59 protein-coding genes and 1 riboswitch (2 of these 60 cut by a window edge) are annotated in these 57,671 nt (G+C 42.5%); of the genes, 16 read left to right on the forward strand and 43 right to left on the reverse strand.

Going from position 1 to position 57,671, the window contains the following annotated elements; genetic code table 11:
• From NSQ76_RS18755 to NSQ76_RS18770, 4 genes are all read right to left on the reverse strand, one after another.
• Nucleotides 1-681, reverse strand: partial view of a glycoside hydrolase family 32 protein gene (locus NSQ76_RS18755; RefSeq protein ID WP_135031460.1) — the 5' end (the start) only. Its footprint begins 777 nt before the window's first position; 681 of the gene's 1,458 nt are visible here — the first part of the coding sequence; the start codon lies at nt 679-681; the stop codon falls past the left edge of the window.
• 19 nt (nt 682-700) lie between these two features.
• Nucleotides 701-2,089: a sucrose-specific PTS transporter subunit IIBC gene (locus NSQ76_RS18760; RefSeq protein ID WP_341055429.1), complete on the reverse strand. Its 1,389-nt coding sequence runs from the start codon at nt 2,087-2,089 to the stop codon at nt 701-703.
• Nucleotides 2,090-2,345: 256 nt separating this feature from the next.
• Entirely contained in the window at nt 2,346-3,179 is an 834-nt protein-coding gene (locus NSQ76_RS18765) for a PRD domain-containing protein (protein ID WP_024423828.1), read from the reverse strand.
• Between the two features lie 52 nt (nt 3,180-3,231).
• Nucleotides 3,232-3,510: a hypothetical protein gene (locus NSQ76_RS18770; RefSeq protein ID WP_341055433.1), complete on the reverse strand. Its 279-nt coding sequence runs from the start codon at nt 3,508-3,510 to the stop codon at nt 3,232-3,234.
• Between the two features lie 500 nt (nt 3,511-4,010).
• Here NSQ76_RS18770 and NSQ76_RS18775 point away from each other — a divergent pair, with 500 nt between their 5' ends.
• Nucleotides 4,011-6,437, forward strand: coding sequence for a S8 family peptidase (locus NSQ76_RS18775; RefSeq protein ID WP_341055436.1), 2,427 nt, complete (start codon nt 4,011-4,013; stop codon nt 6,435-6,437).
• Nucleotides 6,438-6,759: 322 nt separating this feature from the next.
• Here the strand turns inward: NSQ76_RS18775 and NSQ76_RS18780 are convergent, their stop codons facing one another.
• The 3 genes from NSQ76_RS18780 to NSQ76_RS18790 form a co-directional block, all read right to left on the reverse strand.
• Complete coding sequence (locus tag NSQ76_RS18780) at nt 6,760-7,761, reverse strand: LLM class flavin-dependent oxidoreductase (protein WP_268420494.1); 1,002 nt, start codon at nt 7,759-7,761, stop codon at nt 6,760-6,762.
• A gap of 56 nt (nt 7,762-7,817) precedes the next feature.
• The gene (nfsA, locus tag NSQ76_RS18785) at nt 7,818-8,567 is read right to left on the reverse strand and encodes an oxygen-insensitive NADPH nitroreductase (protein WP_341055442.1); all 750 of its coding nucleotides are present in this window, start codon (nt 8,565-8,567) and stop codon (nt 7,818-7,820) included.
• Nucleotides 8,568-8,677: 110 nt separating this feature from the next.
• Nucleotides 8,678-9,889: an FtsW/RodA/SpoVE family cell cycle protein gene (locus NSQ76_RS18790; protein ID WP_025093823.1), complete on the reverse strand. Its 1,212-nt coding sequence runs from the start codon at nt 9,887-9,889 to the stop codon at nt 8,678-8,680.
• A gap of 476 nt (nt 9,890-10,365) precedes the next feature.
• Here NSQ76_RS18790 and NSQ76_RS18795 point away from each other — a divergent pair, with 476 nt between their 5' ends.
• On the forward strand, nt 10,366-10,629 hold the full coding sequence (locus NSQ76_RS18795; RefSeq protein WP_008345491.1) for a spore morphogenesis/germination protein YwcE: 264 nt from the start codon (nt 10,366-10,368) through the stop codon (nt 10,627-10,629).
• Nucleotides 10,630-10,706: 77 nt separating this feature from the next.
• On the opposite strand, the gene qoxD is transcribed toward NSQ76_RS18795, so the two are convergent.
• The 8 genes from qoxD to NSQ76_RS18835 form a co-directional block, all read right to left on the reverse strand.
• A complete protein-coding gene (qoxD, locus tag NSQ76_RS18800) occupies nt 10,707-11,087 on the reverse strand; it encodes a cytochrome aa3 quinol oxidase subunit IV (protein WP_012011667.1) in 381 nt (126 codons plus the stop codon).
• A gap of 1 nt (nt 11,088) precedes the next feature.
• Complete coding sequence (gene qoxC, locus NSQ76_RS18805; protein WP_024423834.1) at nt 11,089-11,706, reverse strand: cytochrome aa3 quinol oxidase subunit III; 618 nt, start codon at nt 11,704-11,706, stop codon at nt 11,089-11,091.
• Nucleotides 11,706-13,664, reverse strand: coding sequence for a cytochrome aa3 quinol oxidase subunit I (gene qoxB / locus NSQ76_RS18810; protein ID WP_024423835.1), 1,959 nt, complete (start codon nt 13,662-13,664; stop codon nt 11,706-11,708). Before qoxB ends, qoxC begins: the two co-directional genes overlap by 1 nt.
• A 27-nt stretch (nt 13,665-13,691) precedes the next feature.
• Nucleotides 13,692-14,648 (reverse strand): cytochrome aa3 quinol oxidase subunit II, encoded by a 957-nt coding sequence (gene qoxA / locus NSQ76_RS18815; RefSeq protein ID WP_087977856.1) that lies wholly within the window; start codon nt 14,646-14,648, stop codon nt 13,692-13,694.
• 517 nt (nt 14,649-15,165) lie between these two features.
• Nucleotides 15,166-16,248 (reverse strand): M24 family metallopeptidase, encoded by a 1,083-nt coding sequence (locus tag NSQ76_RS18820; RefSeq protein ID WP_268420489.1) that lies wholly within the window; start codon nt 16,246-16,248, stop codon nt 15,166-15,168.
• Nucleotides 16,249-16,260: 12 nt separating this feature from the next.
• Nucleotides 16,261-17,772: a UDP-glucose--hexose-1-phosphate uridylyltransferase gene (galT, locus tag NSQ76_RS18825; protein ID WP_056765445.1), complete on the reverse strand. Its 1,512-nt coding sequence runs from the start codon at nt 17,770-17,772 to the stop codon at nt 16,261-16,263.
• Between the two features lie 35 nt (nt 17,773-17,807).
• The gene (gene galE / locus NSQ76_RS18830; RefSeq protein WP_034621905.1) at nt 17,808-18,800 is read right to left on the reverse strand and encodes a UDP-glucose 4-epimerase GalE; all 993 of its coding nucleotides are present in this window, start codon (nt 18,798-18,800) and stop codon (nt 17,808-17,810) included.
• Nucleotides 18,800-19,981, reverse strand: coding sequence for a galactokinase (locus NSQ76_RS18835; protein WP_445661671.1), 1,182 nt, complete (start codon nt 19,979-19,981; stop codon nt 18,800-18,802). The genes galE and NSQ76_RS18835 overlap by 1 nt, the downstream gene beginning before the upstream one ends.
• Before the next feature lie 181 nt (nt 19,982-20,162).
• Between NSQ76_RS18835 and NSQ76_RS18840 the strand changes: the two genes are divergently transcribed.
• The gene (locus NSQ76_RS18840) at nt 20,163-21,008 is read left to right on the forward strand and encodes an AraC family transcriptional regulator (RefSeq protein ID WP_341055452.1); all 846 of its coding nucleotides are present in this window, start codon (nt 20,163-20,165) and stop codon (nt 21,006-21,008) included.
• Between the two features lie 34 nt (nt 21,009-21,042).
• Here NSQ76_RS18840 and NSQ76_RS18845 read toward each other — a convergent pair whose 3' ends face one another.
• Together NSQ76_RS18845 and NSQ76_RS18850 are read right to left on the reverse strand one after the other, a co-directional pair.
• A complete protein-coding gene (locus NSQ76_RS18845; protein WP_024423842.1) occupies nt 21,043-21,300 on the reverse strand; it encodes a hypothetical protein in 258 nt (85 codons plus the stop codon).
• Between the two features lie 27 nt (nt 21,301-21,327).
• Nucleotides 21,328-21,711 carry a GtrA family protein gene (locus NSQ76_RS18850; RefSeq protein WP_012011676.1) on the reverse strand — a complete coding sequence of 128 codons (384 nt, stop codon included), beginning with the start codon at nt 21,709-21,711 and terminating at the stop codon, nt 21,328-21,330.
• Between the two features lie 456 nt (nt 21,712-22,167).
• On the opposite strand from NSQ76_RS18850, the gene NSQ76_RS18855 reads away from it, so the two are divergent.
• The 5 genes from NSQ76_RS18855 to NSQ76_RS18875 all read left to right on the forward strand — a co-directional run bounded on the left by NSQ76_RS18855 (nt 22,168) and on the right by NSQ76_RS18875 (nt 25,920).
• Nucleotides 22,168-22,308, forward strand: coding sequence for an anti-repressor SinI family protein (locus NSQ76_RS18855; RefSeq protein ID WP_008345506.1), 141 nt, complete (start codon nt 22,168-22,170; stop codon nt 22,306-22,308).
• Between the two features lie 301 nt (nt 22,309-22,609).
• The gene (locus tag NSQ76_RS18860; protein ID WP_024426430.1) at nt 22,610-23,299 is read left to right on the forward strand and encodes a class I SAM-dependent methyltransferase; all 690 of its coding nucleotides are present in this window, start codon (nt 22,610-22,612) and stop codon (nt 23,297-23,299) included.
• Nucleotides 23,292-23,960: a glycosyltransferase family protein gene (locus NSQ76_RS18865; protein WP_268479405.1), complete on the forward strand. Its 669-nt coding sequence runs from the start codon at nt 23,292-23,294 to the stop codon at nt 23,958-23,960. Before NSQ76_RS18860 ends, NSQ76_RS18865 begins: the two co-directional genes overlap by 8 nt.
• Before the next feature lie 107 nt (nt 23,961-24,067).
• On the forward strand, nt 24,068-24,382 hold the full coding sequence (locus NSQ76_RS18870) for a DUF485 domain-containing protein (RefSeq protein WP_024423845.1): 315 nt from the start codon (nt 24,068-24,070) through the stop codon (nt 24,380-24,382).
• A complete protein-coding gene (locus NSQ76_RS18875; RefSeq protein WP_024423846.1) occupies nt 24,379-25,920 on the forward strand; it encodes a solute symporter family protein in 1,542 nt (513 codons plus the stop codon). The genes NSQ76_RS18870 and NSQ76_RS18875 overlap by 4 nt, the downstream gene beginning before the upstream one ends.
• 27 nt (nt 25,921-25,947) lie before the next feature.
• Here the strand turns inward: NSQ76_RS18875 and NSQ76_RS18880 are convergent, their stop codons facing one another.
• The 4 genes from NSQ76_RS18880 to cidR form a co-directional block, all read right to left on the reverse strand.
• Nucleotides 25,948-26,322: a nuclear transport factor 2 family protein gene (locus NSQ76_RS18880; protein ID WP_024426433.1), complete on the reverse strand. Its 375-nt coding sequence runs from the start codon at nt 26,320-26,322 to the stop codon at nt 25,948-25,950.
• Between the two features lie 135 nt (nt 26,323-26,457).
• On the reverse strand, nt 26,458-27,126 hold the full coding sequence (gene thiE / locus NSQ76_RS18885) for a thiamine phosphate synthase (protein ID WP_341055461.1): 669 nt from the start codon (nt 27,124-27,126) through the stop codon (nt 26,458-26,460).
• On the reverse strand, nt 27,113-27,937 hold the full coding sequence (gene thiM / locus NSQ76_RS18890) for a hydroxyethylthiazole kinase (protein ID WP_341055463.1): 825 nt from the start codon (nt 27,935-27,937) through the stop codon (nt 27,113-27,115). The genes thiE and thiM overlap by 14 nt, the downstream gene beginning before the upstream one ends.
• A 17-nt stretch (nt 27,938-27,954) precedes the next feature.
• Nucleotides 27,955-28,842, reverse strand: a complete 888-nt coding sequence (gene cidR, locus NSQ76_RS18895; protein ID WP_024426436.1) for a cidABC operon transcriptional activator CidR — start codon at nt 28,840-28,842, stop codon at nt 27,955-27,957.
• Between the two features lie 165 nt (nt 28,843-29,007).
• Here cidR and NSQ76_RS18900 point away from each other — a divergent pair, with 165 nt between their 5' ends.
• On the forward strand, nt 29,008-29,391 hold the full coding sequence (locus NSQ76_RS18900; RefSeq protein WP_034621912.1) for a CidA/LrgA family holin-like protein: 384 nt from the start codon (nt 29,008-29,010) through the stop codon (nt 29,389-29,391).
• Nucleotides 29,385-30,065, forward strand: coding sequence for a CidB/LrgB family autolysis modulator (locus tag NSQ76_RS18905; protein WP_024423852.1), 681 nt, complete (start codon nt 29,385-29,387; stop codon nt 30,063-30,065). Before NSQ76_RS18900 ends, NSQ76_RS18905 begins: the two co-directional genes overlap by 7 nt.
• 34 nt (nt 30,066-30,099) lie before the next feature.
• Here NSQ76_RS18905 and NSQ76_RS18910 read toward each other — a convergent pair whose 3' ends face one another.
• Nucleotides 30,100-31,281, reverse strand: a complete 1,182-nt coding sequence (locus NSQ76_RS18910; RefSeq protein ID WP_341055466.1) for a class I SAM-dependent rRNA methyltransferase — start codon at nt 31,279-31,281, stop codon at nt 30,100-30,102.
• Nucleotides 31,282-31,399: 118 nt separating this feature from the next.
• Here NSQ76_RS18910 and NSQ76_RS18915 point away from each other — a divergent pair, with 118 nt between their 5' ends.
• The gene (locus tag NSQ76_RS18915; RefSeq protein ID WP_024423854.1) at nt 31,400-31,783 is read left to right on the forward strand and encodes a VOC family protein; all 384 of its coding nucleotides are present in this window, start codon (nt 31,400-31,402) and stop codon (nt 31,781-31,783) included.
• Between the two features lie 87 nt (nt 31,784-31,870).
• On the opposite strand, the gene NSQ76_RS18920 is transcribed toward NSQ76_RS18915, so the two are convergent.
• The 3 genes from NSQ76_RS18920 to NSQ76_RS18930 all read right to left on the reverse strand — a co-directional run bounded on the left by NSQ76_RS18920 (nt 31,871) and on the right by NSQ76_RS18930 (nt 34,075).
• Complete coding sequence (locus NSQ76_RS18920) at nt 31,871-32,599, reverse strand: amino acid ABC transporter ATP-binding protein (protein WP_024423855.1); 729 nt, start codon at nt 32,597-32,599, stop codon at nt 31,871-31,873.
• Nucleotides 32,596-33,240, reverse strand: a complete 645-nt coding sequence (locus NSQ76_RS18925; RefSeq protein ID WP_024423856.1) for an amino acid ABC transporter permease — start codon at nt 33,238-33,240, stop codon at nt 32,596-32,598. Before NSQ76_RS18925 ends, NSQ76_RS18920 begins: the two co-directional genes overlap by 4 nt.
• 70 nt (nt 33,241-33,310) lie before the next feature.
• A complete protein-coding gene (locus tag NSQ76_RS18930) occupies nt 33,311-34,075 on the reverse strand; it encodes a transporter substrate-binding domain-containing protein (protein WP_024423857.1) in 765 nt (254 codons plus the stop codon).
• Between the two features lie 519 nt (nt 34,076-34,594).
• Between NSQ76_RS18930 and NSQ76_RS18935 the strand changes: the two genes are divergently transcribed.
• A complete protein-coding gene (locus NSQ76_RS18935; protein ID WP_024426440.1) occupies nt 34,595-35,680 on the forward strand; it encodes a Rap family tetratricopeptide repeat protein in 1,086 nt (361 codons plus the stop codon).
• A gap of 19 nt (nt 35,681-35,699) precedes the next feature.
• On the forward strand, nt 35,700-35,840 hold the full coding sequence (locus NSQ76_RS18940) for a hypothetical protein (RefSeq protein ID WP_162860197.1): 141 nt from the start codon (nt 35,700-35,702) through the stop codon (nt 35,838-35,840).
• A gap of 45 nt (nt 35,841-35,885) precedes the next feature.
• Here NSQ76_RS18940 and NSQ76_RS18945 read toward each other — a convergent pair whose 3' ends face one another.
• The 5 genes from NSQ76_RS18945 to NSQ76_RS18965 all read right to left on the reverse strand — a co-directional run bounded on the left by NSQ76_RS18945 (nt 35,886) and on the right by NSQ76_RS18965 (nt 42,112).
• Nucleotides 35,886-36,518, reverse strand: a complete 633-nt coding sequence (locus NSQ76_RS18945) for a GTP pyrophosphokinase (RefSeq protein WP_025093809.1) — start codon at nt 36,516-36,518, stop codon at nt 35,886-35,888.
• A gap of 94 nt (nt 36,519-36,612) precedes the next feature.
• Entirely contained in the window at nt 36,613-37,626 is a 1,014-nt protein-coding gene (locus tag NSQ76_RS18950; protein ID WP_341055469.1) for an ABC transporter permease, read from the reverse strand.
• Entirely contained in the window at nt 37,623-39,119 is a 1,497-nt protein-coding gene (locus NSQ76_RS18955) for a sugar ABC transporter ATP-binding protein (protein ID WP_254965042.1), read from the reverse strand. Before NSQ76_RS18955 ends, NSQ76_RS18950 begins: the two co-directional genes overlap by 4 nt.
• Before the next feature lie 69 nt (nt 39,120-39,188).
• A complete protein-coding gene (locus NSQ76_RS18960; protein WP_024423861.1) occupies nt 39,189-40,307 on the reverse strand; it encodes a sugar ABC transporter substrate-binding protein in 1,119 nt (372 codons plus the stop codon).
• A 170-nt stretch (nt 40,308-40,477) separates the two neighbouring features.
• A riboswitch (SAM riboswitch) is annotated at nt 40,478-40,587 on the reverse strand.
• 97 nt (nt 40,588-40,684) lie between these two features.
• Nucleotides 40,685-42,112 carry a right-handed parallel beta-helix repeat-containing protein gene (locus NSQ76_RS18965; protein ID WP_341055476.1) on the reverse strand — a complete coding sequence of 476 codons (1,428 nt, stop codon included), beginning with the start codon at nt 42,110-42,112 and terminating at the stop codon, nt 40,685-40,687.
• Between the two features lie 367 nt (nt 42,113-42,479).
• Between NSQ76_RS18965 and NSQ76_RS18970 the strand changes: the two genes are divergently transcribed.
• Nucleotides 42,480-43,571 (forward strand): branched-chain amino acid aminotransferase, encoded by a 1,092-nt coding sequence (locus tag NSQ76_RS18970; RefSeq protein WP_024426445.1) that lies wholly within the window; start codon nt 42,480-42,482, stop codon nt 43,569-43,571.
• Nucleotides 43,572-43,690: 119 nt separating this feature from the next.
• Nucleotides 43,691-44,841 (forward strand): IS3 family transposase gene (locus NSQ76_RS18975; protein WP_208946197.1). Its coding sequence is split into 2 segments (ribosomal slippage): nt 43,691-43,964 and nt 43,964-44,841, totalling 1,152 coding nucleotides; the frame shifts between segments, so codons are not numbered across the junction.
• 336 nt (nt 44,842-45,177) lie between these two features.
• Here NSQ76_RS18975 and NSQ76_RS18980 read toward each other — a convergent pair.
• From NSQ76_RS18980 to sigY, 13 genes are all read right to left on the reverse strand, one after another.
• Nucleotides 45,178-45,576, reverse strand: a complete 399-nt coding sequence (locus NSQ76_RS18980; protein ID WP_341055479.1) for a hypothetical protein — start codon at nt 45,574-45,576, stop codon at nt 45,178-45,180.
• Nucleotides 45,577-45,694: 118 nt separating this feature from the next.
• Nucleotides 45,695-47,023 carry a 6-phospho-beta-glucosidase gene (locus tag NSQ76_RS18985; RefSeq protein WP_135031492.1) on the reverse strand — a complete coding sequence of 443 codons (1,329 nt, stop codon included), beginning with the start codon at nt 47,021-47,023 and terminating at the stop codon, nt 45,695-45,697.
• A complete protein-coding gene (locus NSQ76_RS18990) occupies nt 47,020-47,346 on the reverse strand; it encodes a PTS lactose/cellobiose transporter subunit IIA (RefSeq protein WP_098677105.1) in 327 nt (108 codons plus the stop codon). The genes NSQ76_RS18985 and NSQ76_RS18990 overlap by 4 nt, the downstream gene beginning before the upstream one ends.
• Nucleotides 47,347-47,372: 26 nt before the next feature.
• Nucleotides 47,373-48,722: a PTS cellobiose transporter subunit IIC gene (celB, locus tag NSQ76_RS18995; RefSeq protein WP_048237791.1), complete on the reverse strand. Its 1,350-nt coding sequence runs from the start codon at nt 48,720-48,722 to the stop codon at nt 47,373-47,375.
• A 14-nt stretch (nt 48,723-48,736) separates the two neighbouring features.
• Nucleotides 48,737-49,042, reverse strand: a complete 306-nt coding sequence (locus NSQ76_RS19000; RefSeq protein WP_024423869.1) for a PTS sugar transporter subunit IIB — start codon at nt 49,040-49,042, stop codon at nt 48,737-48,739.
• A 122-nt stretch (nt 49,043-49,164) separates the two neighbouring features.
• Entirely contained in the window at nt 49,165-51,108 is a 1,944-nt protein-coding gene (locus NSQ76_RS19005) for a BglG family transcription antiterminator (protein WP_034624157.1), read from the reverse strand.
• Nucleotides 51,109-51,345: 237 nt separating this feature from the next.
• Entirely contained in the window at nt 51,346-51,960 is a 615-nt protein-coding gene (locus NSQ76_RS19010) for a class F sortase (RefSeq protein WP_135031496.1), read from the reverse strand.
• Nucleotides 51,961-52,019: 59 nt separating this feature from the next.
• Entirely contained in the window at nt 52,020-53,411 is a 1,392-nt protein-coding gene (locus NSQ76_RS19015; protein ID WP_341055492.1) for a copper amine oxidase, read from the reverse strand.
• A 124-nt stretch (nt 53,412-53,535) separates the two neighbouring features.
• The gene (locus NSQ76_RS19020; protein ID WP_223251037.1) at nt 53,536-53,649 is read right to left on the reverse strand and encodes a hypothetical protein; all 114 of its coding nucleotides are present in this window, start codon (nt 53,647-53,649) and stop codon (nt 53,536-53,538) included.
• Nucleotides 53,650-53,731: 82 nt separating this feature from the next.
• Nucleotides 53,732-55,102, reverse strand: coding sequence for an NADP-specific glutamate dehydrogenase (gene gdhA, locus NSQ76_RS19025; protein WP_025093799.1), 1,371 nt, complete (start codon nt 55,100-55,102; stop codon nt 53,732-53,734).
• A 311-nt stretch (nt 55,103-55,413) separates the two neighbouring features.
• Nucleotides 55,414-55,626 (reverse strand): hypothetical protein, encoded by a 213-nt coding sequence (locus NSQ76_RS19030; RefSeq protein ID WP_024423874.1) that lies wholly within the window; start codon nt 55,624-55,626, stop codon nt 55,414-55,416.
• Nucleotides 55,623-55,934, reverse strand: a complete 312-nt coding sequence (locus NSQ76_RS19035) for a YxlC family protein (protein WP_341055497.1) — start codon at nt 55,932-55,934, stop codon at nt 55,623-55,625. Before NSQ76_RS19035 ends, NSQ76_RS19030 begins: the two co-directional genes overlap by 4 nt.
• A complete protein-coding gene (gene sigY / locus NSQ76_RS19040; protein WP_024427501.1) occupies nt 55,931-56,464 on the reverse strand; it encodes an RNA polymerase sigma factor SigY in 534 nt (177 codons plus the stop codon). The genes NSQ76_RS19035 and sigY overlap by 4 nt, the downstream gene beginning before the upstream one ends.
• 461 nt (nt 56,465-56,925) lie before the next feature.
• On the opposite strand from sigY, the gene NSQ76_RS19045 reads away from it, so the two are divergent.
• Nucleotides 56,926-57,671, forward strand: partial view of a pectate lyase family protein gene (locus NSQ76_RS19045; RefSeq protein WP_042995243.1) — the 5' portion only. The gene runs 292 nt beyond the window's last position; the window shows 746 of its 1,038 coding nt (coding positions 1-746); its start codon is at nt 56,926-56,928; its stop codon lies off the right edge, out of view.

Genomic DNA, 57,671 nt, shown 5'->3' on the forward strand with positions numbered 1-57,671 from the left:
TAATTCAAACAGATCTGGACATTCCCACATATAGCCGAAATTGTCTAAACCATTCTTTCCGCTGCCTGCAATCGTGCCTTGAAACGTCCAATTATCTAACGTATCAGAGGTAAATAAGACAAGGTGTCCTTTCAGGTCTAAGCTTTGTGCACCAAGGATCATGTACCACCGGCCATTTCGCTTCCATACCTTCGGATCTCGAAAATGGGCAGTGAACCCTTCAGGGAGCGTTGCCACGACACCTTTTTTCTCAAAGTGAATACCATCTTCCGAAACAGCTAAACATTGATACGTCTCACGGTTCCCTTGTTCATCCCGAACGTTTCCAGTGTACATCACGTGCATCTGCCCATCTTCTATAAATGCACTGCCAGAATAACAGCCGTTTTGATCAAACCAATCACTTGGGGCAAGAGCGGCTTCTTCGTGCTGCCAATTGACTAGATCTGTCGATGTATAATGCCCCCAGAATTTTGCACCATGCCCCGTTTTGAATGGCTGCCACTGATAAAAGACGTGGTAAATTCCTTTCCACTGAATCAGCCCATTCGGATCATTTAAAAGACCAACTGGCGGCATCAAATGAAAATGCTGCCGGTACACATCCTTTTTGACCAAATGCTCATAGTTTCGAATACGGTCTGCTATCTTTTGACGAAGTGCTGCGTCAGTTGTTGTCATGACTGTGACCACTCCTTGATTATTTTTCGACTTCTTTTACTTTAAAAATGATAGTGAGAATAAATGAAACAGCAACAGCGATTAACATACCAATCACATAATTGACCACATTCTGAATACCGAATGGTGCTGCAATCGCAATCATCGGAATGCCTGTTAAACCATAAGCATTGGCAGCTACCTTCGTGAAAACGACGAATGCCCCGCCCAATGCGCCTCCGATCATTCCCGCAATAAATGGTTGACGATAGCGGAGGTTTACACCAAATATGACAGGCTCAGTAATTCCTAAAAAAGCAGAGAAGGCAGCAGGAAGGGCAATTTCTTTTGTTTTTGCACGCTTGGCTAAGAAAAAGACAGCCAATCCTGCTCCGCCTTGCGCGACATTGGACATTGCCCAGATCGGCAGCAAATAGTTACGCCCAATATCATTCAGCAAGCCTGCCTCAATCGCATGGAAGCTATGATGAACCCCTGTGAGCACAATTAAAGAGTAAGCACCGCCGAAAATGAGTCCTGCTAAGAATCCCGCATGGTCATAAATAAATGTCAGTGCACTCGAAATTCCTGTACCAAGCATTCTTCCAAGCGGTCCAACTGCAATAAACGTCACAAATCCAGTGACAATCACGGTCACAAATGGGGTCACAAGTAAATCAATACTGTTCGGAACCACTTTTCTTAAGTTCTTCTCAACAAGGCACATGATATATACGGTCAATAGCACTGGAATGACCGTCCCTTGGTAACCAAGAAGAGCAATATCAACATTGAATAAATGCATATACTCTGGTTTTGCTTCCGTCAATCCCCACGGATTAAGCAGATTCGGGTGAATCATAATTCCCCCAATGACAGCCCCTAAATACGGATTTCCGCCAAACTCTTTCGCTGCACTGACCCCAATTAAAATCGGTAAAATGATAAAGGCTGCACTTGAGAACATATCAAGCATTTGGAAGATCGCTGAGCTTGGATCAGCCCATTTGAAGGCTTTCATCATGCCTAAGAGACCCATTAACAAACCGCTTGCCACAATTGCTGGAATGATCGGTACAAAAATATTTGATAACGTCTTTGCAAAACGCGCAAGTGGATTCATTTTTTGTTTCACTGCTTCATCATGGCTGACAGGCTTTTGATTCTCGTCGCCAGTCTCAAGACCAGTCTCACGAACAAATGGTTCATACACTTTGTTGACAGATCCCGTTCCAAAAATGACTTGAAATTGCCCTGAACTTGAGAAGGCCCCCTTCACTCCTTCAAGTTCTTCAATGGCCTCTTTGTCAATCAAATCCTCATTTTTCACCACCAATCTGAGTCTTGTTGCACAATGCGTTGCACTGATGACATTTTCCTTGCCGCCTAACAGTTTCATTAATTCTTTAGCTGTTTTTTGATAATCCATGATGTCTCCTCCTTTTTTAAAGCAAAAAAGACCTAAAATTCACCAACGAATAAAGGACATACACGTCCCCTCGTTACGCAAATTTTAGGTCTTGCCTGCCTGACAGTCACAATCCCGCGATATCAATTTTTGATGACGCTTTCATCATAGTATAAGACTGTGACATGCGTCAACCTCTTTTTTCAAATCCAATGACCCATATACACTAATAAGAGTAGTGTGCATAAAAAAAAGCCTGCATGCAGGCACGATCATTTTAAACCAATTCGGCTTCCTGCAGACGCTGGACATGCAGCGTGATGTAGCCGATCTCCGATTCAGGGAGATGAAGTCCATATTCATCTTTTAACAAATCAGCGAGTCCAAGTGCACACCGGTACGCCGTATCATACTTTGTTTGGATAAAAATCAGCATGTCTTCGTCCATGATTTGAAATGCCTCATTCGATTCCAACCTGCCTAATGCATACCTCAAATGTGTCACAAGCCGCTGATAGGAAATACTATCCTCATCAATTGAATGCTGAAAATAGCTTTCAATATGCTCGATCATTTCTTTAATCATCGTTGTATATTTCACGGTCTTTTTCATGGACTCCGTATTCATTTTGGCCGTATGAATATGAAGTGCCACATATCCTGCCTCATCGTCCGGCAGTTCAACCCCAAGCCGCTCCTTTACATAACGAATGGCATACTTTCCAATCTCATATTCCTGCTTATATAAGACTTTGATCTCACCAAGCAATTTATTATATAGCACAATGCCTTTTTGAAGGCGTTCAATGGCGAAGGACAAATGATCAGTCAGTGATATGTGAATGTGATCACTGAGCGGCATCATGAGTTTCCCCTCTGCATAACTGATGATATGCTCTGCCACCTCAATATGCGCTTCTGGCAATGTGGCAAGAATTTGTTTGAATTTCTCATTTTCTTCACGCACAACAAAGATTTTCTCTATTTTTTGAAGAGGAACGACGTCATTTTTCCCCTTCTGAAAAGCAATTCCGGGTCCCATCACAATTTTCTCCTGATCGCCCTCCTTCACAACCACTGCGTTGTTATTCAATATTTTATATATCTTCAAGGGGTATCCTCTCCCAGCAGATAACATTTCTTATGTGGGATTTTACCCTGTTTCACTTTTTCTGTAAAGGTAAGAGCGGACCAGCACGCGCCTCTCGCATCGTCTTCTCTTCAAGCATCATCAGACTTTGAGTAAACCGCTTCTCTGCCTTGCGTTTCTTCTTATGTTCCTCTGCCAGCTTCTCCAGCGCTCTCTCTTTCACTACTTGAAAGAATCCAGCATCCGCCGCGGCCGTCTGAAACCCTTGATTCTTCATCATCACACCAGGGTTCACAAGCACATTCATCATGAAACCAAACCATACGCTCAACCAGCTTTTTAATTTCTTCACTGAACATCCCTCCGCTTTTCTTAGAATCTAGCAGCTCTAGCAAAACAACTGCTCCTATCATATCCCGAGAAAAAAGAGAGGTTTGTCACAATCTGGGTGAAAAAACCAACTAGTTTTCAGAAGTTTTGTTGAAAAGTGCAGAAGATCATCATGTGCCTGGATGTTTCATTGAAAATTTTATACACACGCTATCCCAAAGATAAGCACACCTTATCAACAGGATTTATCCACATATCAACACCCTCTTACTAGATTTTGTGTATGTAAATTTTTTATTTTCCATATATGTATCTGAATAATCGAGTTATCAACAGACATTTGTGAATAAGTGCGACTTTATAAACAAAATAGTTCTTTATCACTATGTAAAATAAGACCATTTTAGTAAAGGAATTGTTTTCAACGTATTGAATACTTAATAACGGGCAGTGAATCTTTCCTATTTATCCACAAAAAGAAAGGCTATCTCCCTAAAAACACAGCTAGAAAGGGGAAAATTAATGAAAAAGGTCATATCTCGTTCTTCTGTTCTATTGTTCTCCACTATTTTTATTTTATCCACATTCTTTACCGGTCAACAGGCTGCTGCTGCTCCATCTAACAAAAAGATGGAACTAGAAAAAGCAAAAATCTTCGGTGAAATCAATGTCAACTCGAGAAAACAAACCACTGTCATTGTTGAATTAAAGGAAAAATCCTTAGTTGAAGCCAAGCAAGAAGGCAAATCACAAACAAAAGCCTCCCTCAAAAAATCTCGAACAAAAGTAAAGAACGCAGCACTCAAAGAGGTAGATAAAGCGAGTGTTCGTCAAGAATATGAAAAAGTCTTCTCTGGTTTCTCTATGAAACTTCCTGCAAACGAAATCCCGAAACTGCTCGCAGTTGATGGAGTAAAAGCCGTTTATCCGGATGTTACATATAAAACCGATGAAGTGAAAAAGGAAAGCATCCAGCTTCCAAACGAAGATGTCTCCCCGCTTATGGATAAGAGCGCTCCATTTATCGGTGCACCAAAAGCATGGGATGCCGGCTATTCTGGAAAAGGGGTCAAAGTCGCAGTCATTGATACTGGAGTAGACTATACCCACCCTGATTTAAAAGGAAACTTCGGTTTATACAAAGGCTATGATTTTGTTGATAATGATTATTCTCCGCAAGAGACACCTAAAGGAGATCCTAGAGGCGAATCCACAGATCACGGCACACACGTTGCAGGAACGATTGCGGCAAATGGACAAATTAAAGGGGTCGCAAAGGATGCCACGCTTCTTGCATACCGTGTACTTGGACCAGGTGGATCTGGAACAACCGAGAACGTTCTTGCAGGCATCGACCGGGCTGTTACTGACGGAGCAGATGTCATGAACCTCTCTCTTGGGAACAGTGTCAATAACCCTGATTATGCAACGAGCATTGCACTCGATTGGGCCATGTCTGAAGGCGTTGTAGCTGTTACTTCGAATGGAAACAGCGGTCCTAATAACTGGACTGTCGGTTCTCCCGGCACGTCAAGAGAGGCCATTTCTGTCGGGGCAACTCAGCTTCCGTACAGCCTTTACAATGTGAAATTCCCGAATTATTCTACTGCAAAAGTCATGGGATACTACCAAGAGAGTGATTTAAAAGCGCTTGACCAAAAACAAGTCACACTCGTCCAAGCAGGAATCGGTGACGAAAAGGCATTTGAAGACATCGATGTTAAAGGAAAAGTGGCCGTAATTGAACGTGGTGCCATTGCTTTTGTGGATAAAGTCGACAATGCAAAAGCCGCTGGTGCAATCGGCGTTGTGATGTATAACAATACCGATGGAGAGATTCCAGTCGACGTACCAGGTCTCGCACTTCCTACAATTAAGCTGTCAAAAGCTGAAGGAACAGTGCTTATCAAAGCCATTGAGGCTGGAAACGATACAACGGCTTTCTCCATTCAATTTGTCAAAGAACTTAGTGAGCAAGTCGCTGACTTCTCATCCCGCGGACCGGTTGTGGATACGTGGATGATTAAGCCTGATTTATCAGCACCCGGTGTCAGCATTGTGAGTACGATCCCAACGCATGATCCTTCTCAGCCTTACGGATATGGTTCTAAGCAAGGAACAAGTATGGCATCTCCGCATGTGGCAGGAGTTGCAGCGATCATCAAACAAGCAAAACCATCGTACTCAACTGAACAAATCAAAGCATTGCTGATGAATACAGCAGAAAAACTATTTGACGCAAATGGCAGCCCATTCCCTCATAACACACAAGGAACAGGCAGCGTTCGAATCATGGAATCACTTCAAGCGTCTTCTATCGTTTCTGATGCGAGCTATTCATACGGCACTTTCTTAAAGGAAAAAGGCGTTCAAATCAAAACGAAGAAATTTAAGGTAGAAAACCTTTCAAAAGCACCGAAAACGTATACCATTGATTACAAATTCAATGGCAGCGGCATTAGTACAAACGGAACGAAAAAAATCACCGTCAAAGGGAATTCCACTGGATCCTTTACTTCCGCAGTACAGGTGAATTACGGAAAAACCAAAAAAGGGACGTACCAAGGCAGCATCACCATTCGCGAAAATGGCAGAAAGATCACGGAAATCCCTACTTTATTGATTGTGAAAGAGCCTGATTATCCGCGCGTCACTTCTGTTTCCGTAGAGCCGGACAATCGTGCTGGAAGCTATGTCATTAGCAGCTACCTGCCTGGCGGTGCTGAGAACCTTGCATTCCTTGTCTACTCGACCGATGGAGAGTATTTAGGTGAAGCTGGTGTTTATCAACATGTTGATAAAGGAGAGCACCGCATAAAATGGAATGGCACAATCAATCAAGGCCAGAAGCTTGAAGCTGGTGAGTATACAATGCTTGCGTATGCAAGTTTGAAAGGAAAATCAGATACCGTACAAACGAAGGAACCTTTCGAAATTTACCCTGAATAAATGTGAATCACAAGAAAAGCCTTGTATGAGCGGATAAGCTCATCAAGGCTTTTCGATCATATATGGAGGAAAGAGAAACTCATGTTGATATTGCTATGGATCGTTTCTTTTTTTACTGCTTTTTTTCTGACGATCACATTGGTTTATTTTCTAACCTTTTTACATACGAAGCAGCCTCGTCCTTTTCATCAAGCATGCGAGCTGACTGTTTATGCTTCCTGTATCTATCCGCTCAGCCTGCTGGTGTCAGCCGCCTTCTTCCTCACCATGATGCTCCTTTTCCCCTTGTACTGGCTCCGCAGGCGATAAATATACATACGTTTTATGCATCAAAGGCTTCTTTTAATAAACGATACGATGTGAGCCTGTCTTGCATGTGATGTGTGATGGTCACAGCGATCAATTCATCTGTCCGATAAGCCTTCGCAAGTGTGGTCAGCTGCTTTTTCACAGATGCTGGTGTTCCAATGACCATCCTTTGACGATTGGCAGCCACTCGTTTTTGTTCATAAGGACTGTAGGAATACGACTGTGCCTCTTCATATGAAGGAAAACCTTCAAGATTCAGCCCCTGTTCATTGGCAAGTAAAGATAAATCTAAGCTGACAGCCAGTTTTTCTGCCTGCTCTTCTGTTTCGGCACATAAAACAAAGACTGCCAGACTGACACGCGGCTGATCACCGAATACTGAAGGTTCAAATCGTTTGATATATTGCTCCACAGAGTCTTCTCCGCCTTCACCATTAATAAAAAGCGCAAACGTGTAGCCTGCACCTGCTTTCGCCGCAAGCCTTGCACTCCCTCCAGAAGAACCAAGCATCCATACTTCTGGCGCGGTCTCTACCTTCGGAGAAGCAGTCAAATGAGGCAGCGGGTAAAATTCATCCGCTAGATCATGTAAATAGACCTTCAATTCCTCTACCTGCTCAGGATACTGGTCGCCTAGACGCTTTCGCTCCCCATGATGAAGGGCAATGGAGGAAATAGGCATACCACCAGGGGCACGTCCAATCCCAAGATCGATTCTGCCAGGAGCCAGCGCTTCGAGAACCCTGAAGTTCTCTGCTACTTTATAGGCGCTGTAGTGCGGGAGCATAACGCCGCCAGAACCAATGCGTATGTGCGATGTAACGGCTGATAAATGACCGAGAAGCACCTCTGGACTCGATCCTGCAAGCCGGTTTGAAAAATGATGCTCTGATACCCAAAAACGGTGATAACCCCACTTCTCCGCCTGCTTCGCCAGTTCAACCGTCTGCTTCAGTGCTTCAGCAGGCGTAGCGCCTCCTATCAAAGGAGATTGATCCAGTATACTTAATTTCATTATGCTGCACCTCTTACAGAAATCCCCCTCTCTTAATGGAAAGGGGGATGTCTTATTTATTTTCGATTAAAGCCCTTCTCTTTCACAAATTCTCCAAGGAAGGCACGCTTTGGCTGGCTGAAGCCCCGCAGCATCTGCTCAGACCAAGTATCTTTTCTCTCACCGTTTGTTCGTGCTTCATAATATGCGGAAATACGATCGTCGTATTCTTTTAAATAACGATCCACATGCGCTTCATCTTGCTGATATGAATTTTCATGATAGATTAGTTCAACTGGCAGCCGTTCCTTTTGTGACGACTGATTAGCTGGATGGCCAATAGCCAGACCGAATAACGGCAGCACATAAGATGGCGTTTCAAGCACTTCAGAGACTTCTCTCAGCTCATTACGCAGTCCGCCAATATAGCAGATCCCAAGTCCCATTGATTCTGCAGCAACACTGACATTTTGTGCAGCCAATGCCGCATCGATGACGCTAATGAGAAAGGCTTCCGTATTCTCAAGCGCCTCCTGATGATTCTTCCCTGCTTTTTTTGCAATATGATCATGGCGTTTCAAGTCTGCACAGAAGACAAAGAAATGCCCGTTCTTCTCAACGTATGGCTGATTTCCAGCCAGTTCAGCAAGCTTGGCCTTCTTCTCCTGATCTGTCACCCCAATAATACTATACGCCTGTACGTAGCTTGATGTTGAAGCAGCCTGTGCACTTTTGATCAGTGTCAGCACCTCTTCTTCTGTCAAACGCTCGTCTGTAAACGAACGAATGGATCGATGATTTAATATGGTTTCTATCGTTTTGTTCAATTCGAAGACCTCCTTCACTTCTTCTATCATAAGGCAAAGACCTAGGGCTTTTCAAAAATTAAAACTCGCATAAAAAAAGACAGCCTATACTTAGACTGCCCTTACCCGTTTTATTTAAATAAATAACTTTGATATTTCGTTAATTGAACGCTTGCGTTATAGGCGATCCCGAATCCAATGAGAACGGACAAGACAGAGCTTCCTCCAAAGCTGATAAATAAGAGTGGAATCCCTGTTACAGGCATCACGCCTATGTTCATGCCAATGTTCTGGAACGTATGGATTACAATCAATGCTGTATATCCTACGCAGAAGAATGACGCAAAACGGCTATAAGGATGGATACGGTCAATCAGTACGACAAGCCGGTAAATCAAGAAGAAGAACATGATCACAACAAACGCACAGCCGATAAAGCCAAAGGCTTCACCTATAATGGAGAAAATCATATCCGTTTGTGCTTCAGGAACGTAGACCTTTAAGTTTTTAATGCCATTCCCAAAAATCTGCCCTGCACCAATGGCCATAATCGCCTGCTCTACTTGATATTTATCAGATCCAGATGCATCCTGCGTCTGTGCTTGGTTGGCTGTCGAAGAACTATCAGGCAGCCAAGCGGTAATCCGGTTAATTTGGTACTGTTGAATACCGATTGTTTTCGCAAAATCAGGGAAGAGAATGATGACGGCTAACACAGCGGCAACCAATAGTACAACCACTGAACCGATGAGAGAAATCAGTTTCCAATTCACCCCTGATAAAAACACCATCACCACAACAATAAACATACAAACAGCCGCAGTCCCTGCATCCTGCAAGAAGATCAGTCCAACTGGTACAGCTGCCACGCCGGCAATTTTTAATAGAAGGAAAATATCATCCTCTAATGTCCTTTTTCCTCTAGGTGAAGACTTTCCAATAACAGATGCGAGCATCATAATCAAACCAATTTTCATGAACTCCGAGGGCTGAAATGTCCCTATTCCAGGTAACACAAACCAGCTTTTTGCACCATTTTTGATTGGGGCAAAATCATGACCTCCGATTTGTGCAGGAGCGATTTTCAGAAGAATTAACAGCATAATGCCGCCTATAAATATATATAAGCTCAGTTTCTCTAATTGCTCTAAGTCAAAATAATTAATAGCAACAATACATATAACTCCGACCATATAGTATATGATCTGTCTGGTCCACGCATTAGATCCGTACTGCCCAAATTGACCCGCAGCATAAATCGCAATGATACTGATGGCAAAGAAGGCTAAAAATATAAAAATCAAATCTCCTTGATAGTAAGGAGATGTATTCTGCTTGTTCATGAACTAACCACCCTTATTACAAAACATAAAAGCCCTTATTTATATTAGATTGAAATTTTCACAAAATCAACTCACCTTAAATATGACGGAAGATACATCCGAAAGGTTCCATTCAATTTTCAAAAAATGAAATACTTTTCATCCTAACAATAGGAAAAAATCCCTCTATACACTTTTCATTCAATCGATCTCAAGTCCTTTAAAAAGTTTATTTTACAGATTTTAAGGGAAAAATTCAATGACCTATGTGGCGATATAACAAGTAAACATCAGATGAGATAAGCTGCACTGAGGAAAGAGGAATAAAACCATTTTGTATGGAATAAGGCCCATTTTCCAATTATTACGTTTACTTCAAAGTCAATTGTGGTATAATACTTGTAACAAAATGTTCACAATATCTCCTAAAAACAGACACAATTGCATCCTGACCTCTCATTTGATTTGAATATCAACTTACAAAGGAGTTGGATACGATGGATATGTTCTTTGCGTACCTATGTATTGCAACGGCTACACCCCTGTTTTTATGGCTGGAAAACAGAAAAATTGCATTAGCATCTATTCCACCCATTATGATTATGTGGATTTTCTTCGGTCTTTACATGACAAGCAGTTTATCTCCAGCAGGACATACCTTCATGATCGCATTCTTTGCCATTAACGTGATTTTGGCTCACATTGCAGCGTTCCTCATCTACGGACTTCCATTCATTCGCAAAAGATTCAGCAGCCGATAGATATCGCCCAACTATTGGAAGCGTTATCACCATCATGATAAAAACCACTCACCTTCAAGAGATGAGTGGTTTTTTTATTATTTCTCTGAATGCTCAGACTGCTTTGGTGCAGACGGTGAATACCCGTCTTTACTGTTCTCTCCGTGGCTGTAGTGAGCCGCAAAGATCCAAACAGATCCGATGACGAAGATAATCGCACAGAACAGACCAAACAAAGTATTTCCGACTTGAACAGTTCCATTCTCGCTCTCTGTCATGTGCATAAACATGAACAGCTGCAAGAATGCTTGAATGAACGCAAAACCAAAGATAATCCATAGTTTTGCGGAACTGCCAATTTCAGCTCCAATCGCAATCCAGAATGCTAAGACTGTCAGCACAATGGATAGGATAAAGCCAACTACGTGTTTCCAAGGGAAGTGTTCGTGCTCTGCTGAGGAATGTGTTTTTCCAGCCATATCACAAAAGCCCCCCTAATCCGATCAAGTAAACAGCTGTGAAGATGAAAATCCATACAACATCAAGGAAATGCCAGTATAGACTTGAGATGAAAATCTTCGCTGCTGTTTGTGGAGTTAATCCACGCTTTTTAATTTGGAACAAGATCCCGGTAATCCAGAAGATACCGATCGATACGTGTAGTCCGTGAGTTCCTAAAAGTACAAAGAATGCAGACCAATACGCACTTGTATGGATGCTCGCACCTTCATGTACATAATGGAAGAACTCGAAAAGCTCAAATCCAACGAAGCCTGCACCTAGAAGCAGTGTGAGAATCGTCCAAATGACAACCCCTTTTGTACTTCCACGGCGCATTTCATGAACAGCAATCCCGCATGTAAATGAACTAACCAATAGCAGGAATGTCATGATCAATACAAGCTTCATATCAAACAGCTCAGCTGGTAAAACGCCGCCAGCTGTTCTGCCATGTAGAACAAAGTAGGTCGCAAAAAGTGTTGAGAACAACACGATTTCCGCGCCAAGGAATATCCAGAAACCAAGGATGTTTAAACGTCCGGTTTCAGACTGATATTCAAGCGGTGCATTTGCATAGCTGCTATCATTATGTCCCATTACTTCTGCGCCTCCTTATTCTTTTTCTCTGTTTCAATGACTTCTTCAACAGGAATATAGTAGCCATCGTCATATTCGAATGAACGTAAAATCATCGTTGCGAATACACCGATTAAGCCAATAACACCAATCCAGTACCATTCAAATACAAGACCGAATGCACCAAGTCCAAAGAATGCAGACATGATCAGCGGTCTGCCTGAATTATGCGGCATGTGAATTTTCTTGAATTCTTTTTCAGGATGAACGTCCACATTGTTTTGCTTCCAATGATGGAATGCATCTGGTGTTGTCACTTCTGGAAGTGCTGCAAAGTTATAATGCGGCGGAATTGCAGAAGATGTCGCCCAGTCAAGTGTACGTCCTTCTCCCCAGCTGTCTCCAGACACTTCACGTTTTGAGTGTCTCCAGCTGTAGTAAATGTTGTAGCAAAGGATGATGAATCCGATACCCATCATAAATGCACCAATTGTTGAAATAAAGTTGAGTGCAGTCCAGCCATCTTCTGGTCCATACGTATAAATACGTCTTGGCATTCCTTGCAGTCCTAGGAAGTACTGCGGGAAGAAACAGATGTTAAATCCGATCATGAATACCCAGAAGAACCATTTGCCGATTCTTTCGTTTAACTTGTAACCAAACATTTTTGGATACCAGAAAACAAGACCAGCAAAACAAGCAAATACAGTACCTGCGATTAATACATAGTGGAAGTGGGATACAAGGAAGTACGTGTTATGGTACTGGTAATCCGCAGCTGCCATCGCAAGCATAACCCCAGTTACACCACCGATTACGAAGTTCGGGATGAAACCAAGTGCCCAAAGCATTGGTGATGTAAAGCTGATACGGCCTCGATACATCGTAAAGAGCCAGTTAAAGATTTTCACACCTGTTGGTACAGAAATCGCCATTGTTGTAATCGAGAAGAATGAGTTAACCGCTGCACTGTTCCCCATTGTAAAGAAGTGGTGAACCCACACAAGGAAACTAAGAACAGAGATTGCCACAATCGATACAACCATCGCTTTGTAACCAAACAACTGCTTTCTTGAGAACGTCGCAAAGATTTCTGAGAAAATACCGAAAGCCGGCAGGATAACAATATATACCTCAGGATGTCCCCAAATCCAGAAAAGGTTCGCCCAAAGCATCGGCATACCGCCTGCTTCGAGTGTAAAGAATGCAGAACCGAATAAACGATCAAATGTCATAAGTGCTAAAGCAACTGTTAGTACAGGGAATGCAAACACGATGATGACAGACGTAATCAATGTTGTCCATGTAAACATTGGCATACGCATAAGTGTCATACCTTTTGTACGCATTTTTAAGATGGTCACCATGAAGTTAATACCTGTCATAAGTGTACCAATACCTGCAATTTGGAGCCCGAGCAAGTAGTAGTTCTGTCCAGGTCCTGGTGAGAAATCATTTCCGGCGAGCGGCATGTAACTCGTCCAGCCTGCACTTGGTGATCCTCCAATAACGAAGGAAATGTTGAACAGCATTGCTCCGACCATAAATGTCCAGAAGCTAAGGTTGTTCAAATAAGGGAATGCAACGTCACGTGCACCAATTTGAAGAGGAACAACGACGTTGATTAAACCAATTAAAAATGGCATCGCCATGAATAGAATCATGATCGTACCATGCGTTGTAAAGATTTCATTATAGTGGTTTGAATCTAAAAACGTATTATTAGGAAGCGCCAGCTGCGCGCGCATCATCAGTCCGTCTACCCCACCGCGGAAGAACATAATCACAGCAGCAAGGATATACATGATTCCAAGCTTTTTATGATCAACTGATGTCAGCCATTCTTTCCAAAGCCATTTCCACTTTTTAAAGTAGGTTAAAACAAACACAATGGCAATGGAAGTGAGAGCGATAGAAATTTGCGCACCAAGAATTAATGGGTCTCCAGTTACAAAAAACTCATCCCATTTTAAATGCATAACGGCCTCCTCCTTTCCTTAGTCAGTTTATTCTGTTTCTAATTTTCTTTTATAGTTCTTCACATTCTCGAAAGGATCTGTCTTGGAATGCGGAGAAACTGCTTGATAACCTAAACGTTTGCGTGCTTGGAGTGCATATTCAGAATCTTCTCCGTGCTTCGCAAAGGATAAATGTGTTGATGAGAATGTCTGCACATCTGCAGCATCAGGAAGCATCAAGTAGTCATACGTTTTCTTCGTTAACTTTGGTGCTTCTTTCTTCGTTTTGTTTACCCATTTATCATAGTCAGACTGCGTCATCGCATTGACTTTGAATTTTTGCTGAGCAAAGCCCTCGCCTGTGAAGTTGGCGTTTCTTCCTTGGTATGTGCCTACTTCATCAGCTTGAAGATATTGTTCCATTTCCATTCCAGCCATCGCATACTTCTCCCCGCCTAGCTGAGGAATCCATAGTGATGCCATTGTATCAGCGGAAGTGATTTTGAATAAAACCGGCTGATCTTTTGGAATGTTTAAGTAGTTCACTGTCTCAATATTTTCCTCTGGATAACTAAAGATCCATTTCCAATCAACAGCTGTCGCATAAACGACGAGTGGATCTTTATGGCTTGTTGCTTGAGGTGCCTCTTCCAAAGAGTAAATTGTTTTTACAGTTGGAATCGAAAGAGCAGCAACGATTAATATTGGGATCACTGTCCAGACAACTTCTAGAAGCGTATTCCCGTGTATTTCTGGGTTATAAGAGGCGTTTCCAACGTCCTTACGCTCACGGTATTTAACCAAAATGATGGTAAACAGTACAAATACCGCACCAACGATAAAGAGCATGAATCCAATAGATAAAAGGATTAAGTCTTTTTGTTGTGCTGCGACTGGTCCTTTAGGATCTAAAACAGCGATATTGCTGCAACCTCCTAATACAAAAACACTCACGAGCATCGCTAATAAAAGCATAGGTTTAATGGCTCTGAACAAGAAGATCACCATCCTTCCTTAAATAATGTATAAATTGCTGAATAATTGTGAAAAGCCATCTGCCTTCGAAAACTTTTCTTCCCTTTGTAATGCTATCAAAATCTGTTAGAGTTAGCTTCCCTTTTTTCAAAAGTTCATTTATTTTTCAACAGATTTCTCTCAAAATGTCATAAATTCGACATAAATTTATATTATTGCACACACAATAAATTTCTAGGATTTTGAAAAGTTGAGAGTTGAAGGCAAAGGACAAACAATCAAGAACTTTGTCAAATTTAGGTTTACCACAATAAAAAAGTTTGGTCAAATTTCAATTTAACTTAATGAAATTTTATCTAGGTAAACAATTTCAAAATAGGTATCCCCACATTTAACAAAAACCTTACTTATTTTAACGCAAGTTGACAAGAAAAGAAAGTATCGATCCTCTGACTATGCGGTGTAAGAATTGGCAATCATGATGAATATGTGGAATCCCGCTAAATGACTTCCAGCAAAAAACCGGCTCAGCGCCGGCATTCTGCAGTTATTCTTCTCTCACTAAAATATCAGGGCGTCTATAGATGTCCCCTTCATGCTTAACCTCAATGTATGTCCACTTGCCTGTATAGGTTAAAAAGCGGTTCCCCTCTTTCTCTACGACCATCGTATCCTCTGACTTCAATCCAGGCAATGAAGGGTTCCAAGTAAACACTTGTTGCAGCTGAATTTCTTCCTTCGATGAGGGAACTGCAATGATTTCTCTAGATACAAAGCCCGTTTTTCCCCCTTGATGAAGCTTTTTCCAGCTATCAGGGAAGCCTTCTTTTTCATACTGAGCAATACCTGCTTTCAATACATCTCCCAATGTCTTACCAGGGCGCGTGGCGGCATTCATGACCGTGTCAATTCGTGCAAGCCGCTCTTTGTTCTCTTCAAGCTCCTTTGGAAGCTGACCGAAGTAAACAGACCTTGTGACATTCGCCACGAGTCCATGCCGTTCAGCGCAAAGAACAACAAGCGCATGCTTTTGAAGTTTTTTGTCTGTCGGAATTGGATGACGGTATTGATGAATTCGATCATCTGTTGCCACAAGCAGTACTTCTATCGTCATTCCCTGCGCGATCGCTTTTTGAGCCGCAAGCGAAGCGATTTCGTGCTCCGTCTGTCCTGGAACGATTTCTTTACAGACACTCTCTACAATGACCGCTGTTTCATGACAAAGCGTTTCATATTGGCGGAGCTGTGATGCAGAAAGAATGGATCGGACTTGCGACAAATCCGGCTCGATCCATTCGAATCCATCCATTTGAATGTCTGACCCGATCCGTTTGTCTTTTGTGAGTGTTTGAATGTGTGCCGTATCATCCTCAAACCAATCCATCGTTACCACTTGAAATGGGTGATCGATATAGGCCATCTCTTCTTCAATGATCCGCTTTTCTTCCATTTGATTCACAATGAGGACGATGTCATCTTTTAACACAAGCAGCTTGCACACGCCCTCTGGTGTATTTAACACGATGTGATTTCTTCTTCCTCCTGTCAGCCAGGAGAAGTTATTACGCTTTTGAATCAAGACACCGTCGAGCTGTTTTTCTTCCATTAATGTTCTTACTTGTTCAATCATCTAATCACCTGCCTATATGAGTGTATGAATGAAACGTTTAAAAGCTGTTTTCCCTTGCTCGGTTCTTTTAAACACACCCGCCTGTGAGAGAATACGAGAAAAAATCATACCGACTTCTTTTTGTAAAATGGCTTCTGTATTGTCCTCTGTAAAGGTGTTCTCTTCAAGCAGACGCTTTGCCCATGTTTCGTGTTTCGTGATAGCAGGGCGGGCTTTGATTTCTTCAAGGGGGTTTTTGGATAAGAGCGCTTCTTTTAATTGGCTTAATTCCTCTGCTAATCTACCAGGAAGAACGGCAAGACCCATCACTTCAATTAATCCGATATTCTCTTTTTTAATATGATGGACTTCTTCGTGCGGGTGGAAAATTCCATCCGGGTGCCGCTTGTTTGTACGATTATTGCGCAGCACTAGATCTAATTCATAGTCATCGCCATGGCGGCGTGCAATGGGTGTAATGGTATTATGCGGCGTCTCTCCAGTATGAGCTAGCAGCTCCACTTCTTGATCTGAATACATTTTCCACTTGGTTAAGATAAAGTCTGCGGCGTCTGCAAGCGTCTGCCGGTCGCTGCTTCGAAGGCGGATGACAGACATCGGCCATTTCACAATGCCAGCCCTCACATTCGGAAAGGCATTCAGAGAAAAGACCTCTTCCACCTCCGCTTTCGCCATCGGAAATTCATGCGCACCGCCCTGAAAATGGTCATGACTTAATATACTGCCCCCGACAATCGGAAGGTCGGCGTTCGATCCGATGAAATAGTGCGGGTATATATATATGAAAGAAAGCAATCGTTCAAAGGTCTTTTTGGTGATGCTCATCGGCTCATGTTCGCCTTTGAACACAATGCAGTGCTCGTTGTAATACACATAAGGTGAAAATTGTAGAAACCAAGATTCATCTGTGAGTGTCACAGGAATAATCCGGTGATTCTGTCTCGCTGGATGGTTGATCCGCCCCCCAAACCCAACATTTTCTTTACAAAGGAGACAAAGAGGATATTGCTTTTGACTAAGCTTTTTGGCTTCAGCGATTGCTTTTGGGTCCTTTTCCGGCTTTGATAGATTAATTGTGATCTCCAGCACGCCATCATCTGTTGGTGTAAACCACTGCACATTTTTGGCGATTCTTCCTGTATGAATATAGTGTGCGTGCTGCTGCATTTCATAGAACCAGCTTGTAGCCGCCTCTGGCCCTTCATGCTGGCGTTTCTCTTCAAACTTTGCGTAGATGACACTTGGAGGCGCCACCAAGCATCCCATGATTTTCGCATCTAGTAAATCGCGATACGTATCCGTCCCCTCAGGGATAAGGCCAGTCTCAACTGCCCAATCCAGCATCGGCATTAAGATGTCTTCAAGCTCCGCCTCCCCTGAGACTGTTCTTGGCTCAGCTTCATCCAGCCCAAGCACCTCTAGCAGCCGATTTCTCGTATAATCGATATCTAGTCGTGTGATCAGCTCATGATTGATCCCGTATTGAATCAGCTGTTCCAGTTTTTCAAAAATATCAACCGCCATTCTCTCTGTCCCCTCTCTTGCCTGCCTGTTATGCGTTATTTACTCTGGTAGCCGTCTGGATGCTTCTGAAACCAATCCCACGCACTTTGAATGATGGTGTGAAGGTCAGCATATTGAGGTGTCCACCCTAATTCTTGCAGCGCTTTTTCAGAAGAAGCTATCAGCTTTGCTGGATCCCCCGCACGTCTGTCAGCCACCTGTGCTGGGATCGCATGTCCCGTGACGTTTCTAACAGCATCTACTACCTGCTTCACGGAGAAACCAGTGCCATTCCCTAAGTTATATGTTGCACTTTCTTTTCCAGCGCGCAGACGATCAACAGCTAAGATGTGCGCGTCTACTAAATCCATGACATGAATGTAATCCCTAATACACGTGCCATCCTCTGTCTCATAATCATCACCGTAAATCATGATCTGATCTCGTTTTCCTAAAGCCACTTGCAGAATAATCGGAATGAGATGTGTCTCAGGCTGATGATCCTCTCCGACAAGTCCTTCTGTATGAGCGCCAGCTACATTAAAGTAACGAAGCACAACGTATTTCATTCCATATGCCTGCTCAGACCACTTCAGCATTTTTTCAATGGCCAGTTTCGTTTCTCCATAAGGATTGGTTGGATTCGTCTCATCCGTTTCAACGATCGGCACTCGCTTTGGTTCACCATATGTGGCAGCGGTTGAAGAGAAAACGATGTGTTTCACATCAAATTCATTCATCACCTGAAGTAAGGCTGTCGCTCCTCCAACGTTGTTGTCATAGTACTTTAGCGGGTCTGTTACACTCTCGCCGACAAGTGAATCTGCGGCAAAGTGCATCACCGCTTCTATTTGATGTGTTTTGAAAACCTGTCTTAAAAAATCTTGATCTCGTAAATCTCCCTCTTCTAAAACAGCTCCCTCCAAAACAGCTTCTTTGTGGCCTGTCTGCAAATTATCCACTACCACCACTTGTTCACCTTTCGCTAAAAGAGCCGCTACCGCATGACTGCCAATGTACCCTGCTCCCCCGCAAACTAAAATCGTCATTACACTTCCTCCTTCGTGAGTTCTCTTGCGCCGCCTCCAATTCCAGCTGTGTAAAAAGAGGCTTGAATGCCTGTCTTCTCTTGATAAATCGCACCCGTTTCTTTTATAAATGATGCCAGCTGCTTTTCTTTCACAATACTGATCGTGCAGCCGCCAAAACCCGCGCCCGTCATCCGGGAGCCAATCGTTCCAGGATGGAGCCAAGCGGCTTCTGCAAGTGTATCTAGTTCAAATCCAGTCACTTCATAATCATTCTTTAAAGAAAGATGAGAAGACTTCATAAGCGCACCTATTTCATCTATTTTATCATCTTTCAGAAACTTGACTGCTTTTATGGTCCGCTCGTTTTCTGTCACTACGTGTCTTGCACGTTTGCGGCATGTTTCATCCTGAATCAAATGGGCATGTTCGGCAAATTCATCTGCCGTGAGCTCACATAAGTGGGCAAGATCGATTTCTTTTCGTAAATCGTTTAAAGCTGATTGACACTCTGACCGGCGTTCATTGTATTTGGAGTCTGCCAGTGTCCGCTTTTTGTTTGTATTGGCAATGACAAGCGCCAGTCCCTCTTGCCGAAACGGACTGTATTGAAAATCAAGAGTATCGCAATTGAGCAAAATGGCGTGATCTTCTTTTCCAAGAGCAATTGAAAACTGATCCATGATGCCGCAATTGACGCCAATGAATTCATTTTCTGCACGCTGCGAAAGGAGGGCAAGACGGGCATTTGAAACGCCGAATGAATGCCATTCATTGATGAAGACGGCGGTGACAAGCTCAATCGAGGCAGAGGAAGACAGGCCTGCGCCATTGGGAATATTGCCGCCGTATACAATGTCAAAGCCTTCTTCTATCTTCATCCCTGCTTCGATAAACTGATGGAACACCCCCTTCGGATAATTCGCCCAGCCATCCGATTCTAAGTAAGCGATTTCAAAAAGGTCGAATTCTTTCACACCATCGCCATCAAAGTTCAAGGAATACATTCTCACGCGGCCATCTGTCCGCTTTGCACATGCTGCATATGTACCGAGAGTGAGCGCACAAGGGAATACATGACCTCCATTGTAATCTGTATGTTCACCAATCAAGTTCACTCTTCCCGGGGCAAAAAAATAGCGAAGTTCTTCTTCTCTATCCCCAAATTGCTGGTGAAATGCCGTGCGTAACATATCGATCATATCCATTCCCCTTTTCTCTTCTGATACTCTTATTTTAGTTGCCTGAACTGCGTATGTTCAATGGTAAAAAAATCGTTAAAAAATACCCTTTTTTTGCTGTGAATGGTACGATGTGATATGAGGTGTACCATGATTCAAAATAGAAAAAGGTTGTTTTTTGCTGTGAAGGAGGTTTTCCAATTTGAAGAAGGAAGCATTTGCATTTCGTTTTCACCATTCTGATGTTACATTGCCGGCACAAATATGGTCTGTTGGCTGGGAGGTTCAATCATCTTCGTTATACAGCTGGAATGGCGTGGAGCGGAAGGATCAGGGCAAGTGCATCTTTCAGCTCACACTGTCTGGACATGGCATGATTGAAATCGGACAGAAGCGGTTTAAAGTCTTGCCGGGGCAGGCCTTTCTTGTGAAAAGTCCAAGTGCCTATCAATATTATTTTCCAGAGGACAGTGAGCATTGGGAATTTCTCTATGTGACGCTTTATGGGGAAGCCTGCGATCTTTGCTTTGACCAATTTATTGATCAAGGAAAGCAGGTCATGCGTTTTCATCCTCATTCCAAACCGATCCGCCTGCTGAAGAAAATTTATGATGAAGCCAGTGAAAGACGGATTACCAATCCATTTGAGGGGTCTAGCCTTGCTTATCAATTTGTCATGGAACTGTATTCATATTTGCCAAAGCTTGAGGGACAAATGGAGAAATGGCCTGAGCCCATCGTCCAAGCGGCCTTGTTTGCCAGCCATCATTTTCACGAGGAAATTGGCCCAGACGATATGGCAGCTGCGGCACGTTTATCCAAAAGTCATTTTACGAGAGAATTCAAAAAGGCCACTGGCTTCACACCTATTCACTACTTAACCAATATCCGGTTAGAAAAGGCGGAAACATTACTAAAAACAACGAAATACTCGATTGAAGAAATCGCCATACAGTGCGGCTACCGAAATGCGAATTACTTGAATAAAGTCTTTCGAAAGAAAATCGGCATGTCTCCAAAGCAACTGCGGGAAACAAGCGATGCATAATAAAAAGCAGCCGCTGCATCATTGGCTGCTTCTTTTACGCTTTTGACAGGTCAACATGAATTCTCCCTTGTCTTAAAACAATGGTCATTTGCGTATCAGGGGTCATTAAATTTTCTAAAATGTCCGTTGCCGTTTGAAGCGCAATGTCCATTCGGTTGATCTTTTCCTTTTCTTGTTCCGAAAACGCTTCTGGATGTGCGGTCATTTCTTTGACTAGCCTCAGCACTTGTTCATGCTGCTTTTCTGTTTGTTGATATATGGCATCATATAAGTCGTCTGGCCTGCTGCTCATTTCACATCACCTATCTTTTTTTATGTGTTAAATCGCATCTTCTTTTGTTTTCTTGAAGACGAACCACTTACTGGCGACATAATTGACCACCACAATCACAAAGTTGACGAGAATTTTTGCGACGGTTTCATTGAGCGCCATTTGGCTCACAAATAAAATCATCAGCCCCAGATCTACACCTAGAGACATGAGACGGACACTAAAAAATGAAGAAAGCTCACGCATGAGGCTTTTTGTGTCACGAGCCTTTTGCTTGAAGACATACTTCTTATTGGTGATATAAGCAAAGAGAACAGCAAATACCCATGAAACAACCGTAGCTGTTTTGTAATCCATGGAAAACATCTCAACGAATAAATAGAAGCTGACGATATTGACAATGGTTGTACACACACCCATCACAAGATACATGACAACTTCTTGATACTTTTGAAAAAGGCTATACATGTCTTTCTTCATTCCTTCTTGGTGGTTTCTGTTTCTTTTAGAATACCATCTTGAGAAGAACTTCCCAAACGAACAATATGTATGTCCTGCAAAGATGAAATTTGTTCTACTCGATGGCAAATGTCAAAGCAATTGGTTTATATGAGTCAAATGTTTTAGGTCTTTATCATTATTTTAATTTATAATCTTTCAACTGACTTTACAATTGTTTATTATTAGAAGTAAGATTTCAATATTTATGGGTTTTTTAGTCATTTTTTTAGGGACGTGGTAGGTGATAGATTTTACAAAATAGGTTAAATGTCATCATTTTTCGACAAAAATTTATTTTGCGCTGTTTTCAACCACACGTACAGTTACTAGACGGTTTGTTCAAGTCATTGGTTGCAGTGAATATGTCTTATTGAACTGGAGGATATTATGGATACGCAAGTGAAAAGAAGAGTTGACGAAGAGTGGGTTTATTTGATTCAGGAAGCGAAAAAAATTGGACTAGGCATCGAAGAAATACAAGCTTTTTTAACATCCAACGGTGATCAGAAGATGATAAACAAACCGTAAATCAACGCCGTTATCCTTTGTCTTTCAGACTGCTTTGGCTATAAGTTCTGACCTGTCAATTGACCTTTTGAAAATCCTTTCATGACGATACGCTACAATAATTGAACACCTCTCCATACCAATCCCTTCACTCAATGGGGTTCTGTCTTTCTATATTAGGAGGACAGTCCATTTCCTGTTCTTTATATGATCCCTTTTTAGCCGCCATTCATGAAAATTGTCCTTCTCTCGTTATAAAACCAAGCTGCTCACCCATATATTAAGCATGAAAACAACGAGAAAGCAGAAAGGTGGGTAGAGCGTGAGTTCAGATTCCCTTTCGTATTATCACCAAAAAAAGGATCAGTATTATCATGGGGTAAACCCGGTCATCGTCAGCCGTATTCGCGCGGAATGGACGTCTTTATTGGATATCGGATGCGGCACAGGCAAGCTTGGAAAAGTCCTGAAACAAAAGGGCCGGACCATTTATGGCATTGAGTCATTTGAAGATGCAGCAAAAGAGGCTAAGCAAGAGCTGGATCATGTTCTCTGCGGAAATATTGAACAGATGGCTCTCCCTTATCAACATGAACAATTTGACTGCATTATTTTCGGAGACGTCCTCGAGCATTTATTGGACCCTTGGGCCGTTTTAAAAAAGGTGAAACCCTTCCTTAAAAAAGAGGGTGCCATCCTGTCATCTATTCCAAATATCGGCCACATTTCAACGGTTTTAGAATTACTGGCCGGCAGATTTACTTATACAGATGCAGGGTTAATGGATCAAACACATTTACGTTTCTTCACCCTTCATGAAATACATGCACTCTTTCATTCAGCGGGTTTTCGCATTCGCGAATTCGAGGCCATTCGCGTACAGCATCCTTCCTATGCAAGCGTGTTGAATGATCTACATGAATTACTCATGAAACACGGCATTCGTTCTGATTTTCACGAGTCTGCTACAGCCTATCAATATGTGGTCGAGGCGGTTCCATTTCATGAGTAATCCGACGATTCTGTTTGTTTTATGTGTGAATGATGAATCGATGTTTCAAGCTTGCTTCCGGCAGCTCGCTTCACTTCCGGCTCCTCATGGATACCATGTGGAGGTCTTACCAATCAGACATGCATCAAGTATGACCTCTGCATACAATGAAGCCATCACTCATCCAGCTCAGTTTAAAATTTATCTTCATCAGGATACCTTGATTGTCAATAAGCATATGCTGATTGAACTCATCCCGCTTTTTTTACAAAATCCTTCACTTGGCATGGTTGGCGTGATTGGAGCAGAAAACGTGCCTGACAATGGAATTTGGTGGGAGAGTTCTGATTGCAGGGGAAAAGTCATTGAATATCGTCACGACACCTATCAGCTGCTTTCGTTTGAAAGAGACCATCAGCAGCCCGAAGCGCAAGATTATATCAAAGCTGCGGCCATTGATGGTCTATTCATGGCAACACAATACGATGTGAGGTGGCGTGAGGACCTCTTTGACGGCTTTCATTTTTATGATGTCTCGCAGTCCTTTGAATTCACTCAGAAGGGCTATGAAGTTGGGATTGCAAAACAAGAAGAGCCTTGGTGTATTCATCAATGCGGAGATCATTTTGACGCAGAAACATATGAAAAAGCGAGACAAACATTTCTTGCAAATTATCGATAGAAAGCACCCTTTTCGGGTGCCTTTTTTATGATATACTGTCATAAACAGCCAGATCGTCTCATATGCATTGGAGTACCTTGTCCCTAATTCGTACAAAGGAGGAAACAATGGCAGACAAAAAAGTTCATTATAAGAAGGTTGCCGCTTCAGAGGATTTTCGAAAACTTCTTGAGGAAAAACGCAGATTTATCGTACCGATGACGATTTTCTTTTTTCTCTTTTACTTTTCACTTCCGGTTGCTACATCCTACTTCACCTTTTTGAACACGCCGGCAATTGGCGCGATCTCATGGGCTTGGTTATTCGCCCTCACACAATTTGTCATGACCTGGGTTTTATGTGGACTTTATGCGAAAAAAGCAGCTAAGTTCGACAATTATGTAAGCGCTTTAAAAACTGAATCAAGAGGTGATGACGAATGAGCATGACCGCTTTTATTTTGTTCGTAGCGATCGTAGGACTCACATTGGTCATCACATATTTTGCTGCGAAAAAAACAAGCAATGCGAGTGATTTTTACACAGCAGGCGGAGGTCTGACTGGGTTTCAAAACGGCCTTGCCATTGCTGGAGACTATATGTCTGCTGCATCATTTTTAGGGATTGCTGGAATGATCGCGTTAAACGGATTTGACGGCTTTTTCTATAGCATTGGTTTTCTAGTAGCATATCTTGTCGTTCTTTACGTTGTGGCTGAACCGCTTCGAAATCTGGGGAAATATACGATGGCCGATATGATCGCTGCACGATTTAAGCGCCCTGCTATTCGAGGGGTTGCCGCCTTTAATACCATTACAGTTTCCACTTTTTATATGATTGCACAGCTCGTTGGAGCAGGTGCATTAATCAAGCTGCTTCTTGGCATTGATTACTGGATCGCTGTGCTGATCGTAGGTGTCCTGATGACCATTTATGTCGTGTTTGGTGGCATGATTGCGACCAGCTGGGTACAGATCACAAAGGCTGTGCTTCTCATGCTTGGGACATTAATTATTTCTCTGCTTGTGTTTGCAAAATTTGATTTTAGCCTGCTGAAGATGTTTGAACAGATGAAAACTGCAACCCCGCTTGGTGAATCGTTTCTTCACCCGGGAAATAAATATGATGTGCCTTTAGAAACCCTGTCTCTTAACCTCGCCTTAGTGCTTGGGACAGCAGGTTTGCCGCACATTTTGATCCGTTTTTATACGGTAAAGGATGCGATTTCTGCGCGAAAATCGGTTCTTTCTGCTACTTGGATCATCGGGATTTTTTATTTAATGACGGTTTTCCTTGGCTTCGGTGCGGCTGCCTTTGTGGGAACAGAAGCGATCACGGCAGCAGATGCAGCAGGGAATATGGCCGCTCCACTGCTCGCCCAAGCTCTTGGAGGAGATTTGTTATTTGCCTTTGTTTCCGCTATTGCCTTTGCGACTATTTTGGCGGTGGTAACTGGTCTCGTCCTATCCGCCGCGTCTGCCTTTGCGCATGATTTTTATAGTCAGATTATCCGCAAAGGAAAAGCGAGTGAACGGGAGCAGGTGAAGGCGGCGCGCTTTGCTTCAATCGGCGTGGCGATCCTCTCTATCATTCTTGCATTATTTGCCCAGTCCTTAAACGTCGCTTTTCTTGTGTCTCTTGCCTTCGCAGTGGCGGCAAGTGCGAACTTACCTTTGATTATCTTCACTGTTTTTTGGAAACGATTTAACTCTACGGGTGCCATCGCAGGAAGCTTAACAGGCCTTCTGAGCGCACTGATCATTGTCTCGCTCAGCCCAAGCGTCTGGGACCCGTCAGGAGCAGCCATCTTCACAGGAGAGCCGCTCATCCCGCTGTCGAACCCTGGGATTATCTCGATTCCACTCGGATTCCTTGCCGCCTACTTAGGCACGATATTCTCTTCTGAAAAAGCAGATGAAGACACCTTTACAGAAATTCAAGTAAAGGCACATACAGGCATGCATATGGATACTGATTCATAAGGAAAAGCCGGCTGCTCAGCCGGCTTTTTAATAGCGCTGGAATAACTCTGGGTTTTTCGGAACGTTTTCTAAATAAACGATCTTCCCTTGGTCGTCCAGCTCTGCGATATCAATTCCTTCTGCTGTATAGACACGGCCATCCGAAAGTTTTCCGCAAACGGCCCAGTTTGTTTCATACTTTCCATCTTCTCTTTTCATCCATCCATCCCACATATGCTTAATGTCTTCATGCACGTGGAAAAATGTGTTCAAAAACTGTGTGAATGCTTGGATTCCAGGCTTTTGGGCGCCATTTAAGACAATCATGACATCGTCAGAAAACAATGCCAGCAATTCATCCAGCTGCTCCTTCCCTTTTCCTGCTTCATCATACCGGCGAAAATACGTATCGAGCACTTCCATGTTCATTCTCCTTTATTTACCTGTCATTTCGAAAATAATCGAACTAATGTGATTGTACACAATTGTTTCTCTCCTGTCTATTTTTCCAGACATAAGAAAAGACATGAATTGATCCAATCCATGTCTCCAATCAGGTTAAAGGGATGCTTTTTCTGCTACAACAAGTGATTTCAGCTCTTCTGCTGCTTTTTTTGGATCGGCGCTCTGGCTAATAGCACTAATGATGCTTATACCGTCTGCCCCAGCTTGTATCACTGGTGCAGCGTTATCGTATGTGATCCCTCCGATACCCACAATCGGAATCTGAAGGCCATGACGCCGGACTTCAGTGATCAAAGACACACCCTGGACACTGCGTGTATCCTTTTTCGTTTCTGTTGGATAGACTGGGCCCATACCGACATAATCTGCTCCGTCCTTCATGGCTTGTTTTACTTCGTCTAGGTTATGCGTCGACACGCCTAATATTTTATTCCCGATCCTTTCTCTGACGTCTTTTGCATTTGTGTCTTCCTGTCCAACATGAACGCCATCTGCATCAAGATCAATCGCTAGCTGTACATCATCATTCACAATAAAAGGAACATTTGCTTCTTGGCAAAGCGCTTGAATTTGACGAGCCAATTGTTTCTTCTCATCACCCTGCAAGGCTTTTTCACCCTTTTCACGAAATTGAAACATGGTGATTCCGCCTTGAATGGCCTCTTTCACAACATTAAGCGGCTGCCTCGTTGTATTCGTTGTGCCCATAATAAAATAAATCGATAATTGCTGTTTGATTTGCTGTTGATCAGCCTTTGTCATGTGAAACTCCCCCTATTTTCCCTAACGTCAGCACTTCATCTGCGGTTGTGTGTGATAGTGCGTTTAACAATTCAATTTGAAAGGTTCCCGGTCCTTTATCCTTTGCGCTCAGAGCTGCCCTTTCAGCGGCGACACCATAAAACAGCAATGCAGCGGCCGACGCATGAAGCGGCTGTTCACCTGCTGCACAAAATGCCCCAATGACAGACGTCAGCAAACAGCCGGTTCCCGTCACCTTGGTGAGCCATTCATGTCCATTATGAATGGACAGGACCTCATCTCCATCTGACACCACATCGATTTTTCCTGTGATTGCCACTATTGTCTGAAGTGCAATGGACGCTTGTTTGGCTAATGCCGATACATCTCCATTCGCCGCTTTCGCATCAACACCTTTTGACTCCCAGCCATCCACTCCAAGTAAATGAGCCACTTCAGCAGCATTTCCTCTGACAACGGTCATTTTCACTTTCTTTAACAGCTGTTTAGCGGCATTCGCTCGAAACGTTGTCGCACCGACGCCGACAGGATCTAACAAAACAGGTACACCTTTTTCATTGGCGGCTTGTCCAGCGAGTATCATAGCTTCCACCGTCTCTCTGGTCAGTGTGCCAATATTAAGCACAAGTGCATCCGCTAATTGCGCCATTTCAGCCACTTCTTCTTTGGCGTTTGCCATGACTGGCGAAGCACCTAAAGCAAGCAGTCCATTCGCTGTAAAATTCGTCACGACTTGATTGGTAATATTATGAACGAGTGGATTTTTTTCTCGAACCTTCTCCAATAAATGAGCCGCGCAGCTTGTTTTCATCCGTATCGTCCTCCCTTTTACTCTGCATCCCACACATAGGATTTCGTATGCTTTAACCATTCTCTTGCCGCAAACGACAAATAGCGGTCTTTACGCCAAATGACACCTAAATGCCACGGGATCGACGGGTTTAGGGAAATGACCTTTACCTTTTCAGGATCAAGATCACGGCAGATTCGTTCTGGCAGGAGTCCAATCCCTAAGTTTTCAGCTACCATTTCACTAATGAAATCCCACTGAGACGTTTCATAAATGACATTTGGCCGGAATCCCGCATTCATACATTCATTCAAAATCCGGCTGTGCAGAACAAAATCTTCTCTAAAGAAAATAAAAGACTCTTCCCTTAAATCAGCTAAATGTACCTCCTCACGACCAGCCATCGGATGGGATGGATGCGTCACGAGCTTCATGTTCTCTTTAATAATGGTGTACGTATGAAAAATTTTATCATTTGCAGGCAGAACAATGACACCAATATCAAGCGACCCATCCTCGACCCCTTCCTCTACTTTAATGGAGCCGTGCTCAACCAATTGAAATGTGACATCTGGATATTGCTGGCGGAATTCCCCCATGACATTCGGGAAGAAACTTGACCCAATCATCGGCGGCAGTCCAATTCGAATATGCCCTTTTTTCACATTCATTAAATCATTTAATTCGTTCGTTAAATTCTGAAATGACTGTGCGATTTCACTCGCTTGTGTATACATGGTTTGGCCAGCATCTGTCATTTCAACCTGCCGGCCATTGCGGTAAAATAACTGCACCCCCAGCTCATCCTCCAGGTTTTTGACCATCTTGGAAATGGTCGGCTGTGATACGTAAAGGGACTGCGATGCTTTCGTGAAGCTCTTTAACCTTGCCACTTCTAAGAAATATGTTAAATGTCTGATGTCCACCTGATTCATCCTTCCTATAGACAAAAGGAATAATTACTATTCGATATATGTATTTTACCTATAACTGAACGTGCTGTACACTTTAAAGTAAGCTCATCACTTGGAACGTTGTCATGTTTTTGTGAAATAGTGAACAATTTATATAGAAAAAGGAGTGAACAGAAAATGAAATTGCTCAAAAAGCCGCTGATTGCTGCCCTTCAGATTATGGCCTTGTTTATTTTTGCGAAATTCATGAATGTGCTGGCGGCCTTTTTGCATTTAAGAATTCCGGGCACGATCATAGGCATTCTTGTCATTTTCTTATTACTTCATTTTAAAATCATTCAATTAAAATGGATAGAACTTGGCGCCGTATGGCTGCTCGGAGAACTGCTGCTTTTCTTTATTCCATCAGCAGTTGGTGTCATTGATTATGGAAAACTGCTTTCTCAATCTGGCACAAGTATTGTCCTTGTCGTCTTAATTAGTACGTTTGTGGTCATGCTCTCAACTGGTATCATGACGCAAATGATTGCGAAACGAAAGGAGCGGAAAAAACTATGTTAGTTGGCGGACTATTTCTGATTTTAACAGTTCTTTTATATCTCGGATCAAAAGCGGTGTACAAACGGCATCCGAAGGTCTATGTCTCCCCATTACTTGTGACTCCGCTTGTCCTTGTCGTCTTGCTGTTAATCGTCAACATTCCTTACGATGCTTATAATCAAGGCGGGAAATGGCTCACAAATATGCTGCAGCCTGCGACTGTTGCTTTTGCCATTCCTTTATATAAGTATTTTCATATCCTGAAGAAGCATGCAGTAGAAATTATTTTGAATGTGGCTTGCGGCTCTGTTATTGCGATCTTATCAACGGCATTTATCGCCAAGTTGTTTCATCTGGACACAGGCCTTATTGAGAGCCTTGTCCCAAGATCGGTTACAACACCTGTAGCAATGAGTGTGTCAGAAATGATCGGCGGCATGCCGTCCGTTACGGCCGTGTTTGTCATTTTAACCGCACTGTTTGGATCGATTATCGGTCCAATGGTGATCCGTTACTTCCGCATCGATAATGACATTGCCATGGGCGTACTGCTTGGAACAGGTGCACACGGTGCAGGAACATCGAAGGCCTTTGAAATGAGCTCCGTCTCAGGGACGATCTCAAGTGTATCGATGATTATTTCAGCCATTATTACATTATGTGCAGCGCCTATCCTTATGTCGTTTGCCTTATAGAAAAAAGCCATTCCTTTTCGGAAATGGCTTTTTCTTATGCTTGTATGAAGACAACCTTTAAATAGTTTCCTTCGGGATAATTCTTCGTTGTACGGAAATCCTCAGGAAGTGTATATTCTTCAAGTATCCGATAGGTTTGCCCTGATTCTTTAAAAGCCTGTGCTATAAACCCTTTAAATTTCTTCATGCCAAATGCACTGCTATTCGTTGATGCCACAATGACGCCGTTCTCAGCTGTAATTTGGATGGCTTCTTTTAATAGCTTCTTATAATCCTTCGCCGCACTGAATGTGTGCTTTTTCGTTCGTGCAAAGGAAGGCGGGTCTAAGATGACGAGATCATAGGTCCAGCCTTTTTTCGCTGCAAACGGAAAATATTTAAAGACATCCATGACTTTGATATCCTGCCCGCCCACATCAATACCATTGACTTCAAACTGCTCAGATGTTTTTTTCAGGCTGCGGTTTGCAACATCCACACTTGTCGTACGGCTCGCTCCGCCAAGCGCAGCTGCTACTGAGAAAGCGCCTGTGTAAGAAAACGTATTGAGCACAGTCTTTCCTTTTGCATAACGGTCTCGGATCGCTTTTCTCACATGACGCTGATCAAGGAAAATACCCGTCATCGCGCCATCATTTAAGTAAATTGCTACGTTCATGCCGTTTTCTTTCACGATGAGAGGAAATTCACCTTTCTCTCCCTTCACAAAATCATCATCTTCTATGTACTGTCCAGACGTATCAAATCGTTTCTTTTCATAAATGCCTTTATAGTCTGGATATACGTGCTCAAGTGCAGCCAATACATCTTCCTTTAATGTATAGACTCCTTCGCTATACCATTGGATGAGGTAGAATCCGTCATAATGATCAATTGTGACGCCGCCAATTCCATCACCCTCTCCGTTGAAGACGCGGAAAGCAGTCGTCTGAGCATCACGAAATAAATGCGTTCTGCTTTTCGCTGCCTGCTCAAGCCTAGAGACAAAGAAAGCTTGATCTATTTTTTCGTTCGCATCAAAGGTTAGTACCCAGCCGATTCCTTTATTTTGTACACCATAATACCCTTTTCCTAAAAAAGCGCCCCGCTCATCTACCCATTCAATGAGCTCGCCTTCCCGTACACCGTTCACATGCGATACTGCATCTTTGGAAATGAGCGGATATCCTTTTTTCACTTGTTCCGCAAATGTTTGTTTTAATGAGATTTTTTTCATTTGTGTCATCCTTATCCTAAATTGACTCTCTCTATCCTACCATATGAATGTATACGTTACTTCTATTATGATAAGATGAGGAGAAAAATATCAACATGACATAGAGGAGGCACTTCGTTTGACGACATTACGCTTAGATCATACAGGTATTATGGTTTCGAATATTGATCAGTCGATTGATTTTTATGAAAAAGTGGTGGGCATGAAATTAAAGGACCGCATCACTCATACAAATGGAGTGATTGAGCTTGCCTTTCTCGGTTTTAAAGATGAAACCGAAACGGAAATTGAACTCATCCAAGGCTACAGCAGTGACCTGCCATCTGAAGGGAAGGTCCATCATCTCGCTTTCACAACAGACAATATTCATGCTGAATTCAATCGTATTCAAAAGCTGCAAATTGAATTAATTGATGAAGAAATCACGACATTACCAAATGGATATTGCTACTTCTTTTTCAGAGGCCCAGACCAAGAATGGATCGAATTCTTCCAGCGCTAATATTTCCTAGGAAATGGGGCCGCTAAATCTATCTTCCACTTATTCATAAAGAAAAGAGTAAGAGCATATACATGCCCTTACTCTTTTTTATAACACCTTACTAAGAAATGATTTTGTACGCTCATGCTGCGGGTTCCCAAAGAGAGCTTCCGGTTTGTCTTCCTCGACAATATATCCGCCATCCATAAAGATGACACGATCTCCTACTTCTCTTGCAAAGCCCATTTCATGTGTGACCACAATCATTGTCATGCCTTCGACAGCTAATTGTTTCATTACAGCTAATACATCCCCTACAACCTCAGGATCAAGAGCCGATGTTGGCTCATCGAATAATAGTACTTTCGGGTCCATTGCCAAGGCTCTTGCAATGGCGACACGCTGTTTTTGTCCACCAGATAATTGGTTAGGAAAGCTTTGAGCTTTGTCTTTTAAGCCGACTTTTTCAAGCAAGTCTAACGCTTTTTCGACTGCTGCCTTCTTCTCGATGCCTTTTACCTTGATCGGTGCAATTGTGATATTTTCTAAAACGGTTTTATGAGGGAATAAATTAAAGTGCTGAAACACCATGCCTACTTCTTGTCGTACTTTATTGATATTCACCTTTGGGTCTGTAATCGTGTGTCCGTGGACAACGACTTCTCCAGCCGTGATATCTTCTAATTTATTGAGGCATCTTAGAAACGTGCTTTTCCCTGATCCAGAAGGACCAATGACACACACTACTTCCTTTTCCTCGATGACTGCGTTAATATCCTTTAACACTTCGTGATCGCCAAAAGATTTCTTTAAGTTTTTCACCGTAATCATACTCATTTGATATCAAATCTCCTTTCTGCGTAGCTAGCCAGTAGAGAAAGTAAATAAATGATCACGAAATAAATGACACCGACAATGAGCCAGACATTCAAAGGATCAAATGTAGCCGATGCTTGAACTTGTCCTCGCTGCATAATATCGGCAATCCCGATAATAGATAAGAGAGATGTATCCTTCAAGCTGATGATGGCCTGGTTTGTAATCGCTGGGAGCATGCGGCGGAATGCCTGCGGAAGGACGATAAAGCGCATGTTTTGCCCCCCTGTAAAGCCTAAAGAGCGCGCAGCTTCTGTTTGTCCTTTATCAATAGACTGAATCCCTGCACGAATAATTTCTGAGAAATAAGCCCCTGCATTAATCGCTACTGTAATAATTCCTGCAGGCACTCGATCAAGTGAAATGAATTCAAGTGTATTCAAACCAAAATAAATGAAGAATAGCTGTACGATAAATGGTGTACCTCGAATGGCATTCACAAAAACGAGTGCGATAAAATTTAAGATTTTAAATGGTGACAGACGGAATAATGCCACAATTAAACCGATGATAAACCCTAAAATGATGGCAACAACAAAGATATATAAAGTGGTTTGCAAACCATCCATTAAATACGGAAATGCATTAATAATAGTATCCATGTTTCTCCCTCCCTAATTCACATACGGCTGACACATAAAGAAAGCGCGCTCGGAGCGCGCCTCGCTTGTGTTATGACTTCAAATATTTATCAATAATTTTGTCATATTCACCGTTTTTCTTTAGGTTCTCAAGGCCTTTATTGATCTTCTTCAATAGGTCTTGGTTTTTCCCCTTCATGACAGAGATACCATACTGGTCTCCATTCAAGCGGTCTCCAACTGTTTTCAATTTTAAATCTTGTTGTGCGATCGCATACGTAATGACAGGATAATCCTCAATTAAGGCATCTGCGTTTCCGTTTGATACTTCCTGGAACATAGATGGGCTGTCATTAAATTGAACGACTTCATACCCATATTTATCAGCGTTATCAGATGCGAATTTTGCACCAGTCGTCCCGTTTTTAACAGCTAGCTTTTTTCCCTTTAAATCATTAATAGATTTGATGCTGCTGTCCTTTTTCACAACAACTGTCAGTCCAGCGTCGAAGTAAGGATCTGAAAAATCTACTTTCTTCTTACGCTCATCTGTAATACTCATTCCGCCCATTCCAACATCAAGCTGTCCTGCCTGCATCGCTGGAATGATGCCTGAGAAGTCCATAGCTTCAAGCTTCACTTTGAAACCTTGATCTTTCGCGATTGCATTAATTAAATCAACGTCTATCCCTTCATATTTACCGCCCTTTTCAAATTCAAATGGCGGATAAGTTGTATCTATCCCAATTTTATATGTGCCTTTGCCTTCTCCCGAACCACTGTCTGATTTTGATCCACAGGCTGCCATGACAAGCACAACAATTAGTCCCATGATCAATAACATCGATTTCTTCATAAAACACGACCCCCATTGTCAGTTTTGTCTAAATATTCGCAATAACAATAATACTATACCACGCTAAAGCTATAGTGTGTGATGTTTTTTATCAATACCAAAGATCCATACAATTCTAGATCAATAGTCTCTTTAAATTTTACTTTTTTGCGAATAACTCATTTTATTCTAAAAGAAGAGTCATTCACAATTATGATGTAAGATAATCTCACAAAAAACGAGGCAGCGCCTTGATAAATGATGTTTCTCCCTTGCATACGAAGGCAAACTCAAATACTTGCTTCCTCTCTTTATTTATATTGTAATATATTTTTTTCAAAACCCTCTTTTTACCTAAAAATATGTAAGCGTATACAAAAAGAGCGCCGGCTCCCTATTTCTTTCACTACTGGTTGAATTTACATCAAAAAACATGTTTTACAAACTGCACGAGAGAGCTTAAAATATAAGAAGATACTGGAATATGGGAAGTTGATTCAGAAGAACGGTTACTGATAGATGAAGAAAGGAGGATATGAATTGGCAGAAGCAGGTGTTTTGTCGTCCGTTGATGTAGCGAATATGCTCAATGATTGGTATGTCATGATGAAAAAAAGAGAGATACAAGGTGCTATCCAGTTAAAAGAAGACATTCTTCAAGCGTTTGATCGAATGGAAGAAAATCAAGACGTCTTACTTTACTATCAACTGCTAGAGTACCGTTTTAAAGATCTAATAGAAGATACAGCTTCGTTAGATCATAGTCTTTTTGTTGATGAAAATGCCATCCGTACGGATGATATGCTCAGCTATTATTTCTATTTCTTTAAAGGGATGTATGAAATGCGCAGAGGCAATCAGGATACGGCATTTCACCATTTAAAATTGGCCGAGGATAAATTAGATCTCGTGCACGATGACATTGAAAAAGCCGAATTTCATTATAAAACAGGGTGTCTTTACTATAATATTAGGTCCACGCTTCTCTCCATCCACCACTTAAAGATGGCTTCATCTATTTATGACGCAGATCCATGTTATGTGAAAAAATCAATCAGCTGTCAAATGATGCTTGCTTTGAATTATGCGGATCAGTCGAAATATGATGAGGCAGAATCGCTGTTCGAAGAAGTCATTCATTCACTAGAACAGATGGATGATCCAGATTTACTTGGACATGCCTATTGCAATGCAGCCTTTATTAAAAGTCTAAGAAATGAATACAGTGAAGCTGTGCCACTCCTAGAAAAGGCTTTAATGATAGAATCATTCGAAACTTCTTCTCCAGGCGGCTATTTACTTGCCATGTACGCCTACACAAAAGCACTATTTAAGCTGAAAAAGCCAGGTTTGTTCCACTATTATGTACAGCTGTCACTTCAAAAAGCAGAAAATTTAAAACAACGAAACATTTCACTTAAATTATCCATTTTAGAAGCACTTATGATTCAGCCAGACAACATGATTGAGCAAATCAAGGCTTATTGCGATCAATTAGAATCAATGAATTTCCTTGTTGACCTTGAAGCTGTTTGTCAGGATGCAGCAGCTTACTTAACGGATCTTGGGCTTCATGAAGAATCCTCTTATTTTAGAAACAAGGCGTTGTCCTTGAAAACTTGTTAAGAAAATGGAGTGATGTATGATGAAGAAATGGCTCATCACAAGTGCGATTTTAACCCTCTTGATAACAGGTGTTTCTGTTGGTACTTCCATTCAAAAAGACAGTCAATCTGCACAATCTCAAGATATTATTCAAAAGAGAGACCGTGGAACCAACCCTTAATATGAAAAAAAGCAGCTGTGATCAAAACAGCTGCTTTTTGATGTGCTAATCAATTTCTCGTTTAATATTCTGCATTTTTTCATCTAAGTAATGGGCAATATCTGCGGCTTCCTTCAGTTCATCAGTCAGCTGATGAGGAACATCGTTTTGCAGTTTATAATAGATTTTATGCTCTAGACTCGCCCAAAAATCCATCGCAATGGTCCGCACCTGAATCTCAACCTTCACATGCTCCACACGATTTGTTAAGTAGACAGGTATCTCAACAATTAAATGAAGGCTTCTGTAGCCATTTGGTTTCGGATGTTGAATATAGTCCTTCACTTCAAGGATCTTTAAATCCTCTCTTTGCCTCAATACATCCATAATGTTATAGATATCTTGAATAAAAGAACAGATGATGCGGACACCTGCGATATCATGGATATGCTCCTTGGCACATTGTGTCGTGATGTCGCATCCTTTTCTTGCTAGTTTATTCACTATGCTTTCAAAGGATTTAATTCGTGATTTTGTATGCTCTATTGGGTTGTGTCCATGGATTAAATTATACTCCTGGCTGATAATTGAAAACTTTGTATCCATTTCATCTAACGCAAATTTATATACTAATAGTTCATTTTTCCAGTCTTCCATGACATTTTTCAAATCTTCTACATGAGTTGCTGACATATTCATTTTCTTTTTGTCATCTCCTTTTGGAAACGGCAGCTGCACCGCTTTCCGTTTACTAGACGGAGAGAGGACTCGAATGGTTTTAAAAAATACGCAGTTAGCCTCGTTGTTTGTAATATGTCAGCGCCAGTGCAAGTGCCAGCACAGAACCTTTCACAATATCCATTGCATAATAAGGGACAGACATCATCACAAGCCCATTTTGTAAAATACCGATGAGTACAGCCCCGATAAAAGTGCCAAATGCGTTTGGCTTACCTGCTCCCATGACGGAAAAGCCAATAAAAGCAGCCGCTACTCCATCCATTAAATATGGTGCACCCGCATTAATTTCTGCTGTCATGACCCTTGAAGCCAGTACGATACCGCCGATCGCTGCAAATAAAGCAGAAAGCAGATAGGCCGCAACTTTGTATTTGTTCACATGAATGCCAGACAATCGAGCCGCTTCCTTATTCCCACCGATGATGTACATGAATCGGCCGTGCTTTGTGTAGGACATGAAAACATGCGCAAATAGTACAATGGCAGCCATAATCAGAATGATATATGGCACCTGTCCAATTTTGCTGAAAAAGGCAGGAATTGTTCCCGTTGAGAACGTGCCATCGGGAAGCACCATATTTTCAGAAATAGTCGCCCCTTTCGTATACGTTTGAGCCAGCCCTTGAATAATAAACATCATGGCTAATGTCATGAGCATATCTGGAATTTTCATTTTGACGATCATACATGCATTTAGCAAACCAACAATGATAGATGCCGCTAGTGCAGAGAGGATTGCAATTAGTGGGTTTTGCGAGAACCATACGAACATAGAAATGACAATTGCATTTGATAGCGTAGCGACTGATCCAACTGATAAATCAAAGCCGTTTACTGCCAATGAGATAGTTAAGCCCACCGCAATGATGGTCACTATCGAAATAGATCGTAGAATATTGATGATATTTCCTGATTGCAAAAACGCTGGATTCGATGCCGCAAATACCACAATCAACACGACAATGGTTAAGATTGTGCCATATCGATAAAAGAAATCAAACAGATGAAAGGATGGCCGCTGTTTTTTGATTTGCTGCACAGGGGCCGGAATTTGTTGTTCGCTCATGATTGTCCTCCTGTTGAATGATATAAAAGCTCCTCTTCAGTCGTCGGTGCGGTCATTTCCCGGGCAATGCTGCCATCATATAGCACGTATACTCGGTCTGCGATACCTGCAATCTCTGACAGCTCACTCGACGCATAAATGACAGATTTTCCGCGGGCGGCAAGCTCTGCAATCAAAGTGAAAATATCTTTTTTCGCTCCAACGTCTACACCTTTGGTTGGTTCGTCAAAGAGATACACATCTGCCTCAGCCAGCAGCCATTTTCCGATAGCAACCTTCTGCTGATTTCCACCAGATAGATGCTTCACCTTTGCTTCAAGAGACGGCGTTTTGACACCAAGCCGTTTGACGATGTCACCTGCTTCCCGCTTTTCCTTCGAACGATGTAAGAAGCTGAATATCCGTGAAAATGAGTGAAGACTTGCAGCCGTTAAGTTCCACCCCACACTCTCTTCGGTCAGAATCCCTTCTTTTCTCCGCTCTTCCGGCACAAGAGCCATTCCAGCCCTCACCGCTTGATGAGGCGATGTGATGCGAATGGTTTGACCATGAAGCTGCACGGTCCCCGTCTTTTTTTCTGAGGCACCGAAAAGAGCTTTGCATAATTCTGTTTTGCCAGCACCGACAAGTCCTGCGATCCCGAGAATTTCTCCTTTTTTGACATAAAAGTGAATGTTGTTTAATTTATGTTGATCGTTTAGCTCTTTCACTTCAAGCACAATAGGTGCATCTTTCAGTGGCCTGCGAGACGGGAATTGCTCCTCTAATGGTGCGCCTAGCATTTCTTCAATGACCTGCTGCGGATTTGTGTCTTTGACAAGGTGAGCTGCGACATCCGTTCCATTTCGCATCACAGTCAGTTCATCACAGATGGTGAAAATTTCAGGCATGCGGTGAGAAATAAACACGATCCCCGTCCCATTCTGTTTCAACCGATCAATCATTGAGAATAATTTGCTTGTTTCTGCATGACTAAGCGGAGCCGTTGGTTCATCTAAGATTAAAATGCTGCATTTAATGGAAACAGCCTTGGCAATGAGCACCATCTGTTTTTCAGCAAGGGTCAGATCGCTGACAAGTCGTTTTGTGGAAATGTCGATGTCCATTTCTTTTAATAGCTGAGCCGCCTTGCGATGCAGCTCTTTCCAGCTGACAAATGTTTTTTTCTCAATCTCATGCATCATCATATTCTCACCAACACTTAAGTAGGAAACAAGCGCCGTATCCACTTCTTGGTGGACCGTCTGCACACCATATGAGGATGCATCCTTTGGGGTTTGAATGGATGCCGCCTGGCCATTGATGTAGATGGTCCCGTCGAAGTGGGAATGAGCGCCAGAAAGAACCTTCATTAACGTTGACTTCCCAGCACCATTTGCTCCAATCAGTGCATGGACCGTCCCTTTTTTTAATGTGAAATTCACTTGATCTAACGCTTTGACCCCTGGGAATTCAATTGAAATATTTTTCATACGAACAAGCGGCGCTGTCATAGGTGTCCTCCTTCTCTTGATATCATCTGAAAAACGAAACACCCTCTATGAAAAGAGAGTGCACGTCGCTTATTTTGTATAATGCTTCTTCAAAGTCTTCATCCAATCTTCCTCAAAAGCAGTCGATGAACCGAATCCCTTCACTTCGTCTGCAAGATTGACCATGTTAATGGCTTTTCCTGCTTGCTGAAGCTGCTTTTGCGAGATGAGAGAGGCCTCAAGGTCATAGGAAGCTGGTGTTTTCTCACCAGCTATTTTCTTCGCAAGAATCCTCACGTCGACTGCACCGATGAGCTTCGGATCAACCGCTGCTGTATACTTCCATGGACTGTCCTTCGCCGTCATTTCTTGAAGATCCGCATTTGACACATCAATCCCATAAATCTTTACTTCTGTTCTTCCTGCTTCCTTTAACGCTCTTGCTGCCCCAATGGCAAAGGCATCCCATGTGGCAAAAATAGCGTCCAGCTTGCCCTTTGGATACTTATTCAGCATGGCTGCTACTGCATTTTGCGTTTGAACAGACGTATCAGAGGAGGCAATACCAAAGCGGTCAAGCTCCTTGATCCCTGAATGTTGTTTAAGCGTTTCTTGATAGACCTTATTTCGTCTCACCATTGGCGGGAATCCATCTACCCACAGGTATGCAATATTTGCTTTTCCTTTAAAATCAGACACGAGCGCGTCTAATGATTTTTTCGCTAATTGTTCGTCATCTTGAGACGTCACTGTGACCCCTTTGATGTCCTTCAGCTTAGGATTCGAATCAAATGCTACAACTGGAATGCCTTTCGCTGTGATCTTTTTCACATCAGCGACTGTCGCCTCGTCGTCCCCGTGAGAGATGATAAAGCCATCATAATTTTCTTCAAGCGCCTGAGAGATGGCATCATGGAACTTCGCTGTATCTCCATTTGCTGTGTAGACATCTACCTTAAAGCCAAGTGCCTCACCTTCTGCCTTGGTCCCCGCTAAAAATTGAGCTGTATGATCGTCTCCTCCAATTTTGCGGATGACTTTAATTTTTGCCCCCTGTCCCTTTGCAAATCGCTTCGGTACATTGTCAAAGGAAACCTTTTCGTTCGTATTTGCTTTTGAGCCTGCACTTGATCCGGTGCCGCAGCCTGTTAATAGGACGGTCAATGCCGTTAATAAAACAAGAAATGATGTAAAATGCTTACGCTTCATTGCTGTTCCTCCTCAAGTTGTTTTTATTTTTCACATCGGAAAACTAGGTAAAAAAGTGGAAATACGCCTGTAAAACAGGCATTTGATTCGAAAAAGAGACGAAAAAAAGCCTCTCTTGGAAAGAGAGGCTTGATCACCGTTGCATGAAACATGTATCGGGAAGTCTTCCTCTCTTATCTGTCAAAGCTGTAACAGCTTTGCAGGAATTAGCACCAATTTCTAAAATAGAAACGGTTGCTGGGCGTCATAGGGCCAGTCCCTCTGCCTCTCTTGATAAGAGATCCGTTATGAAATTTGTTTTCGTTGAAATGTCTTCTTTACTTTAATGTGATGTCACATCAATGTCAATGACTTTTTTGAAAATTTCTAAAATATCATCAGCTCCCGATGATTTTCTTCGCAGGTGATGATTTCTTCAGACGGAAATCATATTTTTTCTCATTCACAAATTGTGGATTGAGATGTGCTGATCCTTTATCTTGACCGCTTTTAGAGAGATACGTTTTGTAGCCTTCCATCCATTTCCCGCGCCAAATCCACTGTGATGCTTTCGCACCTTTTCGGTCATCATAAACGTTCTTCTGGAAGGTATTCTTTTGGTTCACTTGATAAAGATTCACGACCAAGTAATGCGAGGCACTAGCTGACATGATATTATTCGTGATTCGATTGTTCACTGCTTGATACTGCATTAGCAATTGACCGCCTTCTAAGCCGGCTGTGTCATTTTTGTACAAAATATTATGTGAAATCGTCGTATTGGTTGTACCGCCCCGCTTCTTATCATAGCCGCCAATAGAAATGCCTGTATAACGGTTTAAATATACTTGATTGTGTTCGATGCGGATGCGGTCTGCCATTTTTCCTTTATGTTCGCTTGTGACTTCAATCCCCAGATCATTGTGATGTGAGATGTTATGATCGATCACAATGTCTTTTCCGCCATCAACATAAATTCCGCCAGCGGAGATGTCGCTGCCATAGGCTGGGTTTCCTGCACTCGTAATCTCATATACTTTGTTTCTAGAGACAACCCCATTTCTCACTTGATCATACTTTTTGGAGGGTGCTACGTTCTCAAAACCAATTAAATCAATGCCAATATTATCAGTGTGCCGGACCGTGTTATGTGTCACACGGAACTTTTTGACGTTTCCATTTAGCACAAGCGCTTCACTGAAGCCCAGCTTTAATTTTTCAACGGTATTTCCTTTGATTTCAATGTCTTCAATCGCTGCAGGAGCTTTTGTCCCATAGACAGCAATTCCATGTGCATTTCCATTTTTATGTTTCGTCTGAATGTCATACACTCGGTTATTAAGCAGTTTGACGCCTTTACCGCTTCCTTTGATGAAAATACCAACTGGTGTCAAATCTTCTTGATTCGTCTTAAGATGTCCTACAGTCAGGCCTTTGAGGGTGATGTAGCTTTTTTGATCGATCGTGACAAGTCCTCCATCGGCTTGATTTCCATTAAGGGAAGCCCCGCTAATTACAGGTTTTTCTTTTCCGTAAGCTTGAAAGACAACGGGTGCTTTCTTTGTTCCTGAATGGCGGACAACCAATTTTTCTTTGTATGTACCGCCTCTCATGTAAATGGTTGCCCCAGCCTTCGCCATACTTGCTGCTTTTTTCAACGTGCGGAAAGGTTTTTGCTTTGTGCCCGGGTTTTTGTCGCTTCCGTTTACCGCTACGTAATAGGCTGTGCTTTGCTTTGCGCCAGCCTCATCTGTCATCGCCTGACAGCCAAAGCTGATCACGGTCATGAATAAAATGAGTAAAATGCCTGGTATCGCTCGTTTCATCTTGTTATTGCTCCTTTCTCTTCTCTTCTTCCTTTATCGGTTAAAAAAAAGAGGATTAAAATATGACGATGTCCCTTGCAATGTACTAGTCAAAAGGTGTATGGTTGAAAGAATATCTTACAGGAAAACCACTCGTTTTTAAATTGTCAGATTAATCAGTTAATAATTCATTTGGATTTTATTTCTTTTTTAAAAAGGGGTGATAGGAGTCATACTGACAGCAGAGAGAAGGAAAGCGCTTTAACAGATTTTTCTTGTCTGAATTCCAGAAAACCTATTGCTAATATTTTGTGAAGGTATAGAATAGAATCATAATTATTTCATATTATTAGAATTTTCAAATAACCAAACAGCAAGGAGATTTACAATGCCAAAACAACCCATCCGCGTTGAACTTAGTTCAACAAAAAAACCAAAACCTCAATCTGATCAACTTGAATTCGGAAAAATCTTCACTGATCACATGTTTGTGATGGATTATTCAGTTGATAAAGGCTGGTACGATCCAAGAATTATCCCTTATCAGGCCATTCCAATGGACCCAGCTTCGATGGTCTACCATTATGGGCAATCTGTTTTTGAAGGCTTGAAGGCTTATGTTTCTGAGGATCAAAAAATTCTCTTATTCCGTCCGGAAAAAAACATGGAGCGCTTAAACAGATCCAATGACCGCCTGTGTATTCCGCAAATTGATACAGAAACAGTATTAGAGGGCTTAAATGAACTCATTCGTATTGATAAGGATTGGGTACCTGATGCAGAGGGCACTTCCTTGTATATTCGTCCATTCATTATTTCCACTGAGCCATATTTAGGCGTTGCACCGTCTAGCACGTATAAGCTGCTCATTATCTTATCTCCAGTGGGATCATACTATAAAGAAGGCATTCATCCGGTCAAAATTGCAGTTGAAAATGAGTTTGTCCGTGCCGTTAAGGGTGGAACAGGAAATGCCAAAACAGCTGGAAACTATGCCTCAAGCCTTAAAGCACAGCAAGTTGCTGAAACGAAAGGATTTTCACAAGTTCTTTGGCTTGATGGGGTCGAGAAAAAATACATTGAAGAAGTCGGCAGCATGAATATCTTCTTTAAAATCAATGGAGAAATCGTGACGCCTGAATTGAACGGCAGTATTTTAGAAGGCATCACACGTAACTCTGTACTTGAGCTGTTAAAGCATTGGGGAATTCCAGTAACAGAGCGCAAAATTTCAATTGATGAGTTAATTGAAGCACATCAATCTGGCGAGCTTGAAGAAATTTTCGGGACTGGAACGGCAGCTGTCATCTCTCCTGTAGGAGAATTAATTTATCATGATCAGCCATATGTGATCCAAAATGGTCAAACAGGCGAAGTATCGAAGAAATTGTACGAAGCCATTACTGGCATCCAAAAAGGGACACAGCCAGACATCTTCGGCTGGACAGTTGAAGTTGACTCAGTCGTCAAGCAAGCATAAGCATATAAAAGAACCTTTCAATCAGGGACTGACCCCATAAGATGAGACAAATAAAAAACACCTTCAAGTTTGAAAACGGATCGTTGTGATCCGAAATAAAACATGGAGGTGTTTTTTCTATGGGGACAAGAGTGAGTTATCCGGTTGAAGTCAAACAGAAGGCTGTAGAAATGAGATTGGCAGGCGTATCAATGAAAGAGATTTTGCGGGAATTGAATATCAAAAATAAAACGCAGGTTCAGACATGGGTGAGGTGGCATAAGGCTGGGGATACACACCGGTTCGAACAGCCTGTTGGAAAACAATATACCCATAGAAAGGGTCCCGAGTATTCTTCCGATTTAGAGAGACTGCAGGCAGAAAATCGCTATCTGAGTCAACAGAATGAAGTTTTAAAAAAGTACAACGAATTGGAAAGGAAGTTGATAAGGAAACGTCAATCAAACTAGTAGAAGAATTGTGCAAAATGATGACAGTACAGAACATTTGTGTCCATTTAGGCATCTCTCGCGCTTCGTACTATAGATGGAAAAAAGATCTGACTCAGAATCATTCTAAAAAACAACTAGAGGAACAAATCGGCACGTTGTGCCGAGAGCACAAGTATCGATATGGATATCGAAAAATCACAGCCATACTAAAAATGAGGATGCATATTAACCATAAAACTGTTCAACGTATCATGCAGAAAAACCAGTGGCAGTGCCGGGTTAAAATGAAAAAGCGTAAGAAGAATGGGCAGCCCTATGCCGTGGCCGGTAATATACTGGATCGGAACTTTCAATCTGATCGCCCTCTTGAAAAACTAGTAACGGACATCACGTATTTGCCTTATGGACAGAAACAATTGTACCTTTCCAGTATATTGGATTTATATAATGGAGAAGTGATTGCGTTTACGATTGGTGATAAGCAGGACACAGACTTTATTTTAAACACACTTGATCAGCTCCCAGCACTGCCTGAAAACTGTGTGTTACATAGCGACCAAGGTTCTGTGTATACATCTTACGAGTATCAGAAAGCTGTTCATATAAAAGGCATTACCATGAGCATGTCCCGTAAAGGGACGCCCGCTGATAATGCCTCCATCGAATCGTTTCATTCCTCGCTAAAGTCTGAAACGTTCTATCTTAACAGCATTGATCGAACTACAACCAACATTGTAGAACGCACTGTCAAAGAATACATTTATTATTATAACAACATTCGTATTCAAACGAAACTAAACAACCAATCACCGATCAACTATCGGCAATTGGCTGTATAAAGGTGTTTTGATCCCTGTCTCAAAAACGGGGGTCAGTCCCATCATGAAGGGTTCTTTTTTGTTTATTCACCTCTCCTTTATCCCTTATAATGGTAAATGCACATACATAAGGAGAGTGATGGTATGTTTTTTACTTATCTACTAGCGTTCTTTGGGATCTGCATCGGATCGATGATCGTCGCCACTGGTTTCGACGATTCACCGTTCCTCACTCGGTTTCTATTTAAGGCGCTTGGGATTTCTATCCTTGCTCTTTCCATTACTTTTGTGAAGGTCAGACGAAAGAAGTTACAGAAAAAAAGGCGGAATAGACTTAGTTGACCCGTCTGCTTCCCATCAAATCGTGCACCAAAACAAGACCGACACCCCAACAATCGCCCCTGTGTATATCCACTGTTTCTTTTTGATGCTCCGCTTTTTTTCGATCAGTAAAAAGATCTCTGGCAAAAAGATGATCATGATTTCCAGGATAAAGACAAGATAATAAACAAGCGGCATTGGCTGGAAATCAAATTTTCTTGCATCTCCTCCAATCGTTGCAAAATACATCAACAGATTGGTCACCGGAATGGTAATACAAACGAGCAGGCGGAGAACATAGATCCACACATATTCCTTATGCCGAATGAGGCCAACAAATGAAGCAATAAGACCATACAAAAACAAGATTACTGTACCATAACTCATGACAGGCTGTACGACAAACCCGTAAAACATTAAACCAATTGCAACCATATTCCAACAGTCCTTTCTTTGAAGCCATACATGCTGTTTTTTCTAATCATACACTTCTTTCTCCAGTTTCCATATGGGGCAATCATAAAAAATGACCCCATAAAGGGGCCATTATGTGTTAAGCATTGACTGATTTGAAGAATTGCGGTAAATGTTCACGATGCGCTTCGAGCATTTCGTCTAAAATTTGCTTTGCAATGTCGTCAGATGGGACGAGCGGGTTGATGGTCATCGCCACAAGAGCTGTCTCGTAATCTCCTGTCACAGCCGCTTCTGCTGCCACACGCTCGAATGATTTGATTTGTTGAACGAGTCCCCTTACAGCTACAGGCAGATCACCTATCGCGATTGGTTTTGGTCCGTCCTTCGTAATGATACAGTTTACTTCAACCGCTGATTCAGCCGGAATGCTGGCAATCGCCCCTCTGTTCACTGTATTGACTGGTTGAATGTCGTGCTTATCATTATAGATGGAGCTGATTAAGTTGCAGGCCGCATCGCTGTAATAGGCTCCGCCTCTTTTTTCGAGCTGCGGTGGTTTAATGGACAAATCAGGATCTTTATAAAGCTCAAATAATTCCTGCTCGACCTGCTGTACAACCTCTGCTCGTGTTCCTTTCTCTTGAGCCGCCTTTTGCTCTTCTTCCAGCATATCTTTCGTTTTATAGTAATAGCGGTGATACGGACATGGGATGACCCCTAATCCTTTCACAAAAGAAGGCTCCCAGTTTTTCGCTTCAATGTTTCTCATGGACCACTGGCTGTTCGGATTTCCTAGTTCATCAAGCACTTGATCCATAATGCTGACCCCGTCTAAATATACGTCTAATCCATAGACCATGTGGTTGAGACCGGCAAACTGTACCTCGATGCGTTCAACGTCTACATCAAGCGCCTTGGCAATCCCCATTTTGATCCCAATCGGTACATTGCATAGACCGACCACTTTTTTTAGATTCGTGTAGCGTAAAACAGCTTCAGTGACCATGCCCGCTGGATTTGTAAAGTTCACAAGCCATGCGTCTGGGCAAAGCTCTTCCATATCCTTCACAATGTCTAGAATGACTGGGATGGTCCGAAGGCCTTTAAATAAACCGCCTGGTCCGTTCGTTTCCTGACCGATGACGCCGTATTTAAGCGGTATTCTCTCATCCTTTGCCCGTGCTTCCAGCAGTCCTACACGAAATTGTGTCGTCACAAAATCTGCATCCTTCAAGGCTTCCCGGCGGTCAAGAGTCAGGTGTACCTCAATCGGCAGACCCGCTTTTTCAACCATACGTTTCGCCAGAGCGCCTACGATGTTTAACTTTTCCTGACCTGCTTCAATATCCACAAGCCATAATTCCTTTACAGGTAATTCATGATATCGTTTAATAAACCCTTCGACGAGCTCAGGCGTATAGCTCGATCCACCGCCTATTGTGACAATTTTGATTCCTTCTTTCATGAATTGACACCTCCGAGTTGCTTCATTTTTTCATGGAGCTCGATGATTTCCGCTGCGAGCTCCTTGACGGTCATTGCGTTCATGAGATGATCCTGCGCATGAATCATTAAGAGGCTAATTTCCGTCTTTTCGCCCCTGATTTCTCCTTGGATCAGCTCTGTCTGTGCGTGATGCGCCTCATTTAACGCGTCTTGTGCTTCCTGCAATTTTTGCTTCGCCTCATCAAAGTTTCCTTGTTTTGCACATGTAATGGCCTCCATCGCGGAGCTTCTGCCATTCCCGCCGTGCAGGATGAGTTGAAACACAATTTGTTCCATTTCCATCGGCCGCATCCCCCTTGTTCCCTCTATTACATGCTGACGATATTTTCATCAGTTGATGCTTTTGTTTCTAGCTCACTTTCTTCTTTCAATTTCTGCTTATCCCACATTCTAAAGAATGGATAGTATAGAGCAAATGACAGCGCAAGGTTAATCAGCTGCATGACAGCACCAGAGATTTTGCCTCCTGTGGCGAGATAGCCTGAAATGATTGGCGGCATGGTCCATGGGACAGCGATCCCTGCCGGTTTTGCCACAAGCCCTGTGCTCATTCCGATATATGTGGTGATGATCATCATGATTGGCGTAAGAATAAACGGAATGAGGAGCATTGGGTTCATCACAATCGGCATTCCAAAAATGATCGGTTCGTTGATGTTAAAGATGGCTGGCCCAATGGCAAGGCGGCCAAGCTGTTTCATTTGTTTACTTCTGGCACGTAAGATCATGGTCAGCACCAAAGCAAGCGTTGCGCCGCTTCCACCGACGTTGATGAAGATTTCAAAGAACTGCGCTGTGAAAATATTCGGCAGCACTTCTCCTGCTTGGAATGCAAGGCGGTTCTCATCCATTGCACCGAGCCAAATTGGACCCATGACGCCCCCGACAATGGTGGCTCCGTGAATACCACATGCCCAGAGGAGCATTTGCACACCTATCGCAACGATACTGCCTCCTAAGCTTCCACCAAGAATCGATAGCGGTGTGCCAATTAAGACCGTGATGATATTATGAATACTCTCAAAAGGTGTCATCTCAATTACAAGTCTAGCGACCCAGATCAGTGTGATGACCACAAAACCTGGAATAAGTGCAATAAACGATTTACTGACTGCTGGCGGTACACCATCAGGCATTTTGATCACAATGTTCCGCTGTACAATGAAGCGGTAAATTTCGGTTGAAAGCATGGCAATAATCATGGCAACGAATAAACCTTTACTGCCCATCAGTGTGACAGGAATTCCCCCGCCTACTAGGATAGCTTCTGTTGAGCCTTCAGGTGTGAAAGGTACTTGATATGGTGTAGCCAAAAGGAAAGCCGCAACAGCGATCGCACCTGATGATAGCGCATCAACGGCATACTTTTCAGCAAGCCTGTAAGCAATCCCGAAGGTCGCAACAAGTGCCATAATGTCAAAGGTTGCATTCACAGGATAGGATAGTTTCGTGGCCCATTCTGCTCCAAAGATACTTGCCATAAAATCGCTGTATCCTGGGATCGGAAGGTTAGCTAAAATGAGAAACAGTGAACCGACAATAATGAGAGGCATGGTTAAAACAATTCCGTCACGCAATGCTTGTAAATGTCTTTGAGCGGCAATCTTCCCTGCAAACGGCATGACCTTCTCTTCTAGAAATCGGTTGAATCCATTCATCCCCTCCGCCCCCTTTATCCGTTCACTAACTGTTCAGCAGATTTTAAAACCTCAGCGCCATTACATACGCCATAATGCACAGTATTAATCACGTCTACTGGGATTCCTTTTTCTTCTCCGAGCTTTTTCATTTGCGGTAATAAATATCGAACCTGAGGTCCTAATAAAAGCACATCGGCTTGATCAATATGATTTTTCGCAGAATCTCCTGATACTGCCCAAATACGATATTCTTTTCCTTGTTCTTGTGCGCTTTTCTCCATTTTTGTGACAAGTAAGCTTGTAGACATACCTGCTGCGCAAACCAATAAGATGTTCATGTGTAAACGCCCCCTTTTCAAAGTGTGAAGCTATTCTTTACACATTCATCATATTATGAAACCGCTTTCATAAACACCCATACTTTTTCCTTTAGGAAGCGGAAAAAGTTAGTATCACACAGTTAGTTCTTGTACGATGGAGCCTTTTTATACATGATATCAAGCATGTCTTCAAATGTATCACAGGCGATCAGATGCTGAATGAATTTCACATTATGCACAAGCTCCCCCAGCAGGCGGTACATGCCTTTTAAATCTTTGGCATTCTCTTTTTCGACACAAAGCAGGCAGACAAATTGAACCTTTTTCTCTCCCCAAATGATTGGTTTTTCTAATGTACATATCGCCCAAAACGTCTTATCTGTCAGCGGCGTCATCGGGTGCGGAATCGCTGTATAATGTCCGAAAGAGGTAGGGGCAGCCTCTTCTCTTTCCATGACAGATGGTGTGAGTTCAGCTGGCGCTAAGCCCATATCGATGACTTTTTGCGTTAAAAAGGTGATGACCTCTTCCTTTGTTTGAAAGGCGCGTTTTGTAAAAACCAATTCCTTTTTCATATATTGAGAGGCCAATGTCACCCTTGTTTCACTCGTCAGGGCTTCTTCAATTTTTAAAAAATCACCGCCTCCCAAAATGGTGTTCACTTGAATGACTGGAACCGGTAAATCCATATGAATTGGGATCGTTGTAATAATCAAATCCAAGGCATGCAAAGAGACATGCGGAAGCGAATATAGCTCTGCTGTTCCTAAAATGGTCAGCTTTGATCCAAATTGTGAACGCAAACGATCCTGCAGCAGCCTTGCACTCCCTGCACCAGACGCACAGACAATGAGACACCGCTTCGGCGGGATCTCCATTTTCCTCCGTTCTAAAGCCGCACCAAAATGAAGCGCCATATATCCGATTTCGTTCTCATGAATACTCAGCCCTTCCTCTTCTTCAAGAACCCTGCTGGCGATAATCCCCGCTTCAAAAGCAAGGGGATACCCCGCTTTTATTTCATCAAGCATCGGATTTCTTAAGTTCATTCCATATTTACATCGGTTGATGGCAGGCTTTAAGTGCAGACTCAATCCAATCATTAGTTCCGTATCACCGGCTAAATCAAGCTGCAATTTTTGATCAATGGCCTTCAGCATGAGCTGTACAAGCCGGCTCGTGTCATCATCTACAATTTGTTTTTGACCGCTCGAGGAAAAGGACTGTACCATTTTGGCTGTTCCTAGCAAATGAATGGTGATATAGACGATTTCCTCTTGTGGAAATGAGACATCCAGCAGCCCTTCAAGACGCTCCACCATTTTTTTAGCGACCTTATATTCCTTTGCCCGGGGAATTTCGCTGATTTCCTCTGGAAGAACAGATACATAGTTTCCGTGTCTAATTCGTTTGCAGGCAATGGCGACATGAACGATTAAATTATTCATGCAAATGTCTGATAGATTCATACCTTCCTCATTGATATAATTGATCATTGTTTTCTGAATCAATTCGAGTTCATGCTTTGGCAAAATGGTAACAGCTGTGTTCAGCATCGTTTGATAAGAACGACATTCATTGAATAAATATTCTGACATACAATAACGGATTTTCATCTCTGATCCCTTGATTCGGCAGCCTTTGCCCGGCTTCGCTTCCAGCTTCAGACCAAAGGGCTCCAACTTACGTTTGACCGATTTCACATCGTTGCTCATCGTTGATTTACTAATAAACAGCTGCTCCTGTAAATCCTCCAGCTTCACATAGGATTCTGCCAAAAGAAGCCTTTTTAAAATAAACCGAACACGCTCCTCTGGCAGCACAGCAAGCGGCTCTTCCTGCTCGACCTCCTCCTTCATAAAACGGCGAAAGGCATTCTCATCGTTGATCAACAGCTCATAGCCGGCTCCTCTAACAGCTGTTACAGCTGCTTGATAAGGGGCAAGACGGTCGTTCAGTTCTTTTATGTCTGTACGAATGGTGCGGCTTGTCACTTGTAAACTGGCAGAAAGTGCAGCGCTTGTGAGCGGGGTCTCAGCTGCCATGAGTTGACTTAAGATGTGCGCCAGTCTTTTACTCAGCATCAGATCGGCCTCCTTATGTAGGGGTGGAGAATCTGCCTTGTCTGGACAGGTTGTATACGCTTGCAGTTCTCTTCATTACTCATATTCTACTGAAAAGAAATAAAAATTGCCAACTCATATATATGACAAATGCCCCTATTTATACAACTAACCATATCTAATGTCCTATGAATCTTTTTGAAAGATACTTGCGAAAACCACGAAAAAAAGGCGTACACCATCGTGTACCCGCCTTCTTTATGAAGAGATCAGCTGGGTAAAGACAACCAATCTTTTTTCATGCGTACCTGCTGCATGATCAAATGTCCCTGTACAAGTGATTAAATTGAGATTCCGTGTAAAGGCGTATCCAAAAAACGCATTAGGCTTCTCTTCACGCGGATAACTTCTTACTTTTATGACTTCAAAGGTTCGCTTTTTTCCTGATGAAGACGTGACGATCACCTTGTCTCCCTTTTTTAGCTCCTTTAATCGATAAAAAACCGATGGACCCCATTTATTATCTACATGACCGTTCATGACGGCATTCCCTTTATCTCCCGGCTTTGGACCATCTTCAAACCAAGCCGTGTTGTCTGTTTCCTGAGGGACACCCATACTGCCATCCTTTGATAAAGCTGTTTTCTCCACTTTTGCTTTGACATCAATCGCGGGAATGGCGATTTCTGCTGGTACAATACCAGACGGCTCGTCTTTTAATGTATCGTGTGAGTGGTTCTTTTTCTCAGCTTGATGTGTGGTCATTTCCTTAGAAGCTGATATGTTTTTTGAGGATGACGATTCATTCATTGACTGTGATGAACAGCCTGTGATGATGAGAAGCGAAAGAATACTGAGCAGCCAATTCTTCATCTAAGCCGGCCTCCTTTTGAAGAAAGGAACGGCACGATTATGCACGTTCCCACCTGTCTTTATGAGTTAGAATTTGATGCCTTACGGCGAATGAGGAAAAATGCACCGGCTGCACCGCCTGCTAGGATTAAACTTGCGATCATTCCCGCAAATGCTTCATAGGACATGCCTAAAGGACCTGCTGTGCCTCCCATGCCTGTTTTCGGCATTTCATTAGGCATGTTGGATTTGAACAGCTCAGGATGCTGATCAACAATCGCTGCTGCGACATCCTGACCAACCATGAACATATGACCATAAGCCTCTCTCACTGTCGGATAAAGCTGATCATATTCGCCATTATGGTAAGACGTATATGTTTTGATCAGCTCATCAATATGTGTTTTCAAACCAGCCTCAAGATCAGCTGCCTTTAAACGTCCATCTGTCGCTTGATCTAGGAATTTCGCTTGCTTCATTCGATACGCATCTAAATCTTTGACAGCCTTTTCTTTTGCTTGTTGATCCCCTGATGCATCCGCTTTGACATAATCAACTAAATAGCCGATATGGCTTGACCAAATGTCTTTGAATTGTTTGCCTGCATCCTTACCATAAACAGATGCAATCGCAGCAGATAAATCATTTGTGTTTTCATTTAAAGCTGCTGCTGCTTGCTCAAAGTCCTTGCTGCCATCATTTCCTTTTTGCATGGCAACTACCGCGAGTGCCAAATGCTCTGAAAACAAGTAGTTTAAATCTTCACGAAGATCTGCTGCTGGTGTATCCACTGACTTTTTATCAAATTTCCCAGGAAATTGATCTGTGATAGCCCATGACACGCCTTTTCCTACCTCAAACATATGATGAATGGATTTTCTAACCGTAACATAGGTCGTATCAAAATCCTTTTCAGTATAGCTGTCAAACGCTTTTAGCAGTTCATTCACATGCATCTTCAAGCCTTCTTCAAGCTCACTTGCTTTCAGTCTGCCGTCTGTTGCTTGATCGAGCATATCAGCTTGTTTCATTCGATATTGATCAAGCTTCTTTATCGCTTTCTTTTTACCTGCATCGTCTTTTTTCGCTGTGGCTTGTACATAGTCAACAAAGTAGCCGATATGACTTGACCAAATGTCCTTGAATTGTTTGCCTGCTTTTTTTCCATACACAGAGGCAATTGCATCTGATAAGTCATTCGTGTTTTCACTTAAAGCCGCCGCTGCTTGATTGAAGTCTTTACTGCCGTCAATTCCTTTTTGCATCGTGATCACTGCTAAATAGGCATGCTCTGAAAACAGCTGATCTAGTGCTGCTCGAAGATCTGTGGCTTTATTTGACACCTCTTGTGACGAAGACGTCTTCTTCGCCTCCCCATGCATATGTCCTTCGTGTGCACTTGCGATATGAGCCGCTGGGAATAATAATGCTGCGCTCAGTGGAATGGTTAACATTGCTTTCTTCATGTTCATCTTTTATTTCCTCCTCTTTCCGTTTGTTATGTACTTAACGGAGAGAGGGAGAAAATAGATCATTCGATTCTATTATTTTTTTCTTACAACACAGGCTCTGTATGTTTGCATAAAAAAAGCCGGATTATCCGGCAGATACGTTACGACGTTTAGATGCTTTTCGCTCTTTATATATTTTTCTCACCAATGGGTAAATCACAGGTGCCCATTTGACAATTTGTTTCAGCCATTTTTTCATTTCTCCCGCGCCTCCTTATTGTCATTCTTAAAGGACGATTCCCCATCTTGTCATGAAATAAACAGGTGCGGGAGAGCAGGAGTTAAATCACGCCTTGTGCGATCATGGCATCTGCCACTTTACGAAATCCTGCAATATTTGCTCCAACCATGATGTTCCCTGAGTGTCCATATTCGTCTGCTGTCTCTGTACACTGACGGTAAATAGACTTCATCATTTGTTTCAGCTGAGCATCTACTTCTTCAAATGTCCAAGATATTCTTGCACTGTTTTGTGCCATTTCCAGTGCTGATACACCTACTCCTCCAGCATTGGCCGCTTTTGCTGGCGCAAACAAAATTCGATTCTCTTCAAATACTTTGACCGCCTTAAGAGTGGATGGCATATTGGCTCCCTCTCCTACAGCGATGACACCATTTGCCACAAGCTGCTGTGCATGCGCCTCTGATATTTCATTTTGTGTTGCACACGGCAGCGCAATATCACAAGGAACGGACCAAATTTGTTCGCAATCTTCAATTAATTCAGCATGCGGGTGTATGTCTATGTATGCCCCAATCCGCTGATTCTCGACTTCCTTGAGCTGCTTGATGGTCTCAAGTGAAATTCCTTGAGGATCATAAATCGCTCCGCTTGAATCACTGCAAGCCACAACCTTACCGCCTAATTCGATTACCTTTTCCATTGCATAGATAGACACATTTCCTGAGCCCGACACAACAACGGAACGTCCTTCAAATTGAAGCCCATGTGCTTTCAGCATTTCCTCCATGAAGTACACCAGTCCGTAGCCTGTTGCCTCTTTTCTCGCTAAGCTGCCTCCGAATCCAGGGCTTTTCCCCGTGAGTACACCCGCTTCATAAGCACCGCGCATTTTCTTGTACTGTCCGAACATATAGCCAATTTCGCGTGCTCCTACACCAATATCACCTGCTGGCACATCTTGATCAGGTCCAATATATCGGCCGAGTTCACTCATAAAGCTTTGAACGAAACGCATGATTTCCCCATCAGACTTCCCTTTAGGGTCAAAATCCGATCCGCCTTTCCCTCCGCCAATCGGCATACCAGTCAGTGCATTTTTAAAGATTTGTTCAAATCCTAAAAATTTGATAATGCTTGCATTAACGGTTGGATGAAAGCGAATGCCTCCTTTATAAGGACCGATAGCACTATTGAATTGAACCCTAAATCCTCGATTGACTTGTACTTTGCCCTCATCGTCTACCCATGGCACTCGAAATACCACAAGCCGCTCAGGCTCAATGAGCCGTTCTAAAATGCCTTGTTTTTCATACTCTGGGTGCTTTGCAAAAACTGGGACGAGTGATTCCAGAATTTCTTTTACGGCTTGCTGGAATTCCTCTTCTCCGGGATTTCGTTTTTCCACCTCTTCTAACACACGGTGGATGTAGCTTTGTGCTGTTTGTGCTGCTCGATCTAAGGTCAACATGTCGCATCTGCCTCCTTGTAGATATCTTCACACATTTAATTGTTAGATTTTCTAACGCATATTGAGACTAATTTAACACCAATTGTAAAATCTGATCAATATTGATAACAGATGAAAATGATGCCGAATTGAGATAGATCAAGCAGCCGCAGCGAATGTCATTAAAAATAAGCGCTCAAGGAATGACTAATGTGCTAGAAACGAACAAGCGGATGTTTCTCGTCCCGTTTTCTTTGACAAATACATGAATCATGATGAATTTCTAGCTCGTTTTCCAACGAAAAAAGGGTCAAAAGTTTGATCGAATGCACTCAATCTTTTCGGGGCTTCCCACCTCTTTTTCGATCAGGTAACACGACACAAAGCCAATATAAAATAGAAGACGATGGAAAGTTAATGAGACCGACAATGCCCCAGAACCACTTGTAACGCCCTCTTTTCTTTGCATCCATAAATAAAAGAAAGCCCTGTGCAAACAATAACGGCAAGACGCACAATAAGATGATCATTTCCGTCTGACTCATAAGGAAGACCCTCCTTTGATATGTTGATATTCCTTGTAGCCAACAACAAAGCAGATGGGGACGCTCACTATTTGGAGAAGAATGAAGATGATAGGCAAATGGGTAATGGCAGCTGCAAAGAGTACCAGAATGGTCAAACTGATCAGAATGTATGCCAGCACTTCTTGTTTAAAACGCCTTTTCTCTTGTTCCTTCGCCTGTTTCAGCATCATCATGACAGCCAGCTCACTTGGCTTTTCCACTTCAATTTGTTCGTCTAGCTGCTTAAGCTCTTCTTTTAAACGTTCGGTCAAACGATCTTCCTTCATAAATCCCACTCCTTTCGAATTTTCTTTAATCCATGATGGACCCTCGATTTCACAGTGCCTTCTCTCATTCCGAGCATTAAAGCTATTTCTGGGTAGGTAAATCCATAATAATAGTGGAGAATAATCGGGGCTCTCTCCTGAGCCTTTAATTCATTTAAAGCATCCCACATGTCATGCCATGTGTTCCCCTTTTGCTGAACGTCCCATTTGAAGCGGCGTATGGCTTCCTGATTCGCTTTACCTTCTCTCATTTGTTCACGTTTTCTTTTCTTCTGGTGATCTAAAAATTGCCTAGATGCAATCGAAATGAGCCAGGTTGAAAATAAGGCATCTCCTCTAAATGAAGAAAGTTTCATATACGCTTTCAGCATCGTTTCTTGCATGATTTCCTCTGCGAGCTCTTGTTGAAGGGTGAGCTTCAACATATATCGGTAAAGAAAGGAATAATGATGCCGATAAAGGGCTGTAAACGCGGCATCATCTCCCTGTTTTGCCCGCTGAATCAATAATGTCTCTTCTGTCTGCTCCAAACACACCCCTCCTTCCTTTTCTTCTCTTACTCATGAGACGACACGGATGACAATATCGTTTAAAATGGACCTTATTTTTTAGTATATCCTCTATGATTCTCGTTTTATATCCAATTTTTTCTTATGTAATGATTATGGCATTCCTTCTTCTCTAACAAAATGATGCGTTCGTAATCATCTTGATTTTCTACGAAACGGAGAGCCTCCTCTCCATAATCAAGATGTCATCCTCATACCTATCGACAATGGTCCTTATCTCATGAAGATGAAAATGAAATAATCATTGGCTTAGCTTCCTAGGAAATCATGGAATACGCTGCGCCTATCCTTAGCCGATGATACCTTTTTGCATGCTATGCTCATCCTACATTCCGAAAGAAGCAATGCTTGTGAAGGAAGGAGGATTGGTTGAATCACAGCTTATTTTGGAAACGTTTTCATTAAAATAAAATAGAATGGAGATGTTGACTTTGAAGAGAAAAATTCCAATGTTAGCCGGTGTATTAGCTGTTGGTCTCGTCACTTCGTTATTTGCACCAAACGGGGAGGCAAAGGCAGCAGCCAAATATCCAGAAAGCCCTTCTATTATGGCCAACTTTAATCAACAAGGCTTCTCCACATTAAATGGCGGCACAACAGGCGGTGAAGGCGGTAAAACCGTCACAGTCAAAACTGGAAATGAACTATTGGCTGCCCTCAAAAATAAAGGAACAAACGAAAAATTAAAAATTGTTGTAGACGGGACGATTACCCCCTCTAATACATCAGCCAATAAAATCGATGTGAAAGATACAAATAATGTCTCGATCGTCGGGAAAGGGACGAACGGCGAATTGAATGGGATTGGCATTAAAGTATGGCGTGCCAATAATATCATCATCCGTAACTTGAAAATCCACCACAGCAAAATCGGTGACAAAGATGCCATCGGGATTGAAGGCGGTGCTAAAAACATATGGGTCGATCATAATGAACTGTACAACACATTGAATTCCGGGAAGGATGACTACGATGGTTTATTTGATGTAAAAAATGACTCTGACTACATTACCTTCTCGTGGAACTATGTACATGACAGCTGGAAAACAATGCTCATGGGCAGCTCCGATAACGATAACTACAATCGAAAAATTACGTTCCATAACAACCGCTTTGAAAACCTGAACTCTCGTGTACCGTCTATGCGCTTCGGGGAAGGACATGTCTA

This window comes from Bacillus sp. FSL M8-0256 (assembly GCF_038005765.1).
In the GTDB taxonomy this organism is placed as follows: Bacteria; Bacillota; Bacilli; order Bacillales; family Bacillaceae; genus Bacillus; species Bacillus safensis.

Bases quoted from the DNA above. Each gene is read 5' to 3' on its own strand.
- NSQ76_RS18760 (WP_341055429.1), bottom strand. From the start codon at position 2,089: ATGGATTATCAAAAAACAGCTAAAGAATTAATGAAACTGTTAGGCGGC.
- NSQ76_RS18775 (WP_341055436.1), top strand. From the start codon at position 4,011: ATGAAAAAGGTCATATCTCGTTCTTCTGTTCTATTGTTCTCCACTATT.
- NSQ76_RS18780 (WP_268420494.1), bottom strand. From the start codon at position 7,761: ATGAAATTAAGTATACTGGATCAATCTCCTTTGATAGGAGGCGCTACG.
- NSQ76_RS18790 (WP_025093823.1), bottom strand. From the start codon at position 9,889: ATGAACAAGCAGAATACATCTCCTTACTATCAAGGAGATTTGATTTTT.
- NSQ76_RS18795 (WP_008345491.1), top strand. From the start codon at position 10,366: ATGGATATGTTCTTTGCGTACCTATGTATTGCAACGGCTACACCCCTG.
- qoxD (WP_012011667.1), bottom strand. From the start codon at position 11,087: ATGGCTGGAAAAACACATTCCTCAGCAGAGCACGAACACTTCCCTTGG.
- qoxC (WP_024423834.1), bottom strand. From the start codon at position 11,706: ATGGGACATAATGATAGCAGCTATGCAAATGCACCGCTTGAATATCAG.
- qoxB (WP_024423835.1), bottom strand. From the start codon at position 13,664: ATGCATTTAAAATGGGATGAGTTTTTTGTAACTGGAGACCCATTAATT.
- NSQ76_RS18820 (WP_268420489.1), bottom strand. From the start codon at position 16,248: ATGATTGAACAAGTAAGAACATTAATGGAAGAAAAACAGCTCGACGGT.
- galT (WP_056765445.1), bottom strand. From the start codon at position 17,772: ATGGCGGTTGATATTTTTGAAAAACTGGAACAGCTGATTCAATACGGG.
- galE (WP_034621905.1), bottom strand. From the start codon at position 18,800: ATGACGATTTTAGTTTGCGGGGGAGCAGGGTACATTGGCAGTCATGCG.
- NSQ76_RS18835 (WP_445661671.1), bottom strand. From the start codon at position 19,981: ATGATCGATATGTTACGCACGGCATTTCACCAGCAATTTGGGGATAGA.
- NSQ76_RS18845 (WP_024423842.1), bottom strand. From the start codon at position 21,300: ATGAGCAGCAGGCCAGACGACTTATATGATGCCATATATCAACAAACA.
- NSQ76_RS18850 (WP_012011676.1), bottom strand. From the start codon at position 21,711: ATGTATCTTGTGATGGGTGTGTGTACAACCATTGTCAATATCGTCAGC.
- NSQ76_RS18855 (WP_008345506.1), top strand. From the start codon at position 22,168: ATGGATACGCAAGTGAAAAGAAGAGTTGACGAAGAGTGGGTTTATTTG.
- NSQ76_RS18865 (WP_268479405.1), top strand. From the start codon at position 23,292: ATGAGTAATCCGACGATTCTGTTTGTTTTATGTGTGAATGATGAATCG.
- NSQ76_RS18870 (WP_024423845.1), top strand. From the start codon at position 24,068: ATGGCAGACAAAAAAGTTCATTATAAGAAGGTTGCCGCTTCAGAGGAT.
- NSQ76_RS18875 (WP_024423846.1), top strand. From the start codon at position 24,379: ATGAGCATGACCGCTTTTATTTTGTTCGTAGCGATCGTAGGACTCACA.
- NSQ76_RS18880 (WP_024426433.1), bottom strand. From the start codon at position 26,322: ATGGAAGTGCTCGATACGTATTTTCGCCGGTATGATGAAGCAGGAAAA.
- thiE (WP_341055461.1), bottom strand. From the start codon at position 27,126: ATGACAAAGGCTGATCAACAGCAAATCAAACAGCAATTATCGATTTAT.
- thiM (WP_341055463.1), bottom strand. From the start codon at position 27,937: ATGAAAACAAGCTGCGCGGCTCATTTATTGGAGAAGGTTCGAGAAAAA.
- NSQ76_RS18900 (WP_034621912.1), top strand. From the start codon at position 29,008: ATGAAATTGCTCAAAAAGCCGCTGATTGCTGCCCTTCAGATTATGGCC.
- NSQ76_RS18905 (WP_024423852.1), top strand. From the start codon at position 29,385: ATGTTAGTTGGCGGACTATTTCTGATTTTAACAGTTCTTTTATATCTC.
- NSQ76_RS18910 (WP_341055466.1), bottom strand. From the start codon at position 31,281: ATGAAAAAAATCTCATTAAAACAAACATTTGCGGAACAAGTGAAAAAA.
- NSQ76_RS18920 (WP_024423855.1), bottom strand. From the start codon at position 32,599: ATGAGTATGATTACGGTGAAAAACTTAAAGAAATCTTTTGGCGATCAC.
- NSQ76_RS18925 (WP_024423856.1), bottom strand. From the start codon at position 33,240: ATGGATACTATTATTAATGCATTTCCGTATTTAATGGATGGTTTGCAA.
- NSQ76_RS18930 (WP_024423857.1), bottom strand. From the start codon at position 34,075: ATGAAGAAATCGATGTTATTGATCATGGGACTAATTGTTGTGCTTGTC.
- NSQ76_RS18940 (WP_162860197.1), top strand. From the start codon at position 35,700: ATGAAGAAATGGCTCATCACAAGTGCGATTTTAACCCTCTTGATAACA.
- NSQ76_RS18945 (WP_025093809.1), bottom strand. From the start codon at position 36,518: ATGAATATGTCAGCAACTCATGTAGAAGATTTGAAAAATGTCATGGAA.
- NSQ76_RS18950 (WP_341055469.1), bottom strand. From the start codon at position 37,626: ATGAGCGAACAACAAATTCCGGCCCCTGTGCAGCAAATCAAAAAACAG.
- NSQ76_RS18955 (WP_254965042.1), bottom strand. From the start codon at position 39,119: ATGACAGCGCCGCTTGTTCGTATGAAAAATATTTCAATTGAATTCCCA.
- NSQ76_RS18960 (WP_024423861.1), bottom strand. From the start codon at position 40,307: ATGAAGCGTAAGCATTTTACATCATTTCTTGTTTTATTAACGGCATTG.
- NSQ76_RS18965 (WP_341055476.1), bottom strand. From the start codon at position 42,112: ATGAAACGAGCGATACCAGGCATTTTACTCATTTTATTCATGACCGTG.
- NSQ76_RS18970 (WP_024426445.1), top strand. From the start codon at position 42,480: ATGCCAAAACAACCCATCCGCGTTGAACTTAGTTCAACAAAAAAACCA.
- NSQ76_RS18980 (WP_341055479.1), bottom strand. From the start codon at position 45,576: ATGGTTGCAATTGGTTTAATGTTTTACGGGTTTGTCGTACAGCCTGTC.
- NSQ76_RS18985 (WP_135031492.1), bottom strand. From the start codon at position 47,023: ATGAAAGAAGGAATCAAAATTGTCACAATAGGCGGTGGATCGAGCTAT.
- NSQ76_RS18990 (WP_098677105.1), bottom strand. From the start codon at position 47,346: ATGGAAATGGAACAAATTGTGTTTCAACTCATCCTGCACGGCGGGAAT.
- celB (WP_048237791.1), bottom strand. From the start codon at position 48,722: ATGAATGGATTCAACCGATTTCTAGAAGAGAAGGTCATGCCGTTTGCA.
- NSQ76_RS19000 (WP_024423869.1), bottom strand. From the start codon at position 49,042: ATGAACATCTTATTGGTTTGCGCAGCAGGTATGTCTACAAGCTTACTT.
- NSQ76_RS19005 (WP_034624157.1), bottom strand. From the start codon at position 51,108: ATGCTGAGTAAAAGACTGGCGCACATCTTAAGTCAACTCATGGCAGCT.
- NSQ76_RS19010 (WP_135031496.1), bottom strand. From the start codon at position 51,960: ATGAAGAATTGGCTGCTCAGTATTCTTTCGCTTCTCATCATCACAGGC.
- NSQ76_RS19015 (WP_341055492.1), bottom strand. From the start codon at position 53,411: ATGAACATGAAGAAAGCAATGTTAACCATTCCACTGAGCGCAGCATTA.
- NSQ76_RS19020 (WP_223251037.1), bottom strand. From the start codon at position 53,649: ATGAAAAAATGGCTGAAACAAATTGTCAAATGGGCACCTGTGATTTAC.
- gdhA (WP_025093799.1), bottom strand. From the start codon at position 55,102: ATGTTGACCTTAGATCGAGCAGCACAAACAGCACAAAGCTACATCCAC.
- NSQ76_RS19030 (WP_024423874.1), bottom strand. From the start codon at position 55,626: ATGAGTCAGACGGAAATGATCATCTTATTGTGCGTCTTGCCGTTATTG.
- NSQ76_RS19035 (WP_341055497.1), bottom strand. From the start codon at position 55,934: ATGAAGGAAGATCGTTTGACCGAACGTTTAAAAGAAGAGCTTAAGCAG.